This window comes from Pedobacter nutrimenti, from assembly GCF_032678445.1.
Taxonomy (GTDB): Bacteria; Bacteroidota; Bacteroidia; order Sphingobacteriales; family Sphingobacteriaceae; genus Pedobacter; species Pedobacter nutrimenti_A.
In genome coordinates, this window is record NZ_JAVTSQ010000008.1 from 288,358 (window position 1) to 346,028 (window position 57,671).

The window sequence follows — 57,671 nt, forward strand, 5'->3', positions numbered from 1 at the left end:
CTGTAAATACCATAGATAGTTTTCAGGGCCAGGAAAAAGATATTGTATACATCAGTCTAACCAGAAGTAATATGGAAGGAACTATAGGTTTCCTTTCAGACATCAGAAGGATGAACGTAGCAATGACCCGCGCCAGAAAAAAGCTGATTGTAGTAGGGGACAGTGCCACCTTGAGCCGGTTTTCTTTTTATTCGGGCTTTATTGCCTATGCGGAACAACAAAATGCCTACCACAGTGCATGGGAATTCATGGAGGTATAATTGCTGTTGTTTTTTAACTATATTAGATTTAAGAAACGCCATTATGAAAGTTATCGCCCTGATCTTAATTGCTTTGGTTGCCCTGGAGCACCTCTATATCCTCTGGCTGGAAATGTTTGCCTGGACAACCAGAGGTAAAAAAGTTTTTAAAGGATCTATGCCGGAAGAGATGTTTGAGAAGACAAAAACACTGGCCGCCAACCAAGGCCTTTATAACGGTTTTCTGGCCGCAGGGCTGATCTGGTCGTTGTGCATCCAGGACCCTTTGTGGTTTAAGAATGTTTCCTTGTTTTTCCTGTCCTGTGTTGGAGTTGCAGGTATATATGGTGGTTTAACCGCTTCAAAATCTATCCTTGTCGTCCAGGCACTACCTGCGATACTGGCAATTCTTGCTGTTTTATTCTTTACATCCTAATCGATCTATAATGGTTCTATGATGGTTTAGTATGAGTGCGCCTTGAGTGCGCAATGAGTGCGCCATGAGTGCGCCTTTTTACTGAAAAAAGGCGCACTCATGGCGCTAAGAATATCCAGTCATGGCGCAAGCATACTAAACCGTTATAAGGCTATTACTAAACCCTTTAGCCGCTGGTACACTCTTTGCCAATTCCAAGGTACAAAAAAGGCCTTGTTGATTAAACAAGGCCTTATGCTAAACACGTTAAACGTGTATTATTTTTTTAATTGTTTTCTTGTTGATTCTGTCAACTCACGGTTCGCAAGCGCATGGCATTCCATAATAGCATCACTGAACATCATTTGTTGCGGTGGTGTTTTTTGAGTAGAAGCAGAAGGACCTCTCAAAGCACCTACAAGACCTAATTCTCTGGCAACATATACATAGCGGATGGCATCAATAACCACACCTGCAGAGTTTGGAGAATCCTGTACTGACAGTTGTGCATCAAAAATAACAGGAGCACCCATAAAGCCTTCCAGTTCTAAACGGAAGTTGGCTACTTTATTGTCACCATAGAAAGAAATATATTCTGATGGACCTGCATGTAAGAAACTATCTTCAGTAGAAATCCCTCTGATGTCATTTTGCGCCCTGATCACATTTTCTTTGGAGATTTTTTTAGATTTTAACCTGTTTTTATCTTCCATGTTCAGGAAATCCGTGTTTCCACCAACATTTCTCTGGATATGTGCTTTTACATGGTGTCCACGTTCAAAAGCCAGTTCCTGAAGCATTTGAGAAACAATACTTGCTCCAAATTGACTGCGCATGTCATCACCAATAATTGGAATACCTGCATCAATGAAGCGTTGTTCCCAAGCCGGGTCAGATGCGATAAATACAGGGATACAGTTTACCAATGAAATTCCAAGTTCAATACAGATTTCTGCATAGAATTCTGTAGCCAATTGAGATCCAACAGGTAAATAGTTGATCAGCACTTCTACTTTATGATCACGTAAATGACCAATAACCTCATTTCTTAAAGAATCTACAAGGTTTTTATCGTAAGTTACTGAATCCAGTAAAATATCTGAGTTTTTTAATTCGTCTTTAATCACAAATCTGTTGGCTTCAGGATAAGAAGCCATTAAAGGAGATACACCATCGATAACCGGAGAGCGGTAGATAGGTGCTTCTGTTTTGATATCCGCATTAAGTACAATTGTACAATTTGGTTGAGCAAAAATGGCTTCTTTTAGCGTACGTCCGATTTTTCTTTCATCGATATCGAACCCGCAAACAAATTCTATGTTCCCAGCTGTGTAACCGCCAATGTTATCAGTCATCAGACCTGATTTTTTATCACTATATGTGGTATAATATTCTACACCCTGCACGAGTGAGCTGGCGCAATTACCTACGCCTAAAATTGCAACTTTGATTTTATTTTCCGGGTTATGCATTATAAAGGGTTATTATATAATATTTAATTAAGTAATGTAATAATTAAAGTGCGCAAAAATATTGAATCTGATTTATATTTTGAACATAGATTAGACAAAACAACGTTAAAAAACGACAAGTCTTCAAACTTTGACATTTTTATAACGATAGATTCACATTAAGCAGTTTGTTTTAGGTTTTTGCTTCGACTAAAATTTGACTTTTTTAGTATCAGCGTATTATAGTCAAAATTAGAAAAGAATTGCTTTTAATCCAAGTTTGTAACAAATGTGACTTAAAAATGTTACTGAGCAGTCTAATCTCCGGAGAGGCTGCTCAGTAAAAAACAGGGTTGGTCAGGAATATTTAAATCAGCGGGCTGATTTAAGTAACATTTTTGTGATGTTTGATTTTCTCGATGCTGATATGGCTTCCTATTATGCCAATATGGGATAATCGTTTTCTGGTGGACCAGCGGCCGGATCACTACTTTGCCAGAAGTTCTATCAGGCTACTTGTCATCGGTAATGGTTTGTTATTGGTCATGGTTAAGCCGATTTTCATTAAATAATCTCCGCTGAAGGTCTGTCCGTTTTCTGGAATTACAGAGCGCACACCTGGCATCAGGTTGATTTCGTTGATCTGGTATGACCTGTTCGGGTCTAATCCTTCCAGTTTTACTTTATTGAAGATTTCTCTTGACTTTGGATAGAGGTTGTAATAAAAGAGCAGCGCTTTATCTTTGGTTTTTGATGCGTACAAAAGGGCAGCTCTGTTGTTTTCATAAGGGGAAATCAGACGATACTGGTCGCCCTGCCAGATCACCTCACTCCAGTTCTTGTAATTGCTTACTGCGGTATGGCTAAACTGAAGTTCTTCGGGTTTCATGTCGTTAACTTTGATGTCGTAACCCAGTTTGCCCATCATCGCTACGTCTGTACGGAATTTGATGGATTGGGTTTTACTCCAGGAGGTCACATGGGCCGCAATTGCCATGGATGGAAAAAACTGAGAATAGCCCCATTGTATATAGATGCGGTCCAATCCATCTGTATTATCGCTTGGCCAGAATTCAGTGAAATAAGCAAGTGCACCATAATCAGTCCTTCCGCCTCCTCCAGAGCAGAGCATAATGGGTAAATGTGGGTACTTTAAGCGGATGCGCTGCATGATTTTGTAAAGGTTTTTGGTGTAGTCTATATAGAGGTCAGATTGGTCCTGTTTTAAATAAGAAGACCAGGTATTGCTCATGGTTCTGTTGCAGTCCCATTTGATGAAGGCAATACCGGGATCTTTAGTCATCATATTATTGACAAGATCATAAACAAAGTCCTGTACTTTGGGATTGCACAAGTCGAGAACCAGCTGATTGCGTTGATAGTTTTCATCGCGGTTGGGTAATTTGAGGATCCAGTCGGGATGTTTTTTATAAAGTTCGCTTTGTGGGTTGACCATTTCAGGTTCCAGCCAAATTCCAAATTTAACACCTTTTTCTGCGGCATGTTTGACCAGGTAGCCCAAACCGGAAGGCAGTTTTCTTTGATCTTCCTGCCAGTCACCAAGCGCTGCCTTATCATTGTCTCTATGGTAGGTATTGCCAAACCAACCATCATCCAGGAGAAACAGGTCGACGCCTAATTTTGCTGCGCCATCAAATAAATGAACCAGTGTTTCTTCATTAAAATTGGTGCCGGTTGCTTCCCAGTTGTTTAACAGGGTGAGTCTTGGCAGGTGGCCATCCATAAGACCATAGTTTCTTGCCCAGTTGTGAAAGTTTCTGCTGGCCTGACCCTTTCCTTCAGTAGAATAGGTATATAGGAAAGCTGGGGTAACAAATAGCTCGTTGGCCTTAAGCTTATATTCAGAGGCGTAAGGATTAATTCCGGAAAGGGTTCTCAGGGAGTTTTTTTCATCCATTTCAAACAGAAACTGGTAATTGCCGCTCCAGGCCAGGGTGCCGGCAATAACTTCGCCGCTGTTTTCTTTTGCTGGCTGATTTAGGGAAAGGAAGAAAAAAGGAGATCTGTATTTGTGTGCACGGGTGCCGAGCTTACTGTCTATAATTTTAATGCCAGGGCTTAAGCGGGTTTCGTTCTGGGCAACTTCTTTTGCCCAATCTCCCGTATACTCGGTGAGCCAGTATTGATCGGCATCGAAATGGAGGAGAGATGAAGCGTAGTTTTTTAAAATAACAGGTGTCTTTTCATTGTGCTTTATCTCTGTCCATTGCTTGATCAGGTCTTCGTTTTGGTAAGATTCAATCTTCATCTCTACCTGGATCGGGTACTGGGGATCCTTTAGAGTAATGGTTGTTAAAGTTACATTGTCGTCTTTTTTTTCGGTTCTGTGGTCTGTAACCAGAAGATTTAGGGATGGGTTTCCATCGGCATGTGTAAGCCGTATAGCGGGTTCAAACTGGTCTTCCATGCCTCCTGTAATAAAGGCGTCGTGTTTTTTGTTGCTCAGCAGAACAAGTTCATTTTCATGACTGAGTTTGGGGCCGAAATAGCTTTGGTAGAGTTTATGGTTTTCGGCGAGCGTAAAGAGCAGACAGGAATGCTTGGTTTCAATACTAATGGTGCTGCTTTTTTGAGCTTTGGCTGCTGCACAGCCCATCAGTAAAAGCAGGGTATATAAAATCCTCATGGCTTTCATTCATTTAATGGTTAAGGTGGCTATGAAGCTATTGAATGTTTTATAAAAGGCAAAATAAGAGGAAAAGCCAGTTTAGGGTTGAGGCTTTTTGGTCAGAAAAATGTTACATAGAATTGCGGTTGCAATCTCTTATTTTAGCCAGTTTTTCCCTTCAGTAAATCTTGCAATAAGCATGGCGGCCACGTTATCTCCTGTTGCATTTAACAATGTAGCCATTGGATCTACCAGTGTACCTATGATCATGGCAGGAGGGAGCGCTTCAGGTGGAAAGCCATAAGCGGAAATAAACAGTAGTTCGCCCACATAACCGCCGTTTGGTATGCCGCCTTCTACAATACTCACCAATACGGTCATTCCAAGGGCAAGCAAGATCACATCGGGGCTATTGAAGCTTTTACCAAACATGGCAAAGACCACAGCCATTTTGACGATGGAGGAAATACTGGAGCCATCTTTATGAAGGGTTGCCCCTAATGGAATACTCACATTCGTAATATAGTCTGGGATGCCAATATTTTTACAGCCCTCCAGATTGGCAGGGATAGTGGCAATGCTGCTGCAGGTTCCCACGGCGGTGGCAGAAGGGACAATATTATTTGGCCAAAATCTTTTGAGGCCTTTTATTCCGCCAGCCACAAAGGCATACAAACTGAAAATGAAAACAAAATAGAAGGCGCCTACACCATAGTAAAGCCCAAGTGAACGGGCATAGGTTCCAAAAAGTTGTGGGCCAAATACACCAACCTGATAGGCAAAATAAGCGCCAAGGCCTATAGGGCCAAGTTTCATGATGAGGATGAAGACATTTTTGAATACCTCATTTCCAGCGTGAAGAAAACGGGCAAAAGCGGCACCTTTTTCTCCTGCATGAAGGGTAGAGAAGCCGATTAGCACTGAAAAGATAATCATGGCCAGCATGCTTTTCCTGGACAGGAGTTCATAAAATTCGTTGGTGGTAAATAGTTTGGTCAGCTGTTCCCCAAATGGTTTTTTTTCTATGGTTTCTGTTAGAGGAATAACATTGATGTGTTCATGAATGGGGAAAATATGAACTGCAAATATGGTAATAGAAGCAGAAATTAAAATGGTGGCCAGAAAGACTGCAGACATAATGCCCATCATCCGTCCGAGTTTATTGGTGGAAGACAGCCCCGCAATGGCAGAAGAAATGGCAAAGAAAACCAGTGGAATGACCGCAGTGAAGAGGAAATTAAGGAAAATATCACCAATTGGTTTTAATATTTCCACTTTCTTTCCGAAGATCAGCCCAACAATACTGCCGATAATGATCCCTATCAGTAAGAAAATAATTCCTTTGTAGTTTTTAAAGAAATTGTTCATCTGTATATCGTAATTTCTGTGAAAGATATTGCTAATTTAGTCATGTACAAAATATTACTGAATGAATTGGATCCTGACGGGCGAAATTGCTTATACGTTGATTGTCGTTGCGGTATGTCTGCGTATAGTTTATGATACCAGTACAACCAGTAAAACGCTGGCTTATTTGCTGCTTACGGTTTTTTTGCCGGTTGCGGGCATGATCATTTATTTCAGCGTGGGTACCAATTACCGGAAGCGCAAATTGTACAGCAAGAAGATATCGAAAGATGAGACGCTGATGAGAGAGATCAGGAAAAGGATCTACCGCAGATCTGAAGGCATCTTAGCGCAGGATATACCTGAAGTAAAAAAATACAATAAGCTGGCCAGGCTTTTATTAAACAGCACATTAAGTCAGTTGAGTGAAGCGAATAGCGTTCAGTTGCTGGTCAACGGAGAAGAAAAATTTCCGGAGGTTCTTGAGGCCTTGAAAGCGGCGAAGAATCATATTCATATTGAGTATTATATTTTTGAGGATGAGGTTATTGGTAATCAGATTAAAGATATTCTGATTCAGAAAGCTTTAGAGGGTTTACAGGTAAGGCTGATCTATGATGATTTTGGCAGCCGGTCTATCCGTAAACGGGTGGTACCTGAGTTAAAAGCGGCAGGGGTGATCTGTTTCCCTTTCTACAGGATCCTTTTTATGGCTCTGGCCAACCGGATCAATTACCGCAACCACAGAAAAATCATCATAATAGATGGACATACTGCATTTACAGGTGGTATTAATGTAAGTGACCGGTACATCAACGATCCGGCAGGTAGAGAACAACTTTATTGGCGGGATACGCACCTCAAAATTAAGGGGGAAGGCGTTTATTATCTTCAGTATTTGTTCATTTGCGACTGGAATTTTTGTGCAGATGAGGAACTTTTTCCGCAGAAAGATTTCTTTGCTGTACCAGAACCCCTGACTGGTAAAGGAACCGTGGTGCAGATTGCTGCAAGTGGCCCTGATTCAGATAATCCAACCATTTTATTTTCTTTACTGGAGGCCATTGGTTCTTCAAAAGAAGAGATCCTGATCACCACACCCTATTTTATTCCGGGAGAAAGCTTATTGGATGCCTTAACGGTGGCTGCATTGAGTGGTGTTAAGGTGAAATTGCTGGTTCCCGGCGAGTCAGATTCCCATACCGTTGATTTTGCGGCCCGGTCATATTATGGTGATCTGATCAGCTCAGGTGTGGAGATCTATTTCTACACAAAGGGCTTTGTGCATGCAAAAACCATGGTATGTGATGGTCAGCTGTCTATTATCGGAACTGCCAATATGGACCACAGGAGTTTCGAATTGAATTTTGAGGTGAACAGTATTGTGTATGACAATACTTTTTCTGAGCAACTGAGGGCTGTTTTTTACGAGGATTTGAAAGGGGCTATACAGATTGATCCTGAAGCCTGGATGAAACGCTCTATCTACAGGGAATTTATAGAGAAGCTGGCGAGACTTATGTCGCCATTGTTATAAGATTTAAAGAATGATTTATTGAGTATGCGTTTGAAATTTTGGAGAGGTATTTTATTGATTTTACCGGTTATTGGTTTTATAAAAGTGGAGGCACAGGATAGGGCATCGGTAAAACTATTTGAGCAGGATAGCCTTAAGCTGGTTGCCAGGCAATTTGATTTTACAGAGGGACCGGCTGCGGATAAAGAGGGCAATGTTTTCTTTACAGATCAGCCTAATAATACCATTTGGAAATATGATACCTACGGGAAGCTTTCTTTGTTTTTGGATCATGCCGGCCGTGCCAACGGTACTTATTTCGATAAAAAAGGGAATCTGATTGCCTGTGCAGATGAGCATAATGAGTTGTGGTCTATTGATCCTAAAGGACGAGTAAAGATATTGGTTGGGCGGGTAAATGGACTGGCTTTAAACGGGCCTAACGACTTATGGATTGACCCCAAAGGGGGCATTTATTTTACAGATCCCTATTTTCAGAGAAAATATTGGACCAGACAGGCACCGGAGATGAAAGGAGAGAAAGTTTATTATCTGAAGGCGGGTCAAAAAGAGCCAGTGGTTGCGGATGATGATCTGCTTAAACCCAATGGTATTGTTGGAACCAGGGATGGTAAATTGCTGTATGTGGGGGATGGAAAGGCAGCCAAAGTTTTTAAATACCAGATAGGGGCGGATGGAAAGCTTTCGGGAAAACAGGCACTCATTGATCAGCGATCTGATGGAATGACCCTGGATGAGCAGGGCAATATTTATTTAACAGGTAATGGTGTTACCGTTTATGACGCTTCGGGCAAATGGATTGGCCATATAGAGATTAAGGAGCCTTGGACTTCAAATGTTTGTTTTGGTGGTGAAAACCACGATATTTTATTTATTACGGCTTCAAAAGCAGTGTATTTGATGCCAATGAAAGTGAAAGGTATGTAAGCAAAAGGTAATTTTAGGAAAGATTGGGTGAATGGAACAAATAATAAAAACAGTTTTTTTCTAAAAAGCGTTTCATAAGTATTTAAATCCTAATTGATATACAATGGAAAATAACAGTAAACTGGAAGAACTAGCGATCAATACGGTCAGACTTTTATCTGTGGATGCGGTGCAGAAGGCCAATTCCGGACACCCGGGAATGCCGATGGGGGCTGCCCCAATGGCGCATGTACTGTACAGTAAATTCATGAACTACAATCCAAAGAATTCTCACTGGCCAAACCGCGACCGCTTTATTTTATCTGCGGGCCATGGTTGTATGCTTCAGTATAGTTTACTGTATTTAACGGGTTATAAACTTACACTGGACGATCTGAAACAATTCCGTCAGTTGAACAGTAAAACCGCCGGGCATCCAGAATATGGCCTGACGGATGGTATTGATGTGACCACAGGGCCGCTTGGACAGGGTTTTGCCAATGGTGTAGGTTTTGCGATCGCACAAAAACACCTGGCGGCGAGATTTAATAAGCCTGGTTTTGATCTGTTCGATTATAAGATCTACGCGATATGTAGTGATGGAGATATGATGGAGGGGGTAACTTCTGAGGCTGCTTCTATTGCAGGGCATCTTGAACTGGGTAATTTGATCTATTTATATGATGATAACCATATTTCTATAGAGGGCAGTACAGATATTGCTTTTACAGAGGATGTAGCCAAAAGGTTTGAGGCTTATAACTGGCATGTGCAGGTGGTGGAAGATGGAAACGATATCAATGCGATTGAAATTGCGGTGAGAAACGCTAAAGCAGAAACACAGCGGCCTTCTTTGATTAAGGTGAGGACCCAGATTGCTTATGGTAGCCCGAATAAAGTGAATTCCGCCGGTTCGCATGGCTCTCCTTTAGGTGCTGATGAAGTGAAACTGGTGAAGAAATTCTTTGGTTTTGATCCTGAAAAGTCCTTTTATGTGCCGGATGAAGTATTGCGTTTTTACCATGAGGCAGGTGAAAAGGGTGCTAAACTAGAAAAGGAATGGGATGAACTGTTTAAGGCTTATAAGGAAAAGTTCCCTGAGCTTGCTTCAGCTTATGAAGAAATATTACAAGGAAAGTTACCTAAAAACTGGCAAAGTAAATTGCCTGTATTTGATGGAGGAGATAAACTGGCTACCCGTCAGGCTTCGGGTAAAGTGTTGAATGCGATTGCGGCTGATTTGCCGGGATTGATTGGAGGAGCGGCTGATTTAGCGCCTTCTACAGATACGAATCTTAAAGAATATGATTCTTTTACTTCAGAAAAAAGAGATGGCCGTAACTTCCATTTTGGGATACGGGAACATGCAATGGGCTCTATTCTGAATGGAATGGCTTTGACCAAGGGGCTGATTCCTTATGGGGCCACCTTCCTGATTTTTTCTGAATATATGAGGCCACCTATCCGCCTGGCGGCGATTATGAAAATCAGGCCTGTTTTTGTATATACACATGACAGTATCGGATTGGGAGAGGATGGTACAACGCATCAGCCGGTAGAACAATTGATTTCGCTGAGGTCGATTCCGAACATTACGCTGATCCGTCCTGCAGATGCCAACGAAACCTCTCAGGCATGGCGGGTGGCTGTGGAACATACAGACGGGCCTGTGGTGCTGGTCTTGACCCGACAGGCACTCCCTGTGCTTGATCAGAAAAAATATGCTGCGGCAACCGGGCTGGAAAAAGGAGCTTATGTTTTATCTGATGTAAAATCGCCTGAATTGATCTTGATCGCTACAGGTTCTGAGGTCAGTTTAATCCTGGATGCTCAGGCGGCACTGGAGAAAGAGGGGATTGCTGCCAGGGTGGTGAGCATGCCTTCCTGGGAGTTGTTTGAAAAACAGAGTGCGGCTTATAAAGAAAGTGTATTCCCCAAAGCCCTTAGGAAACGTTTGGCAGTTGAAGCTGGATCGCCGCTGGGCTGGCATAAGTATGTTACTGATGAGGGGGATATTATAGGAATGACAACATTTGGAGAGTCTGCTCCTGCAGCTGATTTATATAAGGTGTTTGGTTTTACCGTAGATCATGTGGTAGAAAAAGCTAAAGGACTTTTAAAGAAATAAATTATAGACGAATGAAAATTGGAATAGCAGCTGACCATGGTGGTTTCGAATTGAAAGAGCAGTTGATGGCTTATTTAAAGCCTCTGGGTTATGAAATAGAGGATTTTGGGGCTCATGAACTGGATACCTCTGATGATTATCCTGATTTTATTGTGCCACTGGCTCAGGCTGTAGCGGCAGGAAGGTTAAGCAGGGGGATTGCGGTTTGCGGTAGTGGGGTAGGTGCATCTGTAGCTGCCAATAAGGTTGCCGGTGCCCGTGCTGCTTTAATTACGGAGCATTTTTCGGCCCATCAGGGGGTAGAGGATGATGATTTGAATATCATTTGCCTTGGTGGCCGGATTACAGGTTATGTGGCGGCAGAGGAATTGGTTCTGGCTTTTTTACGGGCGGAATTTTCTGGTGCTGACCGGCATCAGCGAAGACTGGAAAAAGTGCGTGTTTTGGAGAAAGAAAATTTAAATTGATCACATAATAATGAATAGGTTAAATGGATAATCCCTATGTAAAGAATACCGATATCAGGATTCTGTTTTTTGATGTTGGTGGTATACTTCTGACGAATGGTTGGGGGCATGAGTCCCGTAAGGTAGCTGCCGAGAAATTCGGATTGGATTATGAGGAGGTGAATGCGCTTCATAATTTTATCTTTAATGTGTATGAAATCGGTAAAATAACGCTTGATGAATACTTGGATACGGTTATTTTTAATCATCCAAGAGATTTTCTAAGGGAAGATTTTAAGGAATTCATTTACAGCCAGTCGCAGGAGTTGCCTGAAATGCTGGCTTGGTTAAAGGAGTGGAAACGAGATTGCGGTTTCAGGGTTATTTCTGTAAATAACGAGGGGAAGGAACTGAATGATTACCGGGTGGAGAAGTTTAAGCTCCATGAGTGTTTTGATGCGTTTATTTCTTCTTGTGAGGTGAAAATGAGAAAACCTGATCCTGGTATCTTTCAGCTGGCCATGGGTATTGCGCAGGCTGTTCCTTCGCAGTGCGTGTATTTTGATGATCGGATTATGTTTGTCCAGGTTGCGCAGCGTTTAGGGATCAAGGCTTTTCAGCATACGAGCTTTGAATCGACGAAGAAGGTATTGGAAGCGTTAAAAATAGAAAATAAAAAATAAGTTATGCTTCATCGAAGGAGTGTAAAGGGGGCATAAGCTTGTTGAAAAAATCAAATTACTCGTCGAGGACTGGACTCCTTGCCTCGCTGCGCTCCTGTGGCAAGGCGCCCTGAGGTCCTCTCTGAGTAATATTGATTTTTTATATGGCGCTTAGCTGGGAGGCGATCCATGCAGGGTGCAGATTTTATGGTTTTATATTTTATACGAGATTGTTTTTATGAGATTTTATGTAGCTGTACAGCTACATAAAATCTTATCTTATGCTGGTAATTATTAATTGCAATATGGATTAAAGATGTCTTTCCTAAAAATTAGATAAAGCTCCAGCCATATCAATTATTATAACCCTTTAGGTTTATTATCTCATCCTTAAATTACATCCTTGCTCAGTTCCTTTCGATCCTTCCATACTATGCGCTCATATTCTGCGCCATACTCAGTTCGTCTCCTTTGCTAAACGCATATAAAACCTAGAATAAAGCTTCTAAGAACAAAACAATAAGGATATGAACACTTCGAAAAAATCAATACTACTTTCCTTACTCTGCGCCATCCCTGGCTCGCCTCTTTGCTAAACGCCATATAAAACTATCCAATAAACTCATCTGCGCCATGCCCGGACTGCCCCCCCTTTGCTAAGCTCCATATAAAAAATCAATATTGCTCAGAGAGGACCTCAGGGCGCCTTGCCACAAGAGCGCAGCGAGGCAAGGAGTCCAGTCCTCGACGAGTAATTTGATTTTTTCCTGTAGCTTACCTAACATTTTTATTACTTGTTGTTATTTTAATTTAGATTTGCATTTTAAATGCCTAAGCGCGAGATGCACGATAAACAGATATTTCAAACAGATACCAAGAAGAGGTGGATCACTTTTCAGTGGGTGACCCGGGTTATTATAGTCGTTTTTTTACTGGCGATTGTAAGTGTAGCCTACACCCTTCTTAAAGGGGGTAATCCAGCTCTTCCTATCATAAACACCAATACAGCATTAAGTAAGAAACAACTGGAGAGGATTAAGAAATCCACCCGGTACAGCGACTTTAAGGTTCAGAAGCAAATGCTGTTGAAGATGCAGCAGAACCAGAAATTACAACATCTTAAACATCCACACAATAAAGCCAGGATCAATGCAGGTTTTTATGTGAATTGGGATCCTCAGTCGCTGGTAGACCTTAAAGATAATATTAAGCACCTGGATATGGTACTTACGGAGTCTTTCTTTCTGGTTAGGGGCGCAGATACCCTTTTGGATAAAGTGGACAAGGAAGCAATTACACTCATCAATAAGAATAAGAAGACGGGGATTGCGATGATCTCCAATTTTAATAATGATAGTTTTGATGGTGAAGCAGTACATCAGTTGCTGAAGAATAAAGATTTGCAGAACAGGTTTATAGCCAATCTGATTAAAAAGCTGAAGGCCTATGGTTTTCATGGGGTAAATGTGGATTTTGAGGAATTGAAAGAAACAACCGATGAACCTCTGATTGCTTTCCAGAAGAATCTTTATGAGCAGCTTCATGCTCAGAATCTGCTGGTTACGCAGGATATTTCACCTGATAACGATGATTATGATCCAAAAATACTGGAGAAATATAATGATTACATCTTTTTGATGGCTTATGATCAGCATAGTGAAATGAGTAACCCCGGCGACATCTCCCATCAGGTTTGGGTAGAGAAACAGCTGGACAACATCTGCAGTAAAATTTCATCAGATAAAGTGATCCTCAGTCTGGCCTGTTATGGTTATGACTGGCCGGATCAGAGTGTTGGTAAAAATGTGACCTATCAGCAAGCGATCGCCAATGCGAACCGTTATAATGCAAAGGTGAAATTTGATCCTATATCTGCGAATTTGAGTTATAGTTATACTGATGAAGGACAATTAAAACATGAGGTATACTTTACGGATGCCGCTACGAACTTTAATCTGATTAGAAAAGCGGATGACTGGGGTATTGCGGGCGTAGCCATTTGGCGGATGGGTGCAGAAGATTCCAGGTTATGGGAATTTATAACTAAAGATCTGAGCATCGATTCTTTGAAAAAAACGGGCATTAATTTAAAAAGATTAACCCGTATAGGTCTTAATGACCGCGTGGACTATGCCGGAGAGGGCGAAGTTCTTGATTTGGTATCTACACCAAAAGAGGGTAAGATCGATATTCAACTGGACAGTACGAACTACGTGATCAGCAATCAGCAATATTTAGTATTGCCAACCAAATATACCATAAGAAGGTATGGAGCTGCGGAGAAGAAAATCGTTTTGACCTTTGATGATGGACCGGATCCGGTTTATACACCTCAAATTATCGATATCCTGAAAAAGAATAAGGTGCCGGCAAGTTTCTTTGTTGTAGGGATTATGGCGGAGAAGAACATGGGCTTGCTGCTGCGGGAATTCAATGAGGGCTATGAGATTGGTAACCATACTTTCTTTCATCCGGATATGTCAAGGGTTGGGCCTCAGCGTGTAAATTTTGAACTTAATGCAACCAGAAAGATTATTGAATGTGTAACTGGTCATAGTACTATTTTATTCAGACCGCCTTTTAACGCGGATGCGGAACCAACTACCTCTGCAGAGATCTTGCCAGTTGCGCAAAGCAGGGCTGAAAATTATATTAATATCGGGGAGTCAATTGATCCTCAGGATTGGCAGCCAGGTATTACTGCAGACGAGATTTTTAACGCTGTTGTGAAACAAAAGGATGCAGGTAACGTATTGCTTCTGCATGATGCAGGTGGTAACCGTGAGGCTACAGTAGAGGCGCTGCCTAGAATTATTAAGTTCTTTAAAGAGAATGGATATGAGTTCACAACAATTGCAAATCTGATTGGAAAGAAGAAGGAGGATTTAATGCCTGCGTTGAAATCTGATGCAGACAGTGGCTTTACCGGCTCAGGAGATTATTTGTTTTTAAGTATATTTTCTTACGGAAACCTGATCCTGAATTTTGTATTTGTAATTGCGATCATACTGGCTATTTTAAGGAGCCTGGTTATTGCTGTTTTGGCCATAAGACAAAAGATGTTATCCCGCAAGGAACAGAAATTGCTCCTGGAGCAGCCTTCAGAAATGGTGAGTATTATCATACCAGCCTATAACGAGGAAATCACTGCTGTACAAACGTTGAACAGTTTATTGAAAACGACTTATCCAAATGTAGAATTTATCTTTGTTGATGATGGTTCTAAAGACAATACCTTTAAACTGATCTCGGAGAAATTCAGTGATCATCCTAAAGTTAAGGTGTTTACCAAGCCAAATGGAGGTAAAGCGTCTGCGTTGAATTTCGGTATTTCAAAAGCCAGTGCAGAGTTCGTGGTTTGTATTGATGCTGATACTCAGTTAAAAGCAAATGCAATTACGGAGTTGATGAGGTTCTTTTATATAGATGAGATTGCTGCGGTTGCGGGTACAGTGAAGGTTGGAAATGCAAATAATATCATTACCAAATGGCAGTCTATTGAGTATATTACCTCACAGAACATGGATAGACGTGCTTTTGATCTTTTAAATACGATCACAGTGGTTCCTGGTGCCATTGGTGCCTTTAGGAAAAAGGTGATCCAGGAAGTAGGTGGGTTTACTACAGATACGCTTGCTGAAGACTGTGATCTGACCATGCGTATTTTGAGAGCAGGTTATGTTGTTAAAAATTCCAATGAGGCTATTGCCTATACGGAGGCACCGGAAACGGTAAATATGTTGCTAAAACAGCGCTTGAGATGGAGTTTTGGGGTGATGCAGAGTTTCTGGAAAAACCGGGATACCTTATTGAAAAGAAAGTACGGCTATTTTGGAATGATCGGTATGCCGAATATTCTGATCTATCAGATTATTTTACCTTTATTTTCGCCATTAGCGGATCTTTTTATGGTGATTTCTCTGGTGAGCGGTTTGTGTTCGCTGGCCTCGGTAAATTCTTTGACCTTTCAGGGAATTCATAGTATTATGAGTTTGCAGAACGGTTTTGGGCAGGTGTTGCTGTTTTACGTGATTTTCATTATTGTGGATATGCTGTTTGCTTTATTGGCCTACAGGATGGAGAGAGAAAAATATAAAAACTTGCTTTACATCATTCCGCAACGTTTCTACTGGAGACAATTGATGTATATCGTATTGTTTCGTTCCATCAGAAAGGCTTTGAGGGGAGAACTGGAAGGCTGGGGTGCTTTAAAGAGAACCGGAAACGTTAAAGAGGAAGTTGGATAAATTAAAACTGTTTGGCTTTCTATAGAGTTATATGAACTGTATACTAATTACAGTTCATATGACTCATCATAAAAAACATCATATTGTTATTATTGGAGGTGGTTTTGCCGGGGTAAACCTGGTGGAGCAATTCAGTGATAAAGATGATTTCCAGATTACCCTGGTGGATAAGAATAATTATAATTTTTTTCCACCTCTATTGTATCAGGTTGCTACTGGCTACCTGGAAACTTCCAATATTTGCTACCCTTTCAGGAAGTTGTTTAGCGGCAGAAAGAATTTTAATTTTCGAATGGGCTCGCTTGAAAAAGTACTTCAGCAGGAGAATAAAGTTATTCTGAGTACAGGTGAACTGGAATACGACATTCTTGTGTTTGCAACTGGAACAGAAACTAATTATTTTGGAATAGAAAGTGTGCAGCAAAGTGCAACTCCGATGAAAACAGTAGAGGATGCCTTGTATATGAGGAACAGTATGCTGGAGAAGCTCGAAAAGGCTTCAAGGGAAAAAGATCCTCAGGAGCGCAAAAAACTGTTGACAGTTGTGGTTGCGGGCGGAGGACCGACTGGGGTGGAGATCTCCGGGATGTTTGCTGAAATGAAAAAAACAGTCATCCCCAAAGATTACCCGGAACTGGTGGGTTCCAACGGCGAGATTTATCTGGTGGATGGATTAAAATCTGTTCTTGCCCCAATGAGTAAAAAATCCCAAAGCTACACATATGATACTTTGCTGAAAATGGGTGTTAAAATTCGCCTGGAGAGTGTGGTTAAGGAGTATATCGATGATGTAGTGCATTTTGCGGATGGTAAAAAAATTGAAGCAAAAACATTGATCTGGGCGGCTGGAGTAACCTCTAGTGTTTTTGATGGTATTGAAAAGGAGCATTATGGACGTGGAAGAAGAATGCTGACTAATGCTTTTAATAAGGTTGAAGGCACTGCTAATATCTATGCTATTGGCGATACAGGTATTCAGACGGCTGATCCTGGATTTCCAGATGGCCATCCTCAACTTGCACAGGTGGCTATACAACAAGGACGTAATTTGGGAAAAAATTTAAAATTAGAAGCTGAAGGAAAGCCTATGAAAGCCTTCATGTACAATGATAAGGGCTCTATGGCAATTATTGGAAGGAACAGGGCTGTAGCGGATCTTCCAAAGCCGAAAATACATTTTGACGGATTTGTAGCCTGGGTGGCCTGGTTGTTTATTCATCTGATTTCACTGATTAATAACAGAAACAGGATTAAAACGCTGTACAATTGGATGGTTTCTTATTTTACCAGAGACCAAAGCCTGCGTATGATTGTTAAGCCGATGAGAGAAAAATCTTGATAACTTTTCTTAATCCTTAACATTAACTTAACATTACATGTCCATCTTTGTACTATGTTTATATATGCACTTTCCGGAACCTTCTATGTCTTTGCATTGATTGCGGCATTTAAGATGGAAACACCTTTAAAAGGTTTGTTATTTATGTTGGCAGTAGTTGCTGTTAGTGGACTTCTATATCTTTTTATTCTTTTTCCAGGTATTTCAGGTTTATCCGTTGCGCTGATGCTTGCGGCTTTTATCCTGCGCCAGGGGAGGAGATAGAATTGTGGTTATAAAAAAAAGGCAGCCTTTCTATTCGAAAGGCTGCCTTTTTTATGGATTTGGATGTATAATTAATTATGACTTGTTACCTGAACAGTAAGTTTATTGGCGTCTGTTGTTGAGTTTAGCAAGCCTTTTGCCCAAACTGTGTATACTTTTCCAGCTGTAAATTTGTAGTTACTCAGTTTAATTCCAACTTCAGTACCAGTTGTGTTTTTTAAGGTTAAAGTTGATTTGTCATTTGCAGTTACATCTTTGAAATCTGTATTCGCTTTGTAAGCAATATTTTCAAATTTAGTCGCATTGTCATCTACAACCAGATTGAGTGCCGGTGCATCTGGTGAAAGATTGATGAACCTTATTTTTACTTTTCCGTTAGCAGGAGCGTCGGTATTGTCTTTGGTCAACAAATAATCCAGCGTTTCTGTTTTATCGCCAGTGATGTATAAAGAGTAATAATTTCCGGCTTGAATGTCTACGGTTTTTTTCAGCAGACTGGTTGTTGTTCCGGTTACAGCAATATTTGCTTCTCTTTTACCTTCGTATACACGGAAGTACTGAATGTTTTGTCCGAAAGACAAACCTGTATTGTTTACTCTTTCAGTACCCAGATAAAAATCTAAAGGATTGGTGTTTGGGTAAGCATTAACCACACTAAGTACAGCTACTGCAGGCGTGTTCACATTGTCATAGTTGTTGTTTTTACAGGCGCCGAAAATAGCGGCGACACCAAGTAAGGCAGCAAATATGGACGTTCTTTTTGATAGTTTTGGTAGTTTCATGTGTTTAATATTTTTAAATTAAATAAATGTTTTATGCTGTGTAAACGGTTGGTGATTTAAAGACGCTACAAAATTTTTAAAAAAAATATAGCGGGCATGCCGGAGAATGACCAGAAATCAAAAGATTACATTAAATAATAAATATTGAATAATTTTGTAGCGTTTTACAGTTCCTCTCCGTTTGTCTTTTATTAGGGTTAAATGTCTGCCCTTCGGGACCGGGAATAAATTAATAACAAAAGATAGGCTTATCGAAGCGTGGATAAAAAAAGTATAATGTTCCAGGATATTATTGATGGACTTGGGGCTCATGATAAGCGGGTGCAAGAACGGATTTATATCTTTTACTGGGGGTATTTAATGGGGGTTGCGGTTAGGTATATCCAGGACAGGGATACGGCCAAAGAAGTTGTTAATGACAGCTTCATTAAAGCATTTAAGAACATGTACGATTTTAAACACAATCATGTTATTGAGGATTTTCAAAAGTCTTTTAAGGCCTGGCTGGCAAAAATTACGGTACGGACAGCACTGGACAGGATCAGGATCAATAAATCTCCTCTGAGTTTTGTGGAAGATTATGAAAACCTCTCGACTGGTCATGTGGAGATCACAGATACACTTTTTGTAGATGATATTATGAGATTGTTATACCATCTGCCCGATTTGCACCGGACAGTATTCAATATGTACGAAATTGAGGGTTTTAGCCATGATGAAATATCTAAAACCTTAGCTATCCCGGAGAGTTCAAGCAGAACTTATTTGACCAGGGCAAAGCAACGGTTAAGAGAATTATATATAAAAAAGCATTAGAGTTAAGGGATGGAAGCTCCGGATAAGAAAGAATTAATTGATGAGATCGCTGCTCTTTTTAAAGAGCACGAGGAGACCTATGAGGTTGGCTCCTGGGAGGATTTCTCGAAGCGTGGTAGAAAGAAAGGGCCAATAGGTGTGATTTGGATAGGTATTGCAGCGGCTCTGTTGGTGATTTGTTCTGTTTTACCGTTTGTTTGGAAAAAGAATAGTGTGGAGCAGGTAACTGTGGGCGTAAAAAAGGAACAAACTCAATTGCCTGCAGGAAGCTCTGGCGGCAATACCACTTCAGGCTCAGAAAACAATCATCATGTGGAACCAGAGAAATTGAAATCTGATATTCTGGGTGGTCATGTCAATCAAAGGGCGTCGGCAAACCAGGCGCTGTCTTTTCAGCACAAAGACCATCAGAAGGAGACTATAAATGAAAAGGTTTCTGGTGAGGCAATTAAACCGAACACACAAATGGTTGCTGCTGCTCTGGGTCCGGATAGTAGTTCCAAACCATTCAAAAATTCAGGTGTTGCGACAGCGGGATTAAATAATCAGCAGCATGCAACCGTTCAGGAACCGGCCAAGGAAAAGGATTTTATGGAGTTTTTGAGAGAAGAATCCTCGAAGCCTGTGGCTAAAACGGCAAAAGCAAAAACAGATTCAAGGTGGGATTTTGGGGTGGAGGTTTCACCAACTCTATTACAGTCAAGGCTGAATATGGGGGCAGGGGTAACCACCGAATATAAATTATCCAAGAGTTTTTCTTTAAGTTCCGGAGTTGCTTATGTTGCGATGGCTGCTGGGAAAAACCTTATGCCAGATTTTAGCCAGGCCAGCACAATGTCTAATAAAAAATTGACTTCTGTTAATTCGGATATCCGGGCTATTGATATTCCGATTTCTTTAACTTTTAATGTAAACAAGCAGTTGTATACTTCAGTTGGTGTTTCCTATTTCGGGGTAATCAGCGAGAAAAGAAATAATAAATATTTAACAGAACTGGAAGTTTCGAGCACTTTGCAGGATGTAGCTACGGGAGATATTAAGTCTTTTCAGAGTGTTCTGAGGGAAAAAAATAATGAGGTTGTGACCGAAACACCCCTGAATGGTAATAGCTATCTAGGCTTTTTTAACTTTTCGGTGGGGAGAAAACAGGAAATTTTTAATAGGTATAATATCGTTGTTGAGCCTTTTTTGAAAATACCGGTTGGAAAATTATCGAACCAGGATCTAAAACTCACCAATGGTGGTGTAAGGCTTAAGTTGACGTTTTAACTATTGGTAATCAGAACGAAAAGGGGGCGCAGGCCCAGTCATGGTCGGAATTTCTTCCGACCATGACTGGGCCTGCGCCCCCTTTTTTGTTTATTGTTTGTAATATTTTCGCCAGAGTAAACACTTATGGCGATTCTGTTATATAATTATGTACTTTTGGACCTGAATTGAATTTCGGTCTATTATTTAGAAGACAGACAATGGAAAAGGATGAAATTGTAATTACAGAAATACTTGCCGGGGCCAAAAAGCTTTTCGGAAAACATGGTTTAAAAAAAACGACCATGGAAGATATTGCTGCAGCTGCAGGAAAGGGCAAGAGTACGCTTTATTATTATTTTCCAAGTAAAAAGGAGATTTTTGAAGCGGTTGTAGAGAGTGAAATGAAAAATGTGGTTAAGAGTTTGAGGGAGGCGGTCAATGCAGCGAGGAAAGCAAAAGACAAGTTAAAGGCCTTTTTGCATGCACAAATAACTGCAATAGTGGGGTATCATTCCTTTAAAGAGGTGATTTTTGAGGATTCTATGGAGAGTCTTAAAGTGTTGATGTGCCTGAAAACCAGATATGAACAGATTCAGATTGATATGATCAGAGAGATTTTACTTGGTGGCTCGCAATCGGGTGAATTCAAAGAACTTTCTCTGATTAAGATGAATAAAATGGCTTTTATGATGGTCACTGCCTTTAGGGGATTGCATTATCCGCTGAGCATTGAGAGTTCTGAATTTGAGTCTGAGGAATACTTTGATGAGATGATTGACTTGCTGATTGAGGGAATAGGAAATAAGAATAAAAATGAATATTCATTTTAGACTAATCGACCTAAAATGTCGAATGAGTGATGACTTTAGACTAAAATAATTAACTTTAAACAATTAAATAACAAAACTTAATATGTGATTAATTATTTGACAAAAATATTATAGACTAAAACGCGAATATAGTCTAGCAATGAATTACTTTTGTTTCATCTTAAATTAACATATTTTTAATATATTTAGATCAAGTTTTAATTTGGCCATTGTTGGTTAAATTTGGAATATAAATATTATGAACCCCTCTGAAGAAAAAATTATATAATTCAGGCATGCGTAAAAAATTACACGATAGGATTGCATCATTCAAGGATGCAAATGCAATCAAAGAGAAAGGCCTGTATCCTTATTTCAGGTCTATTGAATCTGCACAGGATACAGAAGTGATCATTGATGGCAAAAAAGTATTAATGTTTGGATCAAATTCGTACTTAGGATTGACCAATCACCCAAAAATTAAAGAAGCAGCAAAACAAGCTGTTGAAAAATACGGAACGGGTTGTGCAGGATCGAGATTCCTGAATGGAACACTGGATATTCATTTAGAACTGGAGAGAAGACTGGCCAATTATGTTGGTAAAGAGGCCGCTGTACTTTTTAGTACAGGCTTCCAGGTGAATCTGGGTGTAATTTCCTGCTTGCTGGATAGAAATGATTATTTGATCCTGGATGAGTATGATCATGCTTCTATTATTGATGGAAGCAGATTGTCTTTCTCAAGATCTATAAAATATGCACACAATGATATGGAAGATTTGCGCAAGAAATTGAGCCGTCTTCCTGAGGATTCTGCTAAATTGATCGTTGCTGATGGAATTTTCAGTATGGAAGGTGATTTGGTTAATCTTCCTGAAATTGTGAAAATTGCGGATGAATTTGGTGCAAATATCATGATGGATGATGCGCATAGTTTAGGTGTTATTGGTTTTAACGGATCAGGAACTGCTTCGCATTTTGGACTTACGGATAAGGTAGATCTGATCATGGGGACGTTTAGCAAGTCGCTGGCTTCTCTTGGTGGATTTATTGCTGCTAATGAAGAAACGATTGAGTTTATTAAACATCGCGCACGTGCGCTTATGTTTAGCGCAAGTATGCCGCCGAGTGCCGTGGCGAGTGTTATTGCTGCCTTAGATATTATTGAGTCTGAGCCTGAAAGAATTGATAAACTATGGGATAATACCAATTATGCTAAAAAATTGCTTTTAGATGCTGGTTTTGATATTGGCCATACGGATAGCCCGATTATTCCGGTGTATATCAGAGATAATGATAAAACTTTCCTGATCACTAATATTCTTCATAACAACGGTATTTTTGTTAACCCTGTTGTATCTCCGGCCGTGCCTTCTGATTCTTCTTTAATTAGATTCTCTTTAATGGCAACGCATTCTTTTGCGCAAATTGAAGAAGCCGTAGAGAAACTTTATGAAGCGTTTAAAGCTGTTGAACTTACTCCAGTTAAAGTTAGTTTATGAAACATATAGTTGCTGTTAGTAACAAGAAACAACTGGGAAAATTTATAGATTTTCCTCATGAACTTTATAAAGCGGATGCGAATTATGTTCCTGAATTATTCATAGCGCAACAAGATATGCTTACTCCGGGTAAGCATCCCTTTCATAAGCATTCTTCTTTGCAGACTTTTTTGGCCTATGACGGAGAGCGTATTGTAGGTAGAATAGCAGCTATACAAAATAACAATCACAATACTGTTAATGGGGTAAATGATGGTTTCTTTGGTTTTTTTGATTGTATCAACGATCAGGAAACTGCCGACCTCCTTCTGAATACTGCAGCCAACTGGCTCAAAGAAAGAAAGCTGGATACGATGGTGGGTCCGGTTAATTTTTCTACCAATGATATATGTGCTTTGTTGATTGAAGGTTTTGATGGCCCTCCGGTGGCTATGATGCCATACAATGCACCTTATTATCTTTCCTTGCTTGAAAAGGCAGGTTTTCATAAAAAAGTAGACCTGAGGGCGTATCGGTTCACTGCTGGTAATTATAACGACAGATCTTCCAAATTGGTGACTGCATTGCAGGAGCGTTTGACAAGAAGTAATATTGTTATTCGAAAGATCAATGTGAAGAACTTTAATCAGGAAGCCGCAGCTATCCGTGAAGTTTACAATAAAGCATGGGATAAAAATCTTGGTTTTGTTCCTATGACAAATGAGGAGTTTGATTACACAGCAAAAGATTTAAAGATGATCATGGATCCTGATTTCTGTTTGTTGGCAGAACAGGACGGAAAGATCGTTGGCTTTGCTTTGGCTGTACCCGATATTAATCAGGTGCTGATCAAGATCAAAAGAGGCAGACTTTTCCCTACAGGATTATATAAGTTGCTTACACAAAAAAGCAAAATTCAGGGCATCCGTATTCTTCTTCTTGGTGTGGTAGATGGTTACCGGAAAATGGGGATTGAGGCTTGTTTGTATGGCTTGATCATCCAGGCATTCCAAAAGAAAAAAATGACTTACGCTGAAGCTTCATGGACGTTGGACCACAATGATCTGATCAATAAACCTATTGAACAAATCGGAGGTGAATTGTACCGGAAGTACAGGATTTTAGAGAAAAACCTCAATTGACGGATTGAACATTGAGGTATTAATATTAAAAGTAAAGAGAAAAATGTTGTTTCATAAAATTACATCTACCAGCCTTGGAATAGGGTATATCGGCAAAGGTGCGGGAACAGCAGCAGCAGCTGCAACCTGTATCGTCTGGTATTACGCGCAGATGAATGGAGCACAATATGTACCTGCTTTACTGATTACACTTGCGATTACAGCACTTGGAATCTGGTCTGCAAATATCGTAGAGGCTATTTGGGGAAAAGACCACCAACGGGTGGTGATCGATGAAGTTGCCGGGATGTGCATTACACTGCTCTGGGTTCCGGTAACTCCATTAAATGTTCTTATCGGACTGGTTTTATTCCGTTTTTTTGATATAGTAAAACCCTTGTTTATAAGACGCCTTGAAAAGTGGCCTGGTGGCTGGGGGGTAATGTTTGATGATATTCTTGCCGGCGTCTATGCCAACATACTGTTGCAAATTATTATTAAATTAAGTATTACCTGATATGGCGACTTTTCTAAAGGCACAGGTCGCCTCACTTTCAGCCTCAATCTTTGACTTTCTTACCACATTAGTCTGTACGCAGTATCTTCATTTTTGGTATGTACTGGGAAGTGCAACAGGTACTACAGTAGGTGGGATTATTAATTTTACTATGGGCAGGCACTGGGTATTTTCTGCTGCCGATGGTAAGGTACATCATCAGATTTTTAAATACATTCTGGTATGGACCGGAAATCTGATCCTCACTACCTCTGGTGTTTACCTGGTTACACATTATTTAACTATCAACTATATACTTTCAAAAATACTGGTTACTTGTACGGTAGGTGTTACCTACAATTACCTGATGCAGAAGAAATTTGTATTCGCTTAATATGAAAAATCAAATCCACAAAATAATATATATATGGGCCTTGTTGCTGCCATTGCTGGCATTTCAGGCTTCAGCGCAAAGTACAGTGGTTACTGGGCTGATTACCGATGCGAAGGACAAAGATCCCTTACCGTATGTAACCGTTCTTTTTAAAGGAACAAATATTGTGACCAGAAGTGATGCGGATGGTAAGTTCAGTATCAGTACTTCTGAAAAGCAATCGCAGATACAGTTTAGTTTTGTTGGTTATAAAACAAAAGTAATAGATATTAAATCTGGTGAAACACAGAATATTTCTGTTAAGCTGGATCCGGATGCGACTTCATTAAATGAGGTGGTGATCAGCCGGGGAAAAAGACCTTCCTATAAAAATAAGGGAAATCCTGCTGTAGAATTAATCAGGAAGGTTATTGAGCATAAAGATGCCAACCGGATGGAGAGCTATGATCAGGTTCAGTATAAACAATATGAAAAGATGGTGTTCTCTATGAGCAATCTTTCTGATAAGTTTAAAGATAAACGTTTGTTTCGCAAATATCAGTTTCTTTTTGAAGAGCAGGATTCGACAAAAATTGGAGGAAAGAATATACTGCCGATATATATAGAAGAGAAGATATCACAGAATTATTATAATAAAAACCCGGAGAAGAATAAAACAATAGTACTGGGTGATAAACATGTAGATTACAATACGCCGCTGATAGATACTAAAGGCATGAGCCAGTATTTTGAGCGGATGTATGCACATGTGGACATCTATGATAACAATATTTCTTTATTAAGTAATGAATTTTTGAGCCCTATTGCTGGTTCTTCGCCTACTTTTTATAAGTTTTTTATTACAGATACCATCAAAACGCATAATCCGCAGCTGATCGAATTGTCTTTTATTCCAAGAAATAATACGGACATCCTGTTTGAAGGTAAGATCTATATTACCATGGATGGGAGATATGCGGTGCAGGATGCTTTTTTAACTGTCAATAAGAACATCAACCTGAACTTCGTAAGGGCAATGGAAGTAAAACTGGATTTCGATAAAGCACCGGATGACAGATATTACTTGAGCAAGACCCGTCTTTTGATGGATTTTGGTGTCAATAAAAATAAAGGTGGTGGTTTTACAGGTGAAAGAACGGTTACGGTAAAGGATTTTCAGATTAATCAAAAACAGGCGGAAAGTGTATTCCAGGGTGGAAAAATGGTCGTATCTCCTGAAGCTGAAAAGCGGAGTGAGCAATTCTGGGTTGAAAACAGGGCAGATACTTTGTCTCCTTCTGATTTGAAGATCTACAAAAATATCGATACGCTGTCCAGAATGAGTTCCTTTAAAAAGACCATGGATATCGTAACGCTGCTTTTTGCAGGATATAAGGATTTTGGACCATTTGAAGTCGGTCCGGTGAATACATTTTATAGTTTTAACAGCACCGAGGGGTTGAGGTTGCGTTTGGGGGGCCGTACTACGCCTGCTTTGAGTAAAAGGTATTATTTTGAAACCTATGGAGCCTATGGTTTTAAGGATGAGAAATGGAAGTATTTTTTAAGTGGTACATACTCGCTTAATAATAAATCTATTTACGCGTTTCCTCAGCAATATATAAGAGGAAGTTTCCAGAGAGATACCAAGATTCCTGGGCAGGAACTGCAGTTTGTTCAGGAGGATAACTTTTTGCTTTCGTTCAAACGTGGTGAGAACAATATGCTTCTTTATAATGATTTTTATAAGGTGGAGTACATGAGCGAGTTTGAGAATCACTTTTCTTATAATGTTTCTTTTCGCAAATGGACACAAAGGCCAGGCGGTGACCTGTATTTTAATAACCTGGTTGGGAATCAGTTGAATGCGATTGATCATATCAATACTTCAGAGGTCAGTGTGGCGCTCCGTTACGCACCAAACGAGAAATTTTATCAGGGAAAAATTTATCGGACACCTATATTTGACCGGTATCCGATCTTTAATCTACGGTACACTGCGGGTTTAAAAGGTGTGTTTGGGGGAGAATATAACTATCAAAATCTTGCCGGAAGCATAGATAAACGCTTCTACCTGTCTCAATTGGGGTATTCGGATGTTACAGTTGAAGGTGGTTATATTTTTGGAAAGGTTCCTTTTCCTTTGTTAACCATTCATCGCGCCAACCAGACTTATGCCTATCAATTGAACTCTTATAACCTGATGAACTTCCTGGAATTTGTAAGTGATCATTATGCCAGTTTAAATATTGATCATAATTTTAACGGATTCTTTTTAAATAAAATACCTTTGTTAAAGAAACTGAAGTTAAGAGAAATTGTGTCCTTTAAAATATTGTATGGCGGACTAAGGGATGAAAACAATCCTGCGGTCGATAAATCACTGCTGCAATTTCCTGTAAATTCGGCTGGAGTTGCAACCACGTATTCACTAAATAAGGATCCATATATGGAGGGAAGTGTTGGCTTGGGTAATATTTTTAAATTGCTTAGAGTGGATTTGGTAAAAAGGTTCAGTTATCTGGAGCATCCTGTAGTATCTACCTGGGGTGTGCGTGCAAGGGTGAAATTTGATTTTTAATATTAAAGACTAGATTAAATGGCTGCTATAACATTAAGAGATCGTCTTCAACAGGGAATTTATGTGGTCATAAATCCTTTTGTGAAAGGTCTGATACGCATCGGGCTGACGCCTAATGCGGTTACAACAATTGGCTTAATACTCAATATTGGTGTTGCCGTGATATTTATTTTTGGTGCTGAAAGAAGCAACCGTGGTGACCTTTCCTTTGTTGGATGGGGTGGGGCACTTGTACTTTTTGCTGGTTTATTTGACATGCTTGATGGTCAGGTAGCCAGACTTGGTAATATGAGTTCTACTTTTGGTGCTTTGTACGACTCCGTTCTGGACCGTTATAGCGAATTAATTATGTTTCTGGGAATTTGCTATTACCTGGTTTCTCATCATTATTTTTTAAGCTCGTTGTTTGCTTTTATCGCTTTAATGGGGTCTATGATGGTCAGTTATACCCGGGCGAGGGCTGAGGGGTTGGGCGTTGAGTGTAAAGGTGGTTTGATGCAAAGACCCGAACGGGTAATTACGATTGGTGTAGTGGCGATTGCTTGTGGAATTACCGGACATTTTATTGGTGGTGATTATAAGATCTATGTACCTGGAATACCTTTCCATGTTTTTGAGACCATGTCTATTTTTACTATCCCTATTACGATTATGGCGTTTATGACCAATATTACTGCTGTGAACCGCTTAAGGGAGGCCAAAAAAGCATTGAACCAGAAGGATGAGGAAAGACGTAATGCTTTTAAAGGTGGAAAAACACTTCTTATTGCGGGATTGTTAATTGCTTCTGCACTGGGCAGCAGTTCTGTTGCAATGGCACAAACAGATAAGAGTGATCCTTCACCTATTAAATTCCCTACTCCAAAGGGTATCTCTAATCAGCTGTTTTATCTGCAGCGTGATCCAAATACCAATACCATCGTATGTGAATTGAATGTAGATGCTAAAGGTCAGTTGATTAAGGATGATCCTATTAAGGTTTACTGGGTTCGTTACCAGGATAATGGGGAGAAAAAGGATTTAAATTACATTCAGCGTAAATTTGCTTATGGTATCCATGTAGAAGCCATAGGGAATGATGAATATAAGCTTAACTTTGTTTCTTATAAGAAATTTCCGATGTATCTGATGAAATCGGCGGAGGATAAAAAATATCATGTCTATGTAACGGCGAATAATAAGAAGATACAATTAGAAAGGATCTTTGTCCGGATAGATGGAGGTAGTTTCTGGGTGCCAAATGTGAAGTATGTAGAGTTGAAAGGTACAAATCCTTCAAATGATGCACCTATAACGGAGCGAATTAAAGTTTAAATATATAAGATGAAAATCGTATGGTGCGTTAATTTCTGATCAGGAAAGGGACGATCATTTTATGGTTTCATCGCGATTAAAAATAATATCCTTATGAAAAAGAATTTTGTTTCGAACTCGTCTGAGTCTATCAGGATGTTCAAAAGCGGGTTTTTAGAAAGTTTATCGAAAGTTAGTTTTTATGTGCCACTTATTGTATATGTACCAGTAATAATATATTTATGTTGGAAATCCTTATTTGAACTTCAGATGGGGTGGCTGAATTTTGTTGGATACCTTTTGTTTGGCTTGTTTGTCTGGACATTTACAGAGTATATACTTCATCGGTTTGTATTCCATTTTTATCCTACATCTGAATGGGGAAAGAAAATACATTTTATTTTTCATGGCGTGCATCATGATTATCCTAATGATGCAAAGCGGCTGGTAATGCCCCCTTCAGCAAGTATACCTCTGGCGCTGGCGTTCTATTATTTGTTTTTATATATCTTGCCTGCCGGAACAAATAACGCGTTTTTTATTGGTTTTATTGGGGGATATCTGGTTTATGATATGACACATTATGCGCTTCACCATGCAAATTTTAAGAATGGGTTCTGGAAAAAGTTGAAACAGCACCATATGCTGCATCATTATTCTGATTCAACAAAGGGGTATGGTGTGAGCTCTGATATTTGGGATAGGGTATTGGGATCCAATTTTTTAAAGAAAAAGGATGCCTAAAGATTTACCTGTTAAGCTGCCACTTTTTACAAGTAAGAATATCATCAGGACTTCACTGATCTCTATTGCGTATTTATTACTCTCCAGTTTTTTGATCGGATTTAAATCGAATCAGATCATTCTTGTTCTGATCTTTAATGTGTGCTTTTATGCTTCCATGGTAACCAGGAAGTTTATTCTGGGCTTTTCTATATTTATTGTGTATTGGATTCTTTTCGATTATATGAAAGCTTTTCCAAACTACCTTTACCATAGTGTAAGTATAGAGCATCTTTATCATTTGGAAAAAAGCATATTTGGAATTCACTTTAATGGAAAGGTAGTTACTCCAAATGAATACTGGCTGTTGAATAGCAGGCCTGTAATGGATGTGATTGGCGGCTTTTTTTACCTGATGTGGATTCCGGTCCCTCTGGCCTTTGCAGCTTATTTATTTTTCAGGGACAGAAAGCAATTCCTGTTGTTTTCTCTGACCTTTGTTCTGGTCAATCTTTTGGGTTTCGTCATCTATTACCTTTATCCTGCAGCTCCGCCCTGGTACGTGCAGCTGCACGGTTTCAAATTTATAGCTCATACTCCGGGAAACACAGCAGGACTGGCCAGATTTGATAAATTTTTTAATGCAGCAATCTTTAAGTCCATCTATAGTAATGGCTCTAATGTATTTGCAGCAATGCCTTCCCTGCATTCTTCCTATCCGGTGATTGTATTATATTACGGGTTGAAAAACCGACTTGGACTGATGAATATCCTGTTTGCCATTGTAATGCTTGGTATATGGTTTACAGCGGTCTATACCAGTCATCATTATGTTCTTGATGTTCTTGCTGGTATACTTTGTGCAGCAACGGGAATAACACTTTTTAATTGGTTGTTGCGCCATACAAAACTCAGAATATGGATAGACCAGATGTGTCTGAGAATTGCTTAATACGGGAGATTAAATATGCTCCACATGGTCTTCAAAATCTTCGGCGTTTTCTGATCTGAATCTGTTGTGTATAGAGTTGTTGGCCATTTCAAAGGCTTTATTTGAAGAATCAGGTCGTATGTCTGGCTGTAGGTTTGGTCTTCGGTTGAATTTAATCAGTAGCCCTAATGCAGTTCCTGCAGAAAGGCCGATCAGCAATGCTATTAATACGTTTGAATTTTTATTCATAGAAGATCATTTATTGGCTTATTAACCTTGCTGGGGCTTAATTTGTTTTAGAATGATTAACTTTAAAAATTAAATCTAAAAATATTGGTTGCCAGTGCTCCATTAAAATTATCAGAATTGACGCGTCAGATCCAGCAGGTTCTTGATGGTGTTTTTAATGGGCAGACTTTTTGGGTAATTGCTGATGTAAGTAATTATACTTTTAAGGCAGATTCAAATTATCACTATTTTGAACTGGTGGAGAAAGATAAAACTTCTTCAAAGCTGATCAGCAAAATGATAGCCCGGGCCTGGGGAAATGCTTCCGTTAATATTTCAAATTTTGAACGTGTAACAGGGCAGAAATTTAAGAGCGATATAAATGTTCTGGTCCAGGTTACGGTACAATATAGCCCTGCTTTTGGACTGCAGTTGAATTTAGTAGATATTGATACGAATTTTACTTTAGGACAATTTGAGCAGCAGCGAAAAGCTACACTGGAGCGGCTCTTAAAGGAAAACCCAGAGTTTATTAAAAAAACAGGGGATATTTACCAAACCAGAAATAGTACGCTGAAGTTTAACCGGGTACTTCAGTATATTGCAGTGGTGTCTTCTGATACTTCTGCTGGTTATCAGGATTTCAGGCATACCCTGGAAAATAACCCGTTTCAGTATGCTTTCCGCATTGACAATTACTTTACTAAAGTACAAGGTGAATCTAATGCTAAACCCTTTTTAACGAGATTAATCGAGATTTTCAATTCTGGAAATGCGTATGATGCTGTAGTTATTATCAGAGGGGGAGGATCGCAGACAGATTTTTTAATCTTTGATAATTACGAGTTAAGCAGGGCTATTGCGAAATTTCCTGTGCCTGTGATTACAGGAATTGGTCATCAGAAAAATGAAACCATAGTGGATCTGATGGCTCATACCTCGACAAAAACACCGACCAAGGCGGCTGAACTTATCCTCGCACACAATAGAAATTTTGAAGATAGCCTGCTAAATCTGAAGAACCGTATCTTAATTAATACACAACAGTTGCTTTCTCTGCATTCGAACGCCTTGTCGGGTACCAGATCCTATATCATAAGGGATGTGATCTCTTTATTGAATGAACATCGTCAGCGTGTATATGCTTTAAGCTCGATGATCGTCGGACAACCCAGGTATATGATCGGTAACAGAAGGAAAGATCTGAACAACATGATCAATACGATCAAGCTGTATAACCGGATGTATTTATCGAATAAAAATGGACATCTGGAGCACTATCTGGCTGTAGTTAAACTGATGAGTCCTCAGAATATATTGAATAAAGGTTTTGCTATTGTAAAATTGAACAATCACATCATCAGCAAAGCAGATGATATACTGCCGGGGCAAGAACTCACGGTTCAGTTGGCCAGTACAGAAATTCATACTATAGTTAAATCAAAAGAAGAAATATAATGGAAGAAAATCTTACTTATGAAGCAGCCTATCAGGAGCTGGCGGAGATTGCACAGGAGATTGAGACGGAATCCGTTTCTGTAGATGTACTTGCACAAAAGGTAAAAAGGGCTTCGGATCTCATCTCATTTTGTCAGGGTAAGCTGCGTTCTACTGAGGAGGAGGTTACGAAAATCATTAAACAAATGGATAATCAATCGTAAAGACTTTAGTCTTGAATTTTTTTTGCTGTCATTAAAACATTACAACGCGTAACTTGTTGTGTGTAAAATAATTAATATGCTTTCGCGTTAAGGTCTCTGGACCTGCCTTTGTACCTAAAACCAATTGTTATGGCAAATGTAATGACGAATAAGCCAAAAGATGTTTTGCAAGAGGAACTGACCTCTGCGCAGCAAATTCAGATTGATCAATATGCTGGTAAAGGAAACGATGAAATGGACAATGAAAACTACGTGCATGCCATTGGGTGGTTTAATAAAGCACTGGATGTTATCCCTGTACCACAGGAGAACTGGGAGGCCACGGGTTGGCTGAGTGCTGCCGTAGGCGATGCCTATTTCAATTTAGGGAACTACGATAAAGCAATCCGTTATTTTGAAAAGTCCAAATCGGTTTATGGAGAGGAAGAGCACAATCCTTTTGTATTATTAAGACTGGGGCAGTGTTATTTTCATTTGAGTAGGGAAGAGCAGGCAAAAGAGTGTTTACTGGGAGCTTACATGCTGGAAGGGAAAGAATTATTTGATGATGAAAAGGTGTATTTTGATTTTCTTTGCAGCAAGGTGCTTTTATGAGCTCAATTGAAAATATACCTTATCTAAGACGTCGCCAATATTAAAAGGCTTTGCAATGATATCGTTAGGGCCAAATTGTTGATTTAAAGTATCTCCCAGTTCATTTATACCAGAGATAAGAATAATTGGAATATGCATCAATTCCTCGTTGCATTTAATCTGCCTGCATATTTCCCTGCCATCAGTATCACCCAGGAGAATATCCATTAAGATCAAATCCGGCTTTTCCTTTCTGATCACCTGAAGGGCCTGGTTGCCGCTGGCAATGGTAACCAGGTCCCAGTCTGCATAGTCCAGAACGTCACTGAGTGCATTGAGGGTTTCCTGGTCATCGTCAAAAACCAATATTTTTTTGTTCATAAAACTAATATACGATGATGTAACTAATTTTATAACAAAAAGTTACAATCTTTAGTGCTGGGTATTTTTCTCTATTCCCCGTTCCGGTTCGTAATGAAGTCCTGGAGATAACCAATATAATAGGATCATTCTCGAATATCTGTAATTGAAGGGAGAGAATAGAAATACAGCAATCAGCAATATACCTGCAAAATACCAAAGGTTTTCATAAACCAGCTCGAGGCCAAGTATATAGGCAGCAACGCTTATGGAAACCATCTCAGCAACATTCATAGCATAACTCACGAACATAGAAACGTAGAAATAACCAGGTTCACGTTCAAATCTCAGCCCGCAGTGAGGGCAGTTTTCATTCATCTTTTGAACCTTGAAACCGTAGGTTGGACCAACAAATACTTTTCCAACTCTGCAGCGTGGGCATTTTGAATGACTAAAAGCATGCCATTGAGAAATATGGGGTACTGCGCTCGTGTTTTTATTGTTTTCCATTTTGTTGTGTATTATGTTTTCTGAATTTTTCTGGTGTTGTTTCTTCATACTTTTTGAAGAATTTAATAAAATAGGATTGGTCACCAAAGTTTAAACGTTCAGCGATTTCAGCGACGCTAAGGTCGAGATTGATCAATAAGCGTTTGGCTTCTAAAATTACCCTTTCCCGGATGAGTTCTCCTGAAGATTTACCCAACAAATCATTGCAAAGCGCATTGAGGTGATTTGGTGTAATATACAATAGCTCTGCATATTGTTTTGGGAATTTTAATTGGGCATAATTTACTTCAATCAGACTTTGAAAATTCTTTAACAAGGTATGGCTGTAAGAATTTAAATGTGTTTCTCCAGATCGTTGTTTCGTTCTGGCTGTATAGATAAAGAGCTGCAGAAGCATAGTTCTGACCAGATCATCTTCAAAAGATCTGCTGGAAATCCCTTCTTTTAATATCTCTTCGAATAGGTAAACTAATTTCGCCCCCGTTTCATTTTCAATTTCAATAACCTGTTGTTCCGGGATTCCGCTGAAAAATTCAAAGTTGTCGAGATAACCTGAATTGATTAAAAGCGAACCAAAGTAGTCTTTTGAAAAATTAATAATATAGCCGTCCGGTTCTGTTTCGAAGTCCCAGCTGTGCACCTGGCCAGGGATCATAAAATAAATGAGTTGTGGTTTTACATCAAATTTTTTAAAATCAATATATTGTTTGCCTGTTCCCTTTGTAAAGTAGACCAAATGATAAAAGGAATGCCTGTGTGCCGAGTGCAGGTGCTGGTGATTTTTAGAATAGTAACCAAATCTGCCCACAAATATCCCTTTGTTTTTGTACTCCTCGAAGGTGCTGATGTCGTAAACAGGGATATTCGATTTCATACACCAAAGGTAGCCAATAAGAAGTGACTGTAAAAGGTAATAAATGAAGTTTAAATAGTACTTTTTACTGATCGGGCTGCTTTTATGATAAGTTTTTGGCGTTAAAACTGCATAATATTAATCTTCAGATTGTATTTTTCATCAGTATATAATTAATAATTCTTTGTGTATTGTTTTCATTTGTATTAATGAACTCGTAAACTCGGTTTGTTTTTTAATGGAGATGAAGCTATCATGAGCATATTCATTGCTTGTTTGCGAGCGTTTGCTCATGATGGTTTCATTAGTATATAATTAATTTTAAAGCTTATGAAGCTATCATATCTGCTGTGCATATTCTGCTTCCAATAGAAGCAGAATATTTGGAATTGATCTTTGTCTGTACTGTCTTAATATTTTGTACATTGATAACTATATCAGACCTTTGAAATTATGGAACACCAGGAGAAGCATCTTAAAAGTTCTGACTTTATAACAGATATCGTAATTGGTATTAGTGACGGACTTACTGTGCCGTTTGCACTGGCAGCAGGCTTGAGCAGTGCCGTGAGTAGTAATAACATCATTACTACGGCAGGTATTGCAGAAATTATAGCTGGTAGCATTGCAATGGGACTTGGTGGCTATCTTGCCGGGAAAACAGAGTCAGAGCATTATCAATCTGAACTCTCCAGGGAATATGCCGAAGTAGAGCGAATTCCGGAGGAAGAAAAAAAGGAAATAAAGGAGATTTTTTCAGCCTATGGTTTTTCGGAGGAAGCACAGAATTTGCTCGCTGATGAACTTTCGAAGGATAAAGATAAATGGGTGCAGTTTATGATGAAGTATGAACTGGGACTGGAGGAACCTGATCCGAACCGTGCCAGAAACAGTGCTGCAACTATAGGGTTGTCTTATGCCTTAGGTGGGTTGATTCCATTGCTTCCCTATTTTTTCACCTCGACGCCTCTGGAAGGTTTAAAGTATTCATCTGTTTTAGGGCTTGTAAGCTTATTTCTGTTTGGCTTTTTTAAAAGTAAAGTAACTGGACAACCTCTTTTGAAAGGGGCGTTAAAAGTTATGATTATTGGAGCCCTGGCAGCCAGTGCAGCTTTTGGGGTTGCAAAATTATTTAGTTCTTAGGAAGAACTCCAGAATTGTTTATTTTATTTAACATTGCAGATACAAGCCTGGACTGTAAATTATGCTGGAGGAAAATAAAGTTAACCATTACCTGGATTTTTTTGACCTGGCTCCCGAAGAGCTGATGTCGTTATTTAGTCTGGCCAAAGAGAGAGTACTTAAAGAGGGGGATGTATATGTGAAGGAGGGGAGTACCACTGGTAAATTGGCCTATATCAAGAGTGGACTGATCCGTTGTTTTCTTTTAAAGGAGAATGGAGAGGAAACGACAGTTTTACTGCGTTGGGAAGACCAGTTTTTTACAGCCTACGACACCGTTCTTTTTAATCAGGCTTCCCGGTTTACCTATCAAGCAATGGAGCATACTGTTTTGCTGGAAGCCGATTACCAGGTATTTATGGATTTTTTAAACAAGAATTCCAAGTTTAGCAAGGCAAAAGATTATTTTTTGATCTCTATGCTTGCTGAAATGATGGAACGTGTAGAATCGTTTGTCCTGCTCAATCCGGAGGAACGGTATTTACGTTTGCTTAAAGATAAACCTAATATTGTGCAGCGCTGTCCAGACAAATATATTGCTACCTTGCTTGGAATTACCCCGGTATCTTTAAGCAGGATCAGAAAAAGGCTTGCGAATTCGTCTGTTGCAGTGCCTCAAAAAATGAAATAAAATCAAAAGGCCCGACATTAATTAACCTTTGTTAATTCAGGCCGGGCTCCCGATGAACTAATTTTGAGTGTTTAAAAAGAAACACTATGGAACAGTTTATCGAAATATCAGCTAAATTATTTGCCATCTCGGCAGTTCGTTATTTTGTCCTTGCGGGCATACCATTTTTCCTTTTTTATAAATTGCTGCATTCAAAATTCAGTAAGTCAAAGATCCAGGGCCGGCTGGCTTCGAAAAAGGATTTTATAAGGGAGGTCTTCTATTCAATGCTCAGTACCGTCATCATGTCGGTGATCGCTTTTGCTGTATTGTTTACTCCTCTCAAAGGATATACATTGATATATACAGATATAAATTCATTTGGTTTGTGGTATATCGGTGTAAGTGTGTTCCTTGCCCTGGTTATACATGATACCTATTTTTATTGGATGCACCGGTTGCTCCATCATCCCAAGATATTCAGGTACACCCATCTTGTTCATCACAAATCGGTAAACCCCTCACCATGGGCATCTTATTCCTTTCATTTTTTTGAAGCCATTACCGAAGGACTTGTACTTGTAGTAATTGCTATGGTGTTGCCTATGCATCCAATATCTATAACATCATTTGTTATTGTGGCCTTTATGATTAACGTTTATGGGCATTTGGGCTATGAGATCATGCCAAAATGGTTCAGACATTCCTGGCTGTTTGAAGTCAGCAATTCATCTGTTTATCATAACTTACATCACAGCAAGTTTAAAGGAAATTACGGTTTATATTTCCGTGTTTGGGACAGGATGATGAAAACGGAACATCCGGATTACGTGAAAGAATATGATCGTATACAAGCCCGGAGATTTGGAATTCAGGAAGAAAAAGAAAGAATCGCTGCTTAAGGCGATTCTTTCTTTTAATTATTTGGGTTTGACTTCTGCATATTCGTCTGCAAGGTCATTATATTTTCTTTCTATATCCCGCTTGAAGTCTTTGGCTTTGTCCATCCATTCAGGCGTTTTGTCTTTAAATTCGTCAACGAGTGATCTGCCTGTTTCATCTTTTTTGGTGATGTATTTATAGGCGCCATAGATTGCTGCACCAATAATTGCTGTTCTGAAAAGTCCCATAGCTCTGTTTTTTCTCTTTTAACAAATGGCGGTTACAAATTGTTCTGAACATTGTTAATTATTGTTCTTTTTGTTGCATTTGCCTGATCCGTCTTTTGACAAGCCATCCATACCATATTTCTTTTAGTTTGACCACCAGAGGTTTCAGTAGGTATTCTCCTTCAAAGGTACCACTTGCCATGGCTTCGGGCAGAAGATTGTAAATAGAGATTCCAAGGAACGCCGCAATGGAGTATAAATGGCTAACTTTAACTTCTGTTTCACCACGTTCTATTTTTGAATAAGCCGCTTGGGACATGCCTATGGCATAGGCTACCGCATATTGAGAAATTTTCTTCATTTCCCTTTGCTCACGTATCTTTTCACCAATCATTTTAATCAATTTAGCTTATTACCTGCAAATTAATTATTTTTTTATTACAACCACAAGTTATACGATATAACTTGTAGTTGTTGTCTCATTATGAGTATGTTACGAGATTCGTTTCAATCTTGAATGTTCAAGAGATACAAATCAAATTAAACTTAAAATGAAAGATTTAACTCAAGAAGAAATTATTGAAATTGAAGGTGGAAAAGAAAAAGAAAGAGACTCTCTTGAAACAGCAGTTGATTATGTGAGCGGGGTTGTAGGTGGAATTGCTGGTGCAATAGCCGGGTGGTTTGGGAACTGAAAAAAGATTATTTACCATCTACTCTTAAGGTGGTAAATAATCTCTGTAATTAGAGTAGGACGAAATACAATGGCCAGTAAACTCCCTATAATCAGCCCAAAAAAATGAGCTTTATGATTACTTTTTGAATTCTTTCTATAGATGAGCATCAGACAAATAAAAATGATTAAAAAGGCTAAAAAAATCTCATAACCATAATATAGAGGAATAAATTTATGTTTTCTTTTCAAATGGTCAAGCGGTAGATAAAGAATTGAAAAAGCTGTAAGCGCAAATGCTATTCCTGAGGCGCCGATGGTGGTGTGAGATACATCTTTTCTATAAATCCATCCAGTAACTAAATTTATAGAGACAGTACCAAATGCCAGAATAAAAAACCATATAAGTTTTATTTGAACCTGGCTATAGTTCTTTTCCAATATGATATATTCAATGTCTTTCGACATGATATAGAGCAAATAAATGTTAAATAATAAATGCATCCAATTCTTATGCAGGAAAACGGAGGTAAATAGCGTATGAAGACGATTTCCTTTAAAAACCTCGAAAGGGTGATAAACCAGTTTATTATATAGCGGTTTATAATAAAATCCTACAATACTTAACAAAATAATTAAGCCTGAAAACACATAGGTTAAAGGCATCTCTATAAATGGTGGAAACATCAGGATAAAAGTAATAAACTTCTTGCTTTGATATCTGCTCATTTTTTTGTTTCCTGTTATTTTTAAATACAACCACAGGTTGTTGTGGTTCTGCCTTAACCAAAGGAACTTTACGATATCGCAGAACTGTTATTAATGCGGTTTATTATTGAACATCAATACATACAATAAATAAAAGTGTTTGACTGGCATGCTCTCGAACCCTCCCTTCCTAACCGTACACGAAAGTGTACGGGGGAGCGGTGTTTTGTAGAGCGTATTTACAATTAAAGGGTTTAAATATGAGGATTTTAGAAGGTAGCGAGATTTTGATTATGTTTTCCACGGGAGAATACAGTTTATTGCATTCAAGACTGAGAGGTGTAAGCATTTCTAAAAAGGAGGAACAAGTTACAATAGATTTGTTTATTGATCTTTTGTATTCTAAGTATGAGCAGCAGATGAGCTTGAGATTTATTGATGTGTCAGATTATTCCCTGAACGAGGATAACTGGACAAATTTCCCATCAATAGAAAAGTATAAGTTCTATAAAAACTATAATGAATTCTATATCAGCTTGAATCCCGAAGTAACTTTTGCAGGTTCCATTGCGACAGATCAGGAATATATCCGAAGTAAAAATGTCAAAGCAACATTAATGAAATGACTACTTTTCCTTACATAAGGGTTGTTGGACTTTTTCTAAATAAAAAAGCCGCTGTTCATTTGAATCAGCGGCTTTTGTTTCACATCGGTAAATGTAGAGAGCATCAACTATAAATGGTACGCACCAAATAACTTAATAAGGTCCATTGGAGATTTTAAATGCCTGATAAAAACAAAGCATGAACAGGGCCAGAGCGACTAACTTCAGAACAATAAGAAGGTAATGGGTTTTATCTGATTTATTCATTCTTATAAATTGCATATTTATTCTATTTTGGGGTTAATTAAATCAATTTTTAAATACGATCTGACGTTTGTTATGGAAATCAGTTCTATTTTATTTAAACTTGTGTCAAAGTTACATTCGGAGAGGACGTCCATCAACTGAGAAAATACACAGGCAGTTTGATTTGCTTTTCCGGTGAATGCAGTTATAGGCCTATTCTGAGAAATAAGACCTATTTAAATTAAGATACAATGAACTCGAAAAAGAATTTTGGGGATTACTCCAAAAATTTTATATCTGATGTCCCTGCTGACCAGAAAAGTGATGAAGCGCAATACTTCAATCAAACCATTCCGAGGTTCCCTGAAGAAGCAATTTATATTTATTCCTTTAAACTGAATAAAATGGTATATGCCAGTGGCTGGGAAGAAGTGGTTGGTTACAAAGATGATGAAATTAACATGCTGGCTATTGTAAATATGTCGGCGCCTGAATTTGCACCTTTTTCTCATGACCTGAATGATAAAGCCTTAAAATTTATCCATAACAAAACAAAGGATCTGGAAAAATATAGTTTTACTATTGAGCTTAAAAAGATTCATAAAAATGGCACAATGGTACCAATTGTAGCGAGGGTGGGGGTATATAGTTCTGAAAATGGTAAAGTTACGGCAATCATTGGCCGGTTTCAGATCAATAGAAATTTGATTTTTGGAAAAGTAATGCGCTATGCTGCCTTTGGGCCAGAAAAGGAAAAATTTGAGGAAGAGCTTAATAAAATCCTGTTTTCCCACCTGGCTATTTCCGACAAGGAGAAAGAAGCACTTGCGTTGGTGGCCAAAGGATATTCTTTCAAGGAAATTGCCCATGAATTGAATGTATCACATTCGGCTATTGAGAAGAGGATCATCCCGCTATACAAGCGTTTTAATGTAAAGAGCCTGACTCATCTGGTTAGTTTCTCTTATGACAATTCGATCCTGCCTTAGGCGGCAGGATCAAGGTTTATGGTGATGATATTTGATCGTTCAATGCCGATCTGCTGTAATAAATCCTGCCATTTCTCTTCCAGTAACGTAGTTGGATCATCACTACCCATTACCCAGATGATATTTTTGTCTTTAATGTGTTTGATATTGTCCGGCCCGCAATCTACATTGTTTAATAATTCATAAAACAAATGGGTACTGATAATATCTCCCTTTACCGGCCTTCCTGGATTGATGTCGTCGATGACCAGTAAATTGCAATTGCGCCAGTTCCATAAATTATTCATGTTTTCGACTTGATTTTCTGATCGTTCAAAGAACATACTTAATAATTTGACTGCAGTGACATAGCTGCAGCATCCACTTCGGATGGAGGCTTCTGTTGCAATTCCAACTGATAGCGTGGTTTTACCACTTCCTTTTGAACCAAAAATGAGCATGTGTTTACCCTGGTCCCTGTTGTCCAGAAACTCAATGACAGACTGTTTGTGCTCGTCTTTTATTTTCTGGCTCCATTGACTTAAGCGCAGTTGGAATGGATACTCTGCATTTTGGATGTACATTTTTGTTGTATACCAGTAGTAAGCAGGATAAGCCACCAACACCACGAGTAGTAATGCTGCAAGCAGCATCTGACCATGATAATGGCAAAACAGGCTTCCCGTTAAGGCTCCAATTCCGAAATAGGTTAAGTCTGTAACCGTATCAAAAGCAACATTAGACCAGGCAGGAGCAAAGGTATAATTTATGTTTTTAAGTGAGCTGCGTCCGGAAGGAAGTTTGAGAAGTAGGGGGCCAAGAAAATTATACAGTTCAAAAAGTATCCAGGCACCCCAAATGCCAAAGGCTGCCCACAATTCAGGATAGTGAAGCCCAGGCTTATTTCTAATAAAGGTAAATACTATAATGGTTGGAATAAAGCCGAGGGAAAAATGCCCAAATTGATTGGCCAGCCAAGAGTAAGTTAGTGTAACACCACGGTAAGAATCTTTGCCTATTAAATCTTTTTTAAGCTGGTCTATTATAGCCTTTCTGGTAATAAAATTCATGAATTTTGATAAAAAATTTCTTAAAAATAGCAGTTTAAAAGTAAATTCATAAGATTATTTATTCTATTCTTTTTGGCTTCCTCTAATTTTTATATTTGGTATAATTTCTCGTCGAATGTAATACTTTAAATGATTAAAGATTACTGAACCGAATTATCAAACTGAAGGTCTTTTCTCTTTTTTACGACACCAAAGTTATAGCTAAGGCCAAGGTAAACGATGCGTGAGTTATTTTTGGTGAGAATATGCTGGGTCAATAGTGGACTTTGCAGCTCGGCTTCCTGTCGGATGGAGCGAAATATATCTGACACCGTTATATAAACAGATGCTTTTTTATTTAAAATGTCTTGCCTTGCACCGCAATTCATAACAAAGCTGGGGAGGTATTTACCCTGAGGAGTTAATCTGGCTGATTTATAAATGGAATTGACCTGGAGCGAGGTTCCTTTCGTAATTGCATAGGTTGCATTCAGATTTGCAGACCAGGTAATTGTCGATTTTTTTGAGCTGTAGCCAAGGTTAGAAGCATCGATAGTACTGTAAAATATATTTGGGGTGAAGCTTAAACTTAATTGATCACCTACGGTACCTGATACCACAACGTCGGCACCAAAGGCCTGGTCGTTGGCCAGATTTTGCTGTCTGGTGACCAGGACTGAATCGTTCAGGGCTTCGGTAATTGCGGTAAAACGATTGTACGTATAGCGGTAATAGATTCCGGGAAGTACACTGATGCCGCCTTTTCTCCATTGGTAAGCCAGTTCCACAGAATGAATAATCTCAGGGAGCAAGTAGGGGTTACCAACTTTTACATTTGTTGGGTCCTGATATTCTGGAAATGGATTCAGGTCATCAGCTTCAGGCCTGCGAACCCTTCTGCTGTAATTAAGTTGTAACTCTTTGTTTTCTGCAAACTTGTAACCAAGGTGGAGACTTGGATACAGCTTAAAATAGCTGTTCGGAACAGAAATTCCAGTTGTAATGAGTCTGGAATCCAGGGTGGAATATTCACCCCTTAAACCGAGCATCAGGCTGATTTTTTTATAGACTGTGGAGAATGTGCTGTATAATGCCTGCACGTTTTCGTTATAGATAAAATGATTTGTCTTGGCTATATCCGTAACAAACATCTGTTTATTAGGATCAAAAGCTGCACCATAAAAATCCATATCCTGTTTGTTGAACTGGCCATCATAACCAGCTTCAAATTTTCCTTCCTTGCCTATCTGAGTTTCATATCCCAGGTTAGCGTGCCGGTTGTCTGCAGTTTGTTTAATCAGGGTATTGTCCAGTTGGCCTGGAATGTTGGGGAACCGGTAAGTATTGGTGTAATGGTTGTCTTCCACTTCTGGCTTATGATCGAGATTAAGTTCCAGGCGTAATTTTCGATCTGGTCTGTTAAAGAGATGTTCAAAATACGCAGCAGTACCGGAAGAGGATTCACGTTCATAATTTTCTCTTTTTCTATCATAATCCTGATTTCCATTCTCAGCGCTTTGCACTGTTTTGGTTACCAGATCGTGTTTGTGCATATTTCTCAAATAATAGTTCACAGAAACACCAAAATTGTTCTTATCATCCAATGTATAATCAAAGCCCAGTGTAGCCAGGTTAGAAAAGGGACGTGCACGTGCAAGGGTATAGTCATGATAGTTATTTACGGATCCAGTCTTTGGGTCAGTTTGCATGCGGTCGTTCTGGATGGTTCGTACTCTGTCGTCTTGTTTCAGGCTGTAACTTCCAAATAGGTTAAGGCTTCCTGTATTGTAATTCAGGGCTGTGCTGGCGTTGTACCGTTCTCTGTTTCCTGCATTTACAGTGACATTCCCGTTGAGCCCTCTTTTTGTGTTTTTTTTCAGTACAATATTGATGATTCCTCCAGTGCCGTCGGGTTTGTATTTTGCTGAAGGATTGGTAATCACCTCAATTCTTTCAATACTATTCGCCGGTAATTGCTGTAGTGCCGCTGCTGCGTTACTTCCAGACATCAGCGGTGATACCTTACCATTGATCAAAATCATAGCCGAGGAGTTCCTTAGACTGACATTACCATCAATATCCACTTGTACGAGTGGTACATTTTGAAGTACTTCGCTTGCCGAGCCTGATTTGGCAGTAAGATCCATATCTACATGGTAGATTTTTCTATCTATTGCATTGCTGAACAGCGCTTTTTTTGAGCTGATCTCCACTTCATTTAACTGTTTACCTGAACCATTCATTTGCAAATTTAGATCTGCGGTAAGGTGAGTGGCGCCTAGAATAAACATATTTGATTTAGTATCGCTATAACCAATATAGGTACACAAAATATAATATGTGCCAAAAGGTATATTGGCTAGAATAAATTTACCTTTCTTATCAGTCACCTCATGTGCCACGACTTTATTGTCCTTTGTGTTCTTTAAAATGATATTAACAAATTCCAAAGGTTGTTTAGAGGCAAGGTCTGTTAGGGTTCCCGTAGCTTTTGCTTCGGTTTGGGCCTGGGCTATAAATGGGCAGAGTAGTACAGATAAAAGGAGATAGGTAAGGAAAATTCGCATCAGCTGTTTTTTCTGCATAAATAAGATTGAATTCTGTAGTTATTTTGAAGATTGACTAAATATTGTTTACCTTGAAAGTTTACCACAGTACCTATTCATCTATGTCAAAAAACTACCTTACTTTTCTCATTAGTTTGATTCTGTTTTTAAATTTGCCGGAGCAAGGCTTTACACAAGTCAAGGATTCTATATTAATTGATAGTATTTCTTCCAAACAGTTCCGGAGTTCGTTGCCTAACCGAAAGCATTTTAAAAGCTTCATTCCGGGAATTGCCGCCACAGGTTATGGTCTGATTGCCTTAACAGGTGGACCACTTAAAAATTTTGATCATTATATAGAGGAGAAAAGAAATGAGCGCAGGCCAAATTTCAGTACCCACGCGGATGATTATCTAAGATATGTTCCCTTTGTAGCTTTATACGGATTAGAGGCCCTGGGTGTTAAAGGCAAACACCGTATTGCTGATAAAACAGGTTTGATGCTTCTTTCGGGTGTTTTGGTTATAGGGTCGGTAAGCATAGTGAAAAAAGCAACAGATAAAGAACGGCCGGATCATTCAGATTTTGTTTCTTTCCCCTCAGGTCATGCTGCAATTGCATTTGCAGGTGCAGAGCTGATCAATCAGGAGTATGGTGATATCTCTCCGTGGTATAGTGTCGCTGGCTATACGGTTGCTTCGGCGACGGCTGTTTTAAGAGTTTACAATAATGCACATTGGTTTAGTGATGTTGTTGCTGGAGCAGGCATAGGAATTTTATCAACTAAAGTGGCTTACCTGGTTTATCCGCCATTGAAACGATTACTTACCGGGCAAAAGAATCTGCGTCTTAGCGCAGCACCATTTTATCAGAACCACGCTGCAGGTTTGTCCATTGCGGGAAAATTTTAAATCCAATAACCAACTACAGAATTTCTTCATAATTCGAATCTAGCTTAGAGCAGAATTTAAGCACCATTAGGGCTATGAAGATATTTAAATTACTATGGCTGTTTTGTATACCTGGTTTATGTTATGCGCAGCAAAAAGATTCACTGGATACGATTTCTGTTAAACAGCATTCTCTGATCAATTCAGGAATTGATTATAAACCGAAAGTGGCCTCATTTATTGTACCGGCAGTGTTTATTAGTTATGGATTGGTTTCTTTAACCAATTTTCAACCAATAAAACAATTGGATAAAAGTACGAAAGAAGAGTTGCAGGAGGACCATCCTTTATTTGCGGCTCATGTAGATAATTACTTGCAATTTGCACCTGCAGCAGCTGTATATGCCTTAAATCTTGCCGGAGTTAAAGGAAAACATACGTTGCTTGACGCTACAGGTTTATATGTGTTGTCTGAGGCGATTATGGGGGTAAGTGTAACCAGTTTAAAGAAAATCACCCATCGGCAGCGGCCAGACGAATCTGCCTATGATTCTTTCCCTTCCGGACATACGGCTAATGCATTTGCAGCAGCTGAATTTTTAAATCAGGAATATAAGGATGTATCTCCGTGGATTGGTTATGCCGGATACACAGTCGCAACCGCTACAGGTGTACTGAGGCTCTATAACAATAAGCATTGGGTAAGCGATGTAGTTGCCGGAGCTGGATTTGGAATACTCTCTACGAAAGTTGCTTATTATGTTTATCCTAAGTTGAAAAGACTTATATTAGGTAAAAATGCTTTAAGTTACAATGTGATGCCTTCTTATCAGCAACATAGTTTTGGACTGTCATTCAATGGAACATTTTAAAAAGACGCTTTTAATTCTCTTATTTCCAATTTTGTTAATCAGTATTGGAAAGGCTCAGGTCCATCCGGCAGCTCAGGATTTAGAATTCTTTGTTGGTCAGGCGATCAAATTTAGTCCATTAGCTAAGGATTATAATAATCAATTGCTCATGAACAAAATTGATAGTATGCGTTTAAAAGCCGGATATCTTCCTCAATTGACAGCCAGCTCTACAGGTTTATATGCTCCGGTTATTAAAGGTTATGGTTATGATGAAGCCTTAACAAATTCTCATACCCTGGATGCTTTGCTCACTATGAATTACAATATTGTTGGGAATGGGATAAAACAAAATCAACAAAAGGCCATTCGTTTGCAGGCTGATTCTATTCGTTATGCCAGCAGGCTCTCTGAACTGGATCTCAGAAAAGCCATTACAGATCAATACATTACAGCTTATGCCAGCCAATTGCAGGTAGAGTTTAATCTGGACATTGTCCGTTTATTGAAAACGGAAGAATCTTTACTTAAGGAATTGACCAGGGCCAATGCGTATAAACAGACCGAATATCTGACATTTCTGGTTACTTATCAGCAACAACAATTGCAGTTGAAACAGGCAGAACTACAGTACAAAGTGGATTACGCCTCATTAAATTATCTCTCTGGAATTAACGATACGACCAGAGTTGTTTTAGAAGAGCCTGTTTTTAACCCCGTGAAACCTTTAGCACAGGGAGGTTTCTTTCTTAGGCGGTTTGAAATTGATAGTCTGAAAACAGTTAATGACAGAAAGGCTGTAGACAATGCCTATAAACCAAAAGCGGGTGTATATGTAAATGGGGGGTATAACTCGTCCTTTCTTTTACAACCCTATCGAAATTTTGGAACGAGTGCGGGTTTTACGGTTTCCATACCTATATATGACGGGCATCAAAGAAAAATGCAATACAGTAAACTTGATCTTCAAGCGCAGACCAGTTCCTATTATAGAAACTATTTTCTTAATCAGCATAAACAACAATTAGATATGCTCCAACAGCAAATGCGGGAAACAGATTCTATGTTTAAACAAATCGAAGCGCAAATTAAATTTACCAGAAGCCTTATAGAAGTTGACAGTAAACTCCTTCGAACCGGGGATGTGAAAATTGCTGATTTTGTGATTGCGATTAATAATTATATGAACTCACAAAATCTATTGCGGCAAACCAATATAAACCGTTTAAAACTCATTAATCAGTTGAATTACTGGAACAGATAATGCCTAAAATCATGAAGAACTTATTGCCAATGCTATTGTTTTCGGGGTTGTTTTTAACTGCCTGTAATCAAAATAAAGAAGCCGCTTCAGAACCTGCTGCCCCGGTTACCCCGGTACAGGTGACTTACGTAAAAACCAATCCACTATCAGATTTTATTGAATTGAATGCAGTAAGTTCTTATTTGCAAAAAAGTTATGTGAAAGCAAATATCAATGGCTACGTACAATTTTCTGGTGCGCAGCTGGGTAAAGAGGTGGGTGGACATGAAATCTTGTTTACCTTGATTACCAAAGAAGCAAGGGCTATTGGGAATGCGGTAAATCAGTTAGATCCTGGGTTTAAATTTTCCGGAATTTCAAAAATACGTGCCGAGCAGAGCGGCTTTATAACGCAGGTAAATCATCAGCGGGGAGATTATGTTCAGGATGGCGAAGCTTTAGCTGTGATCAGCAACCGGAACAGCCTCGTGTTTCTGCTGGATCTTCCGTACGAATTCCGTTCAGTCGTTGACCAAAACAAGAATATTGAACTTATTTTACCCGATGGCGAAAAATTGAAAGGGACACTGGGTGGGGCAATGCCATCTGTAGATTCTGCCGCGCAAACACAGAGAATTATGATCAGGGTAAATCCGTCGCATACTATTCCTGAAGGTCTCATTGCTAAAGTAAGAATTACCAGGACAGCAAAATCAAATGCACAGACACTTCCAAAATCAGCGGTTCTGGCCAACGAAACCGAAGATGAATTTTGGGTGATGAAACTTATTAACGATTCAACAGCGGTTAAGGTTCCAATTAAAAAAGGCATTGAGAACGCGCAGTTCATTGAGATTCTCGACCCTGTATTTAATTCAAAGGACAGGATTATTACTACGGGGAATTATGGAATAGCAGATACGGCAAAAGTTAAAGTCGATAAGTAGTTATGAAGAACTTTTTTATATCCCATAAAAACCCTTTGCTGGTTGTACTGATCCTTATTCTCGCAGGAGGATTGTTTTCCTATACCCAGTTGAAGACTTCCTTGTTTCCTGAAATTACCTTTCCGAAAATTAAGATCATTGCAGATGCAGAACTCCAGCCGGTAGATAAAATGGTGGTTACGGTGACCCGGCCGCTGGAAAATGCAGTCAAACAGATACCCGATCTTAAGCTGATCCGAAGCGTAACAAGCAGGGGAAGTTGTGAGATTTCTGCTTATATGAATGGCAGTGCCGATATAGATTTAAGTCAGCAGCGAATTGAATCACAGATTCAAAAAATCAGCAATAGTTTGCCTGCAGGTGTAAATGTATCTGTAGAAAAGATGAATCCTTCTATATTGCCGGTAAGTGGTTATAGTCTGGAAAGTCATACAAAATCTCCAATTGAATTGAAGCAATTGGCCACTTACACTGTTAAGCCCTTTCTTTCACAGGTTAGTGGTGTTTCTGAGATTCGTGTTATCGGCGGAAAAACGAAGGAATACTGGCTTGAACTTGATCATCAAAAAATGGCGGCATTGGGTATTTCTCCAGACCAGATCAATAATGCTTTGTCCCAAACCAATTTTATAAAATCCAATGGTTATCTTTCAGATTATAACTATTTGTATCTTTCTATAACTGACGCAACAGTTAAAACGAAATCAGACCTCGAGAACTTAACCCTGACTAAAAATGGAAACCGGATTGTCAGAGTTAAGGATATCGCAAATGTAAGTATTCAGGAAGGGGTGGAATACACCAGGATCAATGCCAATGGTAAAGACGGGATTTTAATTGCGGTCATTAAACAACCCAATGCAAATCTGGTGGACTTATCAGACCAGATGGATCAGAAAATCAGTCAGCTAAGGAAAATCCTTCCTTCCGGCGTATTTATTAAACCTTATTACGTACAGGCCGACTTTGTAAACGAATCTGTTAAGAGTGTGCGGGACAGTTTACTGGTAGGCCTGGCACTTGCCATTGTGGTGGCTATTATATTTCTGAGATCGTTAAAAGCGAGCTCAACCATTCTTATTACTATCCCGGTAACACTTTGTCTCAGTATTATTGTGCTGTATTTTATTGGTTATTCCTTAAATATTATGACATTAGGTGCTATTGCAGCAGCAATAGGTTTGATCATAGATGATGCTATCGTTGTGGTCGAACAGATTCACCGGACTCACGAAGAGCATCCAGAAGAACCAACTGTTACCTTGTTGAAGAAAGCGGTGGATTATTTATTCCCGGCAATGCTCGGATCATCTGTAAGTACGATCGTTATTTTTATCCCATTTGTCTTGATGACGGGTGTGGCAGGATCTTATTTCCAGGTCATGACTAATACAATGATCATTACACTGGTTTGCTCATTTTTTGTAACCTGGATTGGTTTGCCGGTAATTTATTTGTTCTTAACCAGGAACAGTCAACTTAACACTGTAGGCAAGCCGGAAGAGGCCCATCAGGTAAAAAGTCAGAAATGGATAGGGTATTTTATTCGCAGGCCATACATCAGTTTGATTATGATCCTGGCACTTTTAGCCTCTATTGTATTGGTTTTTCCTCATCTTGAAACCGGATTTCTTCCTGAAATGGATGAGGGCAGTATCGTACTTGACTACAGTACCCCTCCGGGAACTTCGCTTGCTGAAACAGACAGGACGTTACGGGAGGTGGAGAAACAACTCGTTAACATTCCAGAGGTACAGGCTTATTCCAGAAGAACGGGTACACAAATGGGATTTTTTATTACTGAACCCAATACCGGCGACTATCTGATCCAGTTAAAGAAGAGCAGAAGTAAAACAACTGAAGAAGTGATTGCAGACATCAGGACAAAAATTGAGGCCACTCAGCCCGCTTTGAAAGTCGATTTTGGTCAGGTGATAGGTGATATGCTTGGGGACTTAATGAGTTCTACACAGCCTATTGAAGTTAAAATATTTGGTAATGACCAGGATAAACTTCAGGCCATAGCTAAGAAAGTTGCTGATGTTGTCCACCATGTAAATGGTACAGCAGACGTATTTAACGGAATCGTTTTGTCTGGGCCTACTTTAAATATTCAGCCAGACTTCAGTATGCTTGCCCAATATGGAGTTAGTCCGGCCAGTTTCCAGTTTCAGGTTCAAACTGCACTGCAGGGCAATATTATCGGACAGCTTTATGATAAACAACAACTTTCGCCTATACGGATGATCTATCCTGGAAGCAGAGCATTTGGTACAGCAAATCTGTCTCAACTTAAGATATTTCTTCCCGGAGGTGCGGTGATTCCAATCCAAAATATGGCTAAAATAGAGTTGAAAACAGGTTCTGCAGAAATCGATCGGGAGAATCTTCAGTCCATAGGTGTAGTTACCGCCAGGTTGGATAGCCGGGATTTGGGTAGCGTAATGAAAGATATTCAATCGGAAGTCGGAAGTAAGATTGCTTTACCCTCAGGATATCATGTGGAATATGGGGGAGCCTATGCCGATCAGCAACAGTCCTTTAAAGAGCTGTTAACCATCTTAATCGCATCCAGTTTATTGGTTTTTAGTGTAATCTTATTCCTCTTCAAAGATTTTCGGGTCGCATTTATTATTCTTACGATTTCTGTACTGGGAATTTCAGGGAGTTATCTCGCTTTGTTTTTAACACATACCCCTTTAAATGTAGGGAGCTATACCGGTTTAATTATGATTGTTGGGATTATAGGGGAAAATGCAATCTTCACTTTTCTGCAGTTTAAAGAGTCTTTGCATGAAAAAGACATAGACGAAGCCATTACCTATGCAATTTCTACACGTTTAAGACCAAAGCTCATGACGGCTCTTGGAGCAATTATTGCCCTTTTTCCATTGGCTTTAGGTATAGGGGCGGGAGCACAGCTCCATCAGCCACTGGCCATAGCTGTGATTGGTGGATTTTTAATAGCACTCCCGCTGTTGTTGATTGTATTGCCCAGTCTGATCCGTAAATTTTACAAACTCAACAGCTAAAGCGGTAAGTTTGTTTTTGGTTTGAGGTAGTCGTCGTTAAAAGGTGTTTTAACCAGGTATACGAATTTATCAGAGTGCTTTGCATCAAAAATGTCCAGGCCATAATTTATGGTACTGTGATTCATTTCTTTGTAGGTGCCAAAAATACGATCCCAAATGCTAAATACGTCGCCATAATTGCAATCTGTATAAGGCATGCTGTCATGATGATGTACATGGTGAAGATTGGGGGTGATCAATAACCATCCAAGAACTTTATCTATTTTTGCAGGAAGTTGCAAATGTGTATGCGCAATAATGTTAGAAAAAGTTTGAATGGTTTGTCTTAGTACCAGTAAGCCTAGAGAAGCACCTGATAGAAAAACCCATAAACCTAAAAAACATACTCTGATCACGGTTTCCCCCGGGTGTTCCCGGATGGTTGTGGATACATCGAGTTGTGTATCGGTATGGTGTACCAGGTGGAATTTCCAAAGTGTGTTTACCTTATGCATGGTCACATGATAGGCATATTCAAAGAAGTCAAGCAGAAAAAAGCCGATGACATACTTAACCCAAATACTTTCGGGATGAGGAAGTAAAAATAGTAAGCCCCAGTGGTTGTTGACAACCCAGTTGGAAATGACAAGTACGCCAAGGGTGATGGCTAGTTGAATAGGGAGAGCTGTAAATATGAAAAGAAAGTTAACAGAAGAATGGTTTAATTTTTTTCTCCAGGGGTTTGCAGAGATAAATACCTCCGCAAACCATAAGATTGAAATTAAACCAGCAAACAGGCTTACCTGTATCAGTGTTAAATGCTCCTGAAAAATGGAGGCAATAGAATTAAAAAAGTTCATGTTTTGTTGATCTAACCGAAATAGTCGGTTAATATAAAGATATTTTCTTATTTCCCAATTTCGAGTACCCGAAATGTTTTGGGAACCCGTTGGGGGCGTTTTCCTGCAGTGGTAGCTGCTGAAAAATCTGCTGTTGGCATAAAGATATGATGACTTCTGGGGTCTATAGCCAATGTTCGGGCACCTGGTGCCGTTTTAATATTTTCAAGGACTTCAAATTTGGAAGCAGAAAATTCTTTTACTATGGTCATTGTTCCATCTCCGTTAGAGCTGTAAGCCATCTGATACGCAGGGTCAAAGGCAACTCCGTCTGAGCCATCACCTATAGGTAGCATTGCAACTTCTTTTCCGGTTTTTGCATCTAATACCACCATTAATTTATTGCTGCAAACCGTAAACAAACGGCTGTTTATTCTATCTATTGCAAGACCGCTTGGTTCTTCTCCCTTCGAAAGCTTATAACGTTGTTTGATTTTAAAGGTTTTAGCATCAAAAGCGACTATTTCATTTTTATCTTCGAGATTTACAAAAATAGTACCTTTGCCATCAGATACACCAGCTTCTGGTTTTCCACCTAAATCTACTGTAGCAATCACTTTATCGCTCACTGGGTTGATAATACTGGCACTTGCGCCGCGGCCATTAAATACTATAATATTTTTAGAGAAATCATCATAGAATATAGCATCCGGATTTTGTCCAACAGAAATTTGTTTGAGTACTTTATAATTACTCAAATCAATAACAGTACAAGTTGCCAGTTTTCCGTTACTGATGTAACCCTTGTCAAATGGAGTTGCAAATGCGATTCCGTGCACTCCGGTTGTATTAGGAATAAAGCCAACAGAATCGCCTGTAAGCGTATTCAATATATTGACTTGTGTAGCATGAGAAACATAAATACGCTGGTGTACAGGATCAATACTGATGTAGTCCCATCCACCGTCACTATTGATCTTGTGTTGTTTCAGCAGATGTAAGCCGGTTTTAGTTTGTGAATTGGCCAGAGCACATAAGCTCATTAGAAAGGCCGTTAATGCAGTTATCCTTTTCATGTAAATTGATTTTAACTTAAATAACTAAAATAAGTCTGTAGGAATTCTGTAGCTTCTTTGGTATATGAGTGTCTTACTTAAGACCTAAAAAATGAAAATATAGCCTCAATGATACAATAATAAGCATATTTGGGGGGAGAGGTTGTATGTTTTTTTGTTAAAAAGTATATATTTGGCAAATAAATTAAAAATCAAAACATGGAAAAATTCACAAAAGTTAAAGAACTGATCTCTTCAATTGAGGCAGATGTAGAGAAATTTTACAATGCAGGAAACGGCGCTGCAGGTACAAGAGTACGTAAAGCGATGCAAGATTTAAAAGTACTTGCTCAAGAGATCCGTACCGAAGTAACTGAGAAAAAAAACACTGCTAAATAATTTTAATTTAGCTATATAAAAGAGGTGTCAGTTTATACTGACACCTCTTTTTGTTTGGTACTAGCCTGTATTATTAGTGAATTGAAATGCCTCGTGCTGAAATACTTGCTGCGGTAAAAAAGCAGATAGCAACCGTGAGATTGAAATAGCTGTATAATAAGGTCATATTATTTATCTTTGGCCGCAAATAAAGCGCGTTTAAAATGACAATAGAAGAGAAGATCAAAGCATCAGAAACCAGAATCTTTAAAGCTGTATTTCCCAATACAACAAACCACTATGATACCCTTTTTGGTGGTACTGCCATGCATATGATGGATGAGGTAGCATTTATTACTGCTACCCGTTTCAGCCGCCAGATCATGGTTACGGTAAGTAGCGACAGAATTGATTTCAAGCAACCTATACCAGCCGGAACAATTGTGGAACTGATCGGAGTGGTTAGTCATATTGGAAATACCAGTTTGAAAGTGAAAGTTGATATTTACGTAGAACAGATGTATTCTGAACAGAGGGAAAAAGCGGTGACCGGTGAGTTCTCTTTTGTAGCCATAGATGAAAACAAAAAACCGGTATCTATTATAAAATAGCAGGATGCTTATACAAAAAAGGGGAACAAACACTAAGTTTGTTCCCCTTTTTTGTATATATAGTTCTTAAATGCTTAGTTTTTTACGTACATCAGAAGGTATACCTGATTTATTTAACAGGAAAGCAGTGGTTTTATATTTAACAAAGTTTTTTGTTACATACAAATAACCTTTATAATCGTTTGTCTCTCCCCATGAGTTTTTAACGATATAATATTCTTTTCCATTTTGATCTTTTGCGAGTCCAACAATGTGCATACCATGATCATCTGTCGTCTGGTAATTATTAAAAGCTTCCTGACGGTTTACTTCTGTAATTTCCATTTCCGGCTTAGGGCCATCAAACATAGTCGCTTTTTCTTCTGCGCTCATTTGCTCAAATGGTTTCTCAGGAACAAAAGCTACTCCGTTTTTGTAGGAGAATCCTTTTTCACTAACATCGGTTGCCCATGCGACAGTGAAACCTTTTTTTAATGCATTGTCAATAATGTCGGTAATCTCATTCACTTTAACATTGTATACCTGATCAAATGACCAGTTGTCTGGTACCAATAAGGTAAATTTGCTGTAATAAGGGTGGTCGTTAAAAGAAGACAATTCCACATAGTCATCAGGATTAATTCCTACCACTTCTTTAGCGAAGCTTTGAGGTGTATACTTCTTTCCATTATAGTCAAAAGATTTAGGAACCTCTCCCAAGTAAGAATCAATTACAGCAGTATATGCTTTTTCCCAGTTTGGAGTAAGGGTCTGGTTAGGGTTTTTAACTACGGCAGCCAAAACACCATTCATGATTTCGCCCATTTCACCAAATTTATTTACAGTTGTACCATAATTCAGGCCTGTATAAACAGATTGTGGTACTGCACCATATTTTCTATACATATTGATTACATCGTGAAGCGCGCCACCGTCGCCCAAGGTTACTGCGCCATGCATGCGCACATAATTCTTTCCTTTTTCCACATAGGCGTTTCTTGCAGAGAAAATTTGAGAAAGAGCAACAGGTGTTTTACCTGCTTTGATCATTTCTGACTCAAGGAAGGAATTTGTTGAATAGCTCCAGCAGGTACCAGACGATCCCTGATTTTTAACTGGTGTATTGGCCAGATTGATGACATCTGTGAATTTAAAGCTTTCCTTACTTTTAGCACTTTGGTTGTTCTTTAAGGAATTTACCAGGTTATCCTGGGCATTAACAAAGTTTGCGCTACATAGCAATGCAGTTGCAAGAATCAGAGGTTTAAAATTGAATTTATTCATGTGTGTTAGTTAATATGCTTTTAAAGGCCAATCTATGAAGGGTTGTACATAAAGGTGTCAAATGTAATGAATATTTGCAATTCAGTTGCATTTATTGATTATCTTTGTTGTACATGTACATGCTCAATTAGAGTCAGCGGATAAGGGGCTAAATTTACAATGGATACTGAACCTGTACAAGACTATATTATCTTTTTTACATAATTTTTTTTCAAATGGCAGTCGCTAAAGAAGTTACTTTACTTACTGGTTTTTTAGGGGCAGGAAAAACAACTTTGCTCAATTGCATCATTGCAAAGAAAGCAGAGGTAAGGTTTGCGGTTGTAGAAAATGAAATCGGAGCGGAGAATATAGATGCAGAGCTCATTGTGAATACAGCCTTACCTATTTCTGAATTACAAAATGGCTGCCTGTGCTGCTCTTTAAGTGAGGACATATTTGACGTTTTAAACCAACTTTGGGATCAGCGGGAATCCTGGGACCACTTGATTATTGAAGCAACTGGTATTGCTGACCCGGCAAACATTGCGCATCCCTTTCTCACCAATTCCAATGTAAGAAAAGGATTTCTGCTGAAACGTGTTATTTGTGTGGTCGATGCAGAGCTTGTAGAAGACCAGCTCCGGGAAATTCCGGAGTCCATCTCTCAGATTGCATTCAGCGATATCATTCTGATTAATAAAATAGAACAGGTGAGCCCGGCGTATATCCGTAGCCTTGAACAATTGCTCAGACGTCTGAATCCTTTTGCCGTTATTTTAAGCAAACCTCAAACTGGATTTAATGTCAATACACTCTTTACCTATGAGCGCTTCGAAGATGATCTTCAAGCGCGGGTAGAACCAATTGGTGCAAGCAAAAGATTTAGCCTGGTGCCGGGAAAGCCAGTAGAAGCCAAATCCGGCCTGATGGTCAGCTCGCATATCCGGCATGACCATAGCGATATCGAAACCATTGTGCTCAAGTATAGGGAGCCATTTGAACTGAACCATCTCCAGCATCGGGTTAATGTTTTCTTAATTCTCCAATCTGCCGGCGTTTACAGAATAAAAGGAGTCATACATGTTAAAGGATACCCGGATAAAATAATTTTGCAGACCGTAGGCAAGTCTGTTGCAGTGCATCAGGGGAAAACCTGGGAAACGGGAGAGGTCAGGGAGAGTAAAATTGTTGTGATTGGTAAAAATTTAAAGGTCGAAGCATTTGATAAAATGTTTAAAGCCAGTTTGATCTAACTTATTTCAAAATCCATGGAAGGGACAGGTTGATCAGGCAATGTGGGTCTTTGCAATTTTCAAAATCAATTTTCACCTCATCACCATAAAGCTGGCTGTAATTTTCCCCGTATTTCTGCAGGTCGGATAGTATAGTGTCTGTTGCATGAAGACTATAATGCAAATGAACCAATAGAGATTGGGATTCTGTACGTACTTCAATCTTTAACCTCGCGGGAACCGGAGGTGGGGTCTTACAAAATACTTCTAAAATATTAATCAATGCGAGGGAAGCAATGTCCTTCTGTTCGGTAGGCCCTTTTACCAAAAGGTCAATGTGCAAGCGGTTGCCTTCTTCTAAATGGATAAAATCGATAAAAGCGTGTAAGGCAATCAGTTCTTCTGTGAGCGGAGAAAAATACTGGCGGCCACGATAAAGACGATAACGCATCAAATCAGAAAATGTAAGGATAGACTGTGGTGTGTTTTCCTGAAGTGCAGCGGCGGTATTTTTAAGCTGCTTTAACGACCTCATTAAAAAATCAGGGCTGATATTGGTTTTTAACAAGTCCAGCTTAACCTGTTCTATTTCTTTTTTCTCTTTTTCCAATTCTACCAGGGTATCCTGTTCCTCGCTTTTTTCCATAAAAAATAACATCATGGAAAAAAGTAAAAAATTCAGAAGGTAGTTTACAAACAGTTGAAAATAGCCTTCAATGAAACTTGAATTCTTGATTACTTCTGGCATGCTTTTCTCGGGAAAGAGCTTGTCATAAAACAGATTTAGCACGGGAAAAATAACCAGACAAGCCAGCAAAGCCAACCAGAACAGGCGTACTCTATTTTTCTTAAACAGATAAGGGATTAGAAACAGGCAATAGAAATAGAAAAAAATGGCGATTGGAAAATTTCTAATGAGAAATTCGTTAAAAGTAGATATGAAGGTATCGGAAGCGCCAGCATTTCTAAGGTTTTCTAAAAGTACCCATAGCCAAAATAGCATATGGGCAATCCACCTGTATTTAGTAAAATATATCCAGCGGTTTTTATTGTGAATTTCTATCTGTACAAAACTGTTCATTTCTAAAAAATAAGGCTAAGCTGGATTTCAAAATCATTTTCACCATCTGTAACAATCAATTCATGCTTTTTGGGATATAGGATTTCTAAACGTCTTTTTACATTTTTCAGCCCTATGCCACCTTTATATTCAGAAATGCC

The 57,671-nt window shown here is 39.1% G+C and carries 56 protein-coding genes (2 of these 56 only partly in view); 38 read left to right on the forward strand and 18 right to left on the reverse strand.

Annotated elements, in window-relative coordinates:
• Both R2S08_RS16280 and R2S08_RS16285 read left to right on the forward strand, forming a co-directional pair.
• Positions 1-260 carry the final stretch of an AAA domain-containing protein gene (locus R2S08_RS16280; protein WP_316836143.1) on the forward strand. It extends 1,648 nt beyond the left edge of the window, so the window shows 260 of its 1,908 coding nt (coding positions 1,649-1,908); its start codon lies beyond the left edge, outside the window; it ends in the stop codon at positions 258-260.
• 43 nt (positions 261-303) lie between these two features.
• Positions 304-675, forward strand: a complete 372-nt coding sequence (locus R2S08_RS16285; RefSeq protein ID WP_316836144.1) for a DUF1304 domain-containing protein — start codon at positions 304-306, stop codon at positions 673-675.
• A 257-nt stretch (positions 676-932) separates the two neighbouring features.
• Here the strand turns inward: R2S08_RS16285 and R2S08_RS16290 are convergent, their stop codons facing one another.
• From R2S08_RS16290 to R2S08_RS16300, 3 genes are all read right to left on the reverse strand, one after another.
• Positions 933-2,126, reverse strand: coding sequence for a Myo-inositol-1-phosphate synthase (locus R2S08_RS16290; protein WP_316836145.1), 1,194 nt, complete (start codon positions 2,124-2,126; stop codon positions 933-935).
• Positions 2,127-2,592: 466 nt separating this feature from the next.
• A complete protein-coding gene (locus R2S08_RS16295; protein ID WP_316836146.1) occupies positions 2,593-4,752 on the reverse strand; it encodes an alpha-galactosidase in 2,160 nt (719 codons plus the stop codon).
• Positions 4,753-4,890: 138 nt separating this feature from the next.
• Complete coding sequence (locus tag R2S08_RS16300; protein ID WP_133779522.1) at positions 4,891-6,102, reverse strand: dicarboxylate/amino acid:cation symporter; 1,212 nt, start codon at positions 6,100-6,102, stop codon at positions 4,891-4,893.
• A 61-nt stretch (positions 6,103-6,163) separates the two neighbouring features.
• Between R2S08_RS16300 and cls the strand changes: the two genes are divergently transcribed.
• From cls to R2S08_RS16340, 8 genes are all read left to right on the forward strand, one after another.
• Positions 6,164-7,618: a cardiolipin synthase gene (gene cls / locus R2S08_RS16305; RefSeq protein ID WP_316836147.1), complete on the forward strand. Its 1,455-nt coding sequence runs from the start codon at positions 6,164-6,166 to the stop codon at positions 7,616-7,618.
• 24 nt (positions 7,619-7,642) lie between these two features.
• Positions 7,643-8,545, forward strand: a complete 903-nt coding sequence (locus R2S08_RS16310) for an SMP-30/gluconolactonase/LRE family protein (protein WP_316836148.1) — start codon at positions 7,643-7,645, stop codon at positions 8,543-8,545.
• Positions 8,546-8,648: 103 nt separating this feature from the next.
• The gene (gene tkt, locus R2S08_RS16315; RefSeq protein WP_316836149.1) at positions 8,649-10,652 is read left to right on the forward strand and encodes a transketolase; all 2,004 of its coding nucleotides are present in this window, start codon (positions 8,649-8,651) and stop codon (positions 10,650-10,652) included.
• Between the two features lie 11 nt (positions 10,653-10,663).
• Positions 10,664-11,119 carry an RpiB/LacA/LacB family sugar-phosphate isomerase gene (locus tag R2S08_RS16320; RefSeq protein WP_316836150.1) on the forward strand — a complete coding sequence of 152 codons (456 nt, stop codon included), beginning with the start codon at positions 10,664-10,666 and terminating at the stop codon, positions 11,117-11,119.
• A gap of 23 nt (positions 11,120-11,142) precedes the next feature.
• A complete protein-coding gene (locus tag R2S08_RS16325) occupies positions 11,143-11,781 on the forward strand; it encodes an HAD-IA family hydrolase (protein WP_316836151.1) in 639 nt (212 codons plus the stop codon).
• An 806-nt stretch (positions 11,782-12,587) separates the two neighbouring features.
• The gene (locus R2S08_RS16330) at positions 12,588-16,007 is read left to right on the forward strand and encodes a glycosyltransferase (RefSeq protein WP_316836152.1); all 3,420 of its coding nucleotides are present in this window, start codon (positions 12,588-12,590) and stop codon (positions 16,005-16,007) included.
• 58 nt (positions 16,008-16,065) lie between these two features.
• Positions 16,066-17,346 (forward strand): NAD(P)/FAD-dependent oxidoreductase, encoded by a 1,281-nt coding sequence (locus R2S08_RS16335; protein WP_316836153.1) that lies wholly within the window; start codon positions 16,066-16,068, stop codon positions 17,344-17,346.
• 54 nt (positions 17,347-17,400) lie between these two features.
• The gene (locus tag R2S08_RS16340) at positions 17,401-17,610 is read left to right on the forward strand and encodes a hypothetical protein (protein WP_133779515.1); all 210 of its coding nucleotides are present in this window, start codon (positions 17,401-17,403) and stop codon (positions 17,608-17,610) included.
• A gap of 71 nt (positions 17,611-17,681) precedes the next feature.
• On the opposite strand, the gene R2S08_RS16345 is transcribed toward R2S08_RS16340, so the two are convergent.
• Positions 17,682-18,392 (reverse strand): DUF4397 domain-containing protein, encoded by a 711-nt coding sequence (locus R2S08_RS16345; protein ID WP_316836154.1) that lies wholly within the window; start codon positions 18,390-18,392, stop codon positions 17,682-17,684.
• Positions 18,393-18,668: 276 nt separating this feature from the next.
• Between R2S08_RS16345 and R2S08_RS16350 the strand changes: the two genes are divergently transcribed.
• The 11 genes from R2S08_RS16350 (at position 18,669) to R2S08_RS16400 (ending at position 30,288) form a co-directional block, all read left to right on the forward strand.
• Complete coding sequence (locus tag R2S08_RS16350) at positions 18,669-19,208, forward strand: RNA polymerase sigma factor (protein WP_316836155.1); 540 nt, start codon at positions 18,669-18,671, stop codon at positions 19,206-19,208.
• A gap of 9 nt (positions 19,209-19,217) precedes the next feature.
• Positions 19,218-20,477: a hypothetical protein gene (locus R2S08_RS16355; RefSeq protein WP_316836156.1), complete on the forward strand. Its 1,260-nt coding sequence runs from the start codon at positions 19,218-19,220 to the stop codon at positions 20,475-20,477.
• A gap of 200 nt (positions 20,478-20,677) precedes the next feature.
• Positions 20,678-21,289 (forward strand): helix-turn-helix domain-containing protein, encoded by a 612-nt coding sequence (locus R2S08_RS16360; RefSeq protein WP_316836157.1) that lies wholly within the window; start codon positions 20,678-20,680, stop codon positions 21,287-21,289.
• A 275-nt stretch (positions 21,290-21,564) separates the two neighbouring features.
• A complete protein-coding gene (spt, locus tag R2S08_RS16365; protein WP_316836158.1) occupies positions 21,565-22,770 on the forward strand; it encodes a serine palmitoyltransferase in 1,206 nt (401 codons plus the stop codon).
• Positions 22,767-23,891, forward strand: a complete 1,125-nt coding sequence (locus R2S08_RS16370) for a hypothetical protein (RefSeq protein WP_316836159.1) — start codon at positions 22,767-22,769, stop codon at positions 23,889-23,891. Before spt ends, R2S08_RS16370 begins: the two co-directional genes overlap by 4 nt.
• A 43-nt stretch (positions 23,892-23,934) precedes the next feature.
• Entirely contained in the window at positions 23,935-24,387 is a 453-nt protein-coding gene (locus tag R2S08_RS16375) for a phosphatidylglycerophosphatase A (RefSeq protein ID WP_316836160.1), read from the forward strand.
• Between the two features lies 1 nt (position 24,388).
• Positions 24,389-24,760, forward strand: a complete 372-nt coding sequence (locus tag R2S08_RS16380; protein ID WP_133779507.1) for a GtrA family protein — start codon at positions 24,389-24,391, stop codon at positions 24,758-24,760.
• Between the two features lies 1 nt (position 24,761).
• Complete coding sequence (locus tag R2S08_RS16385; protein WP_316836161.1) at positions 24,762-27,320, forward strand: DUF5686 and carboxypeptidase-like regulatory domain-containing protein; 2,559 nt, start codon at positions 24,762-24,764, stop codon at positions 27,318-27,320.
• Positions 27,321-27,338: 18 nt separating this feature from the next.
• Entirely contained in the window at positions 27,339-28,634 is a 1,296-nt protein-coding gene (locus R2S08_RS16390; RefSeq protein WP_316836162.1) for a DUF4833 domain-containing protein, read from the forward strand.
• A gap of 93 nt (positions 28,635-28,727) precedes the next feature.
• Positions 28,728-29,357, forward strand: coding sequence for a sterol desaturase family protein (locus tag R2S08_RS16395; RefSeq protein WP_316836163.1), 630 nt, complete (start codon positions 28,728-28,730; stop codon positions 29,355-29,357).
• Entirely contained in the window at positions 29,350-30,288 is a 939-nt protein-coding gene (locus tag R2S08_RS16400) for a phosphatase PAP2 family protein (protein ID WP_316836164.1), read from the forward strand. Before R2S08_RS16395 ends, R2S08_RS16400 begins: the two co-directional genes overlap by 8 nt.
• 9 nt (positions 30,289-30,297) lie before the next feature.
• Here the strand turns inward: R2S08_RS16400 and R2S08_RS16405 are convergent, their stop codons facing one another.
• Positions 30,298-30,516 (reverse strand): hypothetical protein, encoded by a 219-nt coding sequence (locus tag R2S08_RS16405; RefSeq protein ID WP_316836165.1) that lies wholly within the window; start codon positions 30,514-30,516, stop codon positions 30,298-30,300.
• 117 nt (positions 30,517-30,633) lie between these two features.
• On the opposite strand from R2S08_RS16405, the gene xseA reads away from it, so the two are divergent.
• The 3 genes from xseA (at position 30,634) to R2S08_RS16420 (ending at position 32,750) form a co-directional block, all read left to right on the forward strand.
• A complete protein-coding gene (gene xseA, locus R2S08_RS16410) occupies positions 30,634-31,953 on the forward strand; it encodes an exodeoxyribonuclease VII large subunit (RefSeq protein WP_410479529.1) in 1,320 nt (439 codons plus the stop codon).
• Entirely contained in the window at positions 31,953-32,156 is a 204-nt protein-coding gene (gene xseB, locus R2S08_RS16415; protein ID WP_316836167.1) for an exodeoxyribonuclease VII small subunit, read from the forward strand. Before xseA ends, xseB begins: the two co-directional genes overlap by 1 nt.
• A 129-nt stretch (positions 32,157-32,285) precedes the next feature.
• Complete coding sequence (locus R2S08_RS16420) at positions 32,286-32,750, forward strand: tetratricopeptide repeat protein (RefSeq protein WP_316836168.1); 465 nt, start codon at positions 32,286-32,288, stop codon at positions 32,748-32,750.
• Here R2S08_RS16420 and R2S08_RS16425 read toward each other — a convergent pair.
• From R2S08_RS16425 to R2S08_RS16435, 3 genes are read right to left on the reverse strand one after another with little or no spacing between them, the layout of a single operon-like run.
• Positions 32,745-33,110, reverse strand: a complete 366-nt coding sequence (locus tag R2S08_RS16425; protein WP_133779498.1) for a PleD family two-component system response regulator — start codon at positions 33,108-33,110, stop codon at positions 32,745-32,747. The genes R2S08_RS16420 and R2S08_RS16425 overlap by 6 nt on opposite strands.
• A gap of 51 nt (positions 33,111-33,161) precedes the next feature.
• Positions 33,162-33,599 (reverse strand): DUF983 domain-containing protein, encoded by a 438-nt coding sequence (locus R2S08_RS16430; RefSeq protein WP_133779497.1) that lies wholly within the window; start codon positions 33,597-33,599, stop codon positions 33,162-33,164.
• A complete protein-coding gene (locus tag R2S08_RS16435) occupies positions 33,586-34,473 on the reverse strand; it encodes an AraC family transcriptional regulator (RefSeq protein ID WP_316836169.1) in 888 nt (295 codons plus the stop codon). The genes R2S08_RS16430 and R2S08_RS16435 overlap by 14 nt, the downstream gene beginning before the upstream one ends.
• A 432-nt stretch (positions 34,474-34,905) precedes the next feature.
• Here R2S08_RS16435 and R2S08_RS16440 point away from each other — a divergent pair, with 432 nt between their 5' ends.
• The 3 genes from R2S08_RS16440 to R2S08_RS16450 all read left to right on the forward strand — a co-directional run bounded on the left by R2S08_RS16440 (position 34,906) and on the right by R2S08_RS16450 (position 37,146).
• Positions 34,906-35,595: a VIT1/CCC1 transporter family protein gene (locus R2S08_RS16440; RefSeq protein ID WP_316836170.1), complete on the forward strand. Its 690-nt coding sequence runs from the start codon at positions 34,906-34,908 to the stop codon at positions 35,593-35,595.
• A gap of 61 nt (positions 35,596-35,656) precedes the next feature.
• A complete protein-coding gene (locus R2S08_RS16445) occupies positions 35,657-36,265 on the forward strand; it encodes a Crp/Fnr family transcriptional regulator (protein WP_316836171.1) in 609 nt (202 codons plus the stop codon).
• Positions 36,266-36,351: 86 nt separating this feature from the next.
• A complete protein-coding gene (locus R2S08_RS16450; protein ID WP_316836172.1) occupies positions 36,352-37,146 on the forward strand; it encodes a sterol desaturase family protein in 795 nt (264 codons plus the stop codon).
• Between the two features lie 18 nt (positions 37,147-37,164).
• Here the strand turns inward: R2S08_RS16450 and R2S08_RS16455 are convergent, their stop codons facing one another.
• Positions 37,165-37,374 (reverse strand): YtxH domain-containing protein, encoded by a 210-nt coding sequence (locus R2S08_RS16455; RefSeq protein WP_133779492.1) that lies wholly within the window; start codon positions 37,372-37,374, stop codon positions 37,165-37,167.
• Positions 37,375-37,432: 58 nt separating this feature from the next.
• A complete protein-coding gene (locus tag R2S08_RS16460) occupies positions 37,433-37,747 on the reverse strand; it encodes a helix-turn-helix domain-containing protein (protein ID WP_133779491.1) in 315 nt (104 codons plus the stop codon).
• A gap of 157 nt (positions 37,748-37,904) precedes the next feature.
• On the opposite strand from R2S08_RS16460, the gene R2S08_RS16465 reads away from it, so the two are divergent.
• Positions 37,905-38,048, forward strand: coding sequence for a hypothetical protein (locus R2S08_RS16465; protein ID WP_316836174.1), 144 nt, complete (start codon positions 37,905-37,907; stop codon positions 38,046-38,048).
• A gap of 11 nt (positions 38,049-38,059) precedes the next feature.
• Here the strand turns inward: R2S08_RS16465 and R2S08_RS16470 are convergent, their stop codons facing one another.
• Positions 38,060-38,755: a rhomboid family intramembrane serine protease gene (locus tag R2S08_RS16470; protein ID WP_316836175.1), complete on the reverse strand. Its 696-nt coding sequence runs from the start codon at positions 38,753-38,755 to the stop codon at positions 38,060-38,062.
• 239 nt (positions 38,756-38,994) lie between these two features.
• Here R2S08_RS16470 and R2S08_RS16475 point away from each other — a divergent pair, with 239 nt between their 5' ends.
• Complete coding sequence (locus tag R2S08_RS16475; RefSeq protein WP_316836176.1) at positions 38,995-39,360, forward strand: hypothetical protein; 366 nt, start codon at positions 38,995-38,997, stop codon at positions 39,358-39,360.
• A 476-nt stretch (positions 39,361-39,836) separates the two neighbouring features.
• Positions 39,837-40,574, forward strand: coding sequence for a LuxR C-terminal-related transcriptional regulator (locus R2S08_RS16480; RefSeq protein WP_316836177.1), 738 nt, complete (start codon positions 39,837-39,839; stop codon positions 40,572-40,574).
• On the opposite strand, the gene R2S08_RS16485 is transcribed toward R2S08_RS16480, so the two are convergent.
• Entirely contained in the window at positions 40,571-41,623 is a 1,053-nt protein-coding gene (locus R2S08_RS16485; protein ID WP_316836178.1) for an ATP-binding protein, read from the reverse strand. The two genes, R2S08_RS16480 and R2S08_RS16485, sit on opposite strands and share 4 nt — an antisense overlap.
• A 140-nt stretch (positions 41,624-41,763) precedes the next feature.
• Positions 41,764-44,187 (reverse strand): TonB-dependent receptor domain-containing protein, encoded by a 2,424-nt coding sequence (locus tag R2S08_RS16490; RefSeq protein ID WP_316836179.1) that lies wholly within the window; start codon positions 44,185-44,187, stop codon positions 41,764-41,766.
• An 83-nt stretch (positions 44,188-44,270) separates the two neighbouring features.
• On the opposite strand from R2S08_RS16490, the gene R2S08_RS16495 reads away from it, so the two are divergent.
• The 5 genes from R2S08_RS16495 to R2S08_RS16515 all read left to right on the forward strand — a co-directional run bounded on the left by R2S08_RS16495 (position 44,271) and on the right by R2S08_RS16515 (position 51,111).
• On the forward strand, positions 44,271-45,059 hold the full coding sequence (locus R2S08_RS16495; RefSeq protein ID WP_316836180.1) for a phosphatase PAP2 family protein: 789 nt from the start codon (positions 44,271-44,273) through the stop codon (positions 45,057-45,059).
• Positions 45,060-45,133: 74 nt separating this feature from the next.
• Entirely contained in the window at positions 45,134-45,910 is a 777-nt protein-coding gene (locus tag R2S08_RS16500; RefSeq protein WP_316836181.1) for a phosphatase PAP2 family protein, read from the forward strand.
• Positions 45,897-47,153, forward strand: a complete 1,257-nt coding sequence (locus R2S08_RS16505) for a TolC family protein (RefSeq protein WP_316836182.1) — start codon at positions 45,897-45,899, stop codon at positions 47,151-47,153. The genes R2S08_RS16500 and R2S08_RS16505 overlap by 14 nt, the downstream gene beginning before the upstream one ends.
• 11 nt (positions 47,154-47,164) lie before the next feature.
• Entirely contained in the window at positions 47,165-48,079 is a 915-nt protein-coding gene (locus R2S08_RS16510) for an efflux RND transporter periplasmic adaptor subunit (protein WP_316836183.1), read from the forward strand.
• Positions 48,080-48,081: 2 nt separating this feature from the next.
• Entirely contained in the window at positions 48,082-51,111 is a 3,030-nt protein-coding gene (locus R2S08_RS16515) for an efflux RND transporter permease subunit (protein ID WP_316836184.1), read from the forward strand.
• Here R2S08_RS16515 and R2S08_RS16520 read toward each other — a convergent pair.
• Together R2S08_RS16520 and R2S08_RS16525 are read right to left on the reverse strand one after the other, a co-directional pair.
• On the reverse strand, positions 51,108-51,950 hold the full coding sequence (locus R2S08_RS16520; RefSeq protein WP_316836185.1) for a sterol desaturase family protein: 843 nt from the start codon (positions 51,948-51,950) through the stop codon (positions 51,108-51,110). The two genes, R2S08_RS16515 and R2S08_RS16520, sit on opposite strands and share 4 nt — an antisense overlap.
• A 47-nt stretch (positions 51,951-51,997) precedes the next feature.
• Entirely contained in the window at positions 51,998-53,005 is a 1,008-nt protein-coding gene (locus R2S08_RS16525; RefSeq protein ID WP_316836186.1) for a YncE family protein, read from the reverse strand.
• Positions 53,006-53,203: 198 nt separating this feature from the next.
• Here R2S08_RS16525 and R2S08_RS16530 point away from each other — a divergent pair, with 198 nt between their 5' ends.
• Positions 53,204-53,383 carry a histone H1 gene (locus tag R2S08_RS16530; RefSeq protein WP_316836187.1) on the forward strand — a complete coding sequence of 60 codons (180 nt, stop codon included), beginning with the start codon at positions 53,204-53,206 and terminating at the stop codon, positions 53,381-53,383.
• Positions 53,384-53,586: 203 nt separating this feature from the next.
• The gene (locus R2S08_RS16535; protein WP_133779477.1) at positions 53,587-53,973 is read left to right on the forward strand and encodes an acyl-CoA thioesterase; all 387 of its coding nucleotides are present in this window, start codon (positions 53,587-53,589) and stop codon (positions 53,971-53,973) included.
• Positions 53,974-54,039: 66 nt separating this feature from the next.
• On the opposite strand, the gene R2S08_RS16540 is transcribed toward R2S08_RS16535, so the two are convergent.
• On the reverse strand, positions 54,040-55,236 hold the full coding sequence (locus tag R2S08_RS16540; protein ID WP_316836188.1) for an aminopeptidase C: 1,197 nt from the start codon (positions 55,234-55,236) through the stop codon (positions 54,040-54,042).
• A 215-nt stretch (positions 55,237-55,451) separates the two neighbouring features.
• On the opposite strand from R2S08_RS16540, the gene R2S08_RS16545 reads away from it, so the two are divergent.
• Positions 55,452-56,471 (forward strand): GTP-binding protein, encoded by a 1,020-nt coding sequence (locus R2S08_RS16545; RefSeq protein ID WP_316836189.1) that lies wholly within the window; start codon positions 55,452-55,454, stop codon positions 56,469-56,471.
• A gap of 1 nt (position 56,472) precedes the next feature.
• Here R2S08_RS16545 and R2S08_RS16550 read toward each other — a convergent pair whose 3' ends face one another.
• Both R2S08_RS16550 and R2S08_RS16555 read right to left on the reverse strand, forming a co-directional pair.
• Complete coding sequence (locus R2S08_RS16550; protein WP_316836190.1) at positions 56,473-57,531, reverse strand: histidine kinase; 1,059 nt, start codon at positions 57,529-57,531, stop codon at positions 56,473-56,475.
• Between the two features lie 2 nt (positions 57,532-57,533).
• Positions 57,534-57,671, reverse strand: the end of a protein-coding gene (locus R2S08_RS16555; protein ID WP_316836191.1) for a sensor histidine kinase. It continues 990 nt past the right edge of the window; 138 of the gene's 1,128 nt are visible here — the last part of the coding sequence; its start codon lies beyond the right edge, outside the window; the stop codon is at positions 57,534-57,536.

What these genes read in the sequence shown, in the direction of transcription:
- R2S08_RS16285 (WP_316836144.1), top strand. Translation starts at nt 304, where the DNA reads ATGAAAGTTATCGCCCTGATCTTAATTGCTTTGGTTGCCCTGGAGCAC.
- R2S08_RS16290 (WP_316836145.1), bottom strand. Translation starts at nt 2,126, where the DNA reads ATGCATAACCCGGAAAATAAAATCAAAGTTGCAATTTTAGGCGTAGGT.
- R2S08_RS16295 (WP_316836146.1), bottom strand. Translation starts at nt 4,752, where the DNA reads ATGAGGATTTTATATACCCTGCTTTTACTGATGGGCTGTGCAGCAGCC.
- R2S08_RS16300 (WP_133779522.1), bottom strand. Translation starts at nt 6,102, where the DNA reads ATGAACAATTTCTTTAAAAACTACAAAGGAATTATTTTCTTACTGATA.
- cls (WP_316836147.1), top strand. Translation starts at nt 6,164, where the DNA reads ATGAATTGGATCCTGACGGGCGAAATTGCTTATACGTTGATTGTCGTT.
- R2S08_RS16310 (WP_316836148.1), top strand. Translation starts at nt 7,643, where the DNA reads ATGCGTTTGAAATTTTGGAGAGGTATTTTATTGATTTTACCGGTTATT.
- tkt (WP_316836149.1), top strand. Translation starts at nt 8,649, where the DNA reads ATGGAAAATAACAGTAAACTGGAAGAACTAGCGATCAATACGGTCAGA.
- R2S08_RS16320 (WP_316836150.1), top strand. Translation starts at nt 10,664, where the DNA reads ATGAAAATTGGAATAGCAGCTGACCATGGTGGTTTCGAATTGAAAGAG.
- R2S08_RS16325 (WP_316836151.1), top strand. Translation starts at nt 11,143, where the DNA reads ATGGATAATCCCTATGTAAAGAATACCGATATCAGGATTCTGTTTTTT.
- R2S08_RS16330 (WP_316836152.1), top strand. Translation starts at nt 12,588, where the DNA reads ATGCCTAAGCGCGAGATGCACGATAAACAGATATTTCAAACAGATACC.
- R2S08_RS16335 (WP_316836153.1), top strand. Translation starts at nt 16,066, where the DNA reads ATGACTCATCATAAAAAACATCATATTGTTATTATTGGAGGTGGTTTT.
- R2S08_RS16340 (WP_133779515.1), top strand. Translation starts at nt 17,401, where the DNA reads ATGTTTATATATGCACTTTCCGGAACCTTCTATGTCTTTGCATTGATT.
- R2S08_RS16345 (WP_316836154.1), bottom strand. Translation starts at nt 18,392, where the DNA reads ATGAAACTACCAAAACTATCAAAAAGAACGTCCATATTTGCTGCCTTA.
- R2S08_RS16350 (WP_316836155.1), top strand. Translation starts at nt 18,669, where the DNA reads ATGTTCCAGGATATTATTGATGGACTTGGGGCTCATGATAAGCGGGTG.
- R2S08_RS16355 (WP_316836156.1), top strand. Translation starts at nt 19,218, where the DNA reads ATGGAAGCTCCGGATAAGAAAGAATTAATTGATGAGATCGCTGCTCTT.
- R2S08_RS16360 (WP_316836157.1), top strand. Translation starts at nt 20,678, where the DNA reads ATGGAAAAGGATGAAATTGTAATTACAGAAATACTTGCCGGGGCCAAA.
- spt (WP_316836158.1), top strand. Translation starts at nt 21,565, where the DNA reads ATGCGTAAAAAATTACACGATAGGATTGCATCATTCAAGGATGCAAAT.
- R2S08_RS16370 (WP_316836159.1), top strand. Translation starts at nt 22,767, where the DNA reads ATGAAACATATAGTTGCTGTTAGTAACAAGAAACAACTGGGAAAATTT.
- R2S08_RS16375 (WP_316836160.1), top strand. Translation starts at nt 23,935, where the DNA reads ATGTTGTTTCATAAAATTACATCTACCAGCCTTGGAATAGGGTATATC.
- R2S08_RS16380 (WP_133779507.1), top strand. Translation starts at nt 24,389, where the DNA reads ATGGCGACTTTTCTAAAGGCACAGGTCGCCTCACTTTCAGCCTCAATC.
- R2S08_RS16385 (WP_316836161.1), top strand. Translation starts at nt 24,762, where the DNA reads ATGAAAAATCAAATCCACAAAATAATATATATATGGGCCTTGTTGCTG.
- R2S08_RS16390 (WP_316836162.1), top strand. Translation starts at nt 27,339, where the DNA reads ATGGCTGCTATAACATTAAGAGATCGTCTTCAACAGGGAATTTATGTG.
- R2S08_RS16395 (WP_316836163.1), top strand. Translation starts at nt 28,728, where the DNA reads ATGAAAAAGAATTTTGTTTCGAACTCGTCTGAGTCTATCAGGATGTTC.
- R2S08_RS16400 (WP_316836164.1), top strand. Translation starts at nt 29,350, where the DNA reads ATGCCTAAAGATTTACCTGTTAAGCTGCCACTTTTTACAAGTAAGAAT.
- R2S08_RS16405 (WP_316836165.1), bottom strand. Translation starts at nt 30,516, where the DNA reads ATGAATAAAAATTCAAACGTATTAATAGCATTGCTGATCGGCCTTTCT.
- xseB (WP_316836167.1), top strand. Translation starts at nt 31,953, where the DNA reads ATGGAAGAAAATCTTACTTATGAAGCAGCCTATCAGGAGCTGGCGGAG.
- R2S08_RS16420 (WP_316836168.1), top strand. Translation starts at nt 32,286, where the DNA reads ATGGCAAATGTAATGACGAATAAGCCAAAAGATGTTTTGCAAGAGGAA.
- R2S08_RS16425 (WP_133779498.1), bottom strand. Translation starts at nt 33,110, where the DNA reads ATGAACAAAAAAATATTGGTTTTTGACGATGACCAGGAAACCCTCAAT.
- R2S08_RS16430 (WP_133779497.1), bottom strand. Translation starts at nt 33,599, where the DNA reads ATGGAAAACAATAAAAACACGAGCGCAGTACCCCATATTTCTCAATGG.
- R2S08_RS16435 (WP_316836169.1), bottom strand. Translation starts at nt 34,473, where the DNA reads ATGAAATCGAATATCCCTGTTTACGACATCAGCACCTTCGAGGAGTAC.
- R2S08_RS16440 (WP_316836170.1), top strand. Translation starts at nt 34,906, where the DNA reads ATGGAACACCAGGAGAAGCATCTTAAAAGTTCTGACTTTATAACAGAT.
- R2S08_RS16445 (WP_316836171.1), top strand. Translation starts at nt 35,657, where the DNA reads ATGCTGGAGGAAAATAAAGTTAACCATTACCTGGATTTTTTTGACCTG.
- R2S08_RS16450 (WP_316836172.1), top strand. Translation starts at nt 36,352, where the DNA reads ATGGAACAGTTTATCGAAATATCAGCTAAATTATTTGCCATCTCGGCA.
- R2S08_RS16455 (WP_133779492.1), bottom strand. Translation starts at nt 37,374, where the DNA reads ATGGGACTTTTCAGAACAGCAATTATTGGTGCAGCAATCTATGGCGCC.
- R2S08_RS16460 (WP_133779491.1), bottom strand. Translation starts at nt 37,747, where the DNA reads ATGATTGGTGAAAAGATACGTGAGCAAAGGGAAATGAAGAAAATTTCT.
- R2S08_RS16465 (WP_316836174.1), top strand. Translation starts at nt 37,905, where the DNA reads ATGAAAGATTTAACTCAAGAAGAAATTATTGAAATTGAAGGTGGAAAA.
- R2S08_RS16470 (WP_316836175.1), bottom strand. Translation starts at nt 38,755, where the DNA reads ATGAGCAGATATCAAAGCAAGAAGTTTATTACTTTTATCCTGATGTTT.
- R2S08_RS16475 (WP_316836176.1), top strand. Translation starts at nt 38,995, where the DNA reads ATGAGGATTTTAGAAGGTAGCGAGATTTTGATTATGTTTTCCACGGGA.
- R2S08_RS16480 (WP_316836177.1), top strand. Translation starts at nt 39,837, where the DNA reads ATGAACTCGAAAAAGAATTTTGGGGATTACTCCAAAAATTTTATATCT.
- R2S08_RS16485 (WP_316836178.1), bottom strand. Translation starts at nt 41,623, where the DNA reads ATGAATTTTATTACCAGAAAGGCTATAATAGACCAGCTTAAAAAAGAT.
- R2S08_RS16490 (WP_316836179.1), bottom strand. Translation starts at nt 44,187, where the DNA reads ATGCAGAAAAAACAGCTGATGCGAATTTTCCTTACCTATCTCCTTTTA.
- R2S08_RS16495 (WP_316836180.1), top strand. Translation starts at nt 44,271, where the DNA reads ATGTCAAAAAACTACCTTACTTTTCTCATTAGTTTGATTCTGTTTTTA.
- R2S08_RS16500 (WP_316836181.1), top strand. Translation starts at nt 45,134, where the DNA reads ATGAAGATATTTAAATTACTATGGCTGTTTTGTATACCTGGTTTATGT.
- R2S08_RS16505 (WP_316836182.1), top strand. Translation starts at nt 45,897, where the DNA reads ATGGAACATTTTAAAAAGACGCTTTTAATTCTCTTATTTCCAATTTTG.
- R2S08_RS16510 (WP_316836183.1), top strand. Translation starts at nt 47,165, where the DNA reads ATGAAGAACTTATTGCCAATGCTATTGTTTTCGGGGTTGTTTTTAACT.
- R2S08_RS16515 (WP_316836184.1), top strand. Translation starts at nt 48,082, where the DNA reads ATGAAGAACTTTTTTATATCCCATAAAAACCCTTTGCTGGTTGTACTG.
- R2S08_RS16520 (WP_316836185.1), bottom strand. Translation starts at nt 51,950, where the DNA reads ATGAACTTTTTTAATTCTATTGCCTCCATTTTTCAGGAGCATTTAACA.
- R2S08_RS16525 (WP_316836186.1), bottom strand. Translation starts at nt 53,005, where the DNA reads ATGAAAAGGATAACTGCATTAACGGCCTTTCTAATGAGCTTATGTGCT.
- R2S08_RS16530 (WP_316836187.1), top strand. Translation starts at nt 53,204, where the DNA reads ATGGAAAAATTCACAAAAGTTAAAGAACTGATCTCTTCAATTGAGGCA.
- R2S08_RS16535 (WP_133779477.1), top strand. Translation starts at nt 53,587, where the DNA reads ATGACAATAGAAGAGAAGATCAAAGCATCAGAAACCAGAATCTTTAAA.
- R2S08_RS16540 (WP_316836188.1), bottom strand. Translation starts at nt 55,236, where the DNA reads ATGAATAAATTCAATTTTAAACCTCTGATTCTTGCAACTGCATTGCTA.
- R2S08_RS16545 (WP_316836189.1), top strand. Translation starts at nt 55,452, where the DNA reads ATGGCAGTCGCTAAAGAAGTTACTTTACTTACTGGTTTTTTAGGGGCA.
- R2S08_RS16550 (WP_316836190.1), bottom strand. Translation starts at nt 57,531, where the DNA reads ATGAACAGTTTTGTACAGATAGAAATTCACAATAAAAACCGCTGGATA.